The following is a 57,671-nucleotide window of genomic DNA, read 5'->3' as shown; positions in this document are numbered from 1 at the left end:
AAAAATAAGAAGGGGCACAGCCTGGGTGAGTTGAAATAATTCGTGAAAATGATTATGGAAAATTAAATTGTCCAGCGAGTCTAATTTTACTCCTATAAAAATAATTCCCGCTATTCCCAGGCAAACCAGAAAGATAAAGTACAAAAAGATGCTAATTTGAAAATTTAGCGCTTGTTTGCCGTGATGATCAACAAACGGGTCTTGTTGTTTTGCGGTCCAAAGTACTAATGGAAAAATAAAATTTCCAAAGGGTAAAAAATACTTTGAGAAAGTTGAAATGTGAATAAAGGCGGCGATGGTTTTGTCAGGATTTTTGAGTGATGATTCCATGATGAGTTATTTTCTTATACAAATATATGGTCAAAGAATGGTATTATGCAAAACAAAGTACTAAATATTCTGAAAATTTAACATTTCGGTATATCTGAAAAATTGAATACTTTTAAAAAAAACTACTATGAAACTCTCTCCCGGCAGGCTTAATAAGTATTTAATGCTAAAACTTCCCAGTGCCTGGATTTGTGGAGTGAGGGTAAGAGAGATCAATGATACTACCTGTAAAGTAGAAGTGAAGCACTTAAGTGGATAAACCAAAACCCTTTTAATTCTATGTATTTTGCCGTACAGGCTATGGCAGCGGAGTTAAGTACAGGTGCTTTAGTAATGAATGAAGTAAATAAAAGTGACAGGAAAATCTCCATGCTGGTAGCCCAAAATAAATCTTCTTTTTCTAAGAAAGCTACAGGAAGAATAAGCTTTATATGTGCAGAGGGCCAAAAAGCAGAAGAGGCAGTAAACAGAACAATAAATACTGGATTAGGTGAAACCTTCTGGATGAAATCTATAGGTATAAATGAAGAAGGTATAGAAGTCTCTGTCTTCGAGTTTGAATGGACAGTAAAGGTTAAAAGTTAATTATTAGTAGGTTTTAGTTTATGTCTAAATAGTTATTCCCATCAAGACTCCAGAAATCTTAAACTTTAACCTGAACCTAAAACTATATTTTTGTAACAGAAACTTCCAAAGCGGTACTAATAACTTATAAATAACATTAACAACTAAATCATGAATGCACACGAAATAGATTATCAAATATTTGGAGAGGAGATGCAATATGTAGAGCTTGAGCTGGATCCACGGGAAGCAGTAATTGCTGAAGCAGGTAACTTCATGATGATGGATAGCGGAGTAAAAATGGATACAATCTTTGGAGATGGTTCCAAACAAGATGAAGGATTTTTGGGAAAAGTATTGGGAGCAGGTAAAAGATTGTTAACTGGCGAAAGTCTTTTTATGACCTCTTTTACTAATGAAGTACAGGGAAAGAAGAAAGTAAGTTTTGCATCTCCTTATCCTGGTAAAATTATTCCAATAGACCTTACAAAGTATAGTGGAAAATTTATTTGTCAAAAAGATGCTTTTTTATGTGCTGCCAAAGGCGTTTCTATTGGTATAGAATTCAGTAGGAAGTTAGGAAGAGGATTCTTTGGCGGGGAAGGGTTTATAATGCAAAAGATCGAAGGTGACGGAATGGCATTTGTGCATGCGGGAGGAACAATGGCTCGTAAAGAATTGCAACCGGGGGAAAAGTTAAATGTCGATACGGGATGTATTATTGGTTTTACCCGTGATATAAATTATGATATAGAATTTATTGGAGGTATCCGCAATTCCCTGTTTGGAGGGGAAGGACTATTCTATGCTTCCCTTACTGGTCCAGGAATTGTTTACGTACAATCCTTACCATTTAGCCGATTAGCGAATAGAGTCCTGCAAGCTGCACCACAAGGAGGTGGAAAAGATAAAGGAGAAGGCAGTATTCTAGGGGGATTAGGTGACGTTATTGGAGGAGACAGGAGATTCTAAATGTTAAAAGTGCCTAACTATATCGTTGTAGTAAATATTATGAGTATATTTAAACACTTTAAAAAAGAACATCATTGCTTCACTTTTACTTTTCTAAACTTTATTCAATCCTAAATAATTTCAAATTATGGCGAGAGCGATGTTTGAATACACCAAAACTATACTTTCCAAAGTGAGTTTTGATGCGGTATTGTTCTGCAAAGAAGTAAAGAAGGCACTCCAAAGATTATTACCTCATGAAATTGAGGAATTAAAGATCTGGATTGTTTCTTTAACCAGGCAGAACCCCGAATTAAATCAGTGTCTAATCCTTTTAAATTAAATAAAAAGCGGCCCCCGGGCCGCTTTTTATTTTTAGATATAAATGCCCGGGTAGGGCTTATCTCATTAAGTATAAATACGTGTTTATCTAAAAAATACTACAGGGATTTACCATACAGAAATTAATTTTCTTAGATCAAACCTCAGGTTTCCTGTGTTGTTTTTTCTAAATAGAGCCTTTTTTTTATACTGCTTTATGAGCTAGCCAGGGGAAACAATACATAAATTATAAGCAGGTGTTTTATTTAATCTTTCTGCTTTTTTACAGGACTAATAATTTTTATGTTTTGATAAGTTATAGCTCCTTTAATAACTCCTGCTATAGTACTTCTTAAAGCTTCAATAATTTGAATTTTTAGTTCGCTTTTATTAAAAATAAGACTTACCTCTCTTGCTTAAGTGCGGATCTTTAAACATTTTAAGTCTTTTGCTTTCACTGTCTCTCATTTCAAGCGTGTGGAGGTATGGTAATAAAGTCATTCCCAAACCTTCATTTGAAAGTTTTACCAAAGTTTCAAAACTTCCACTTTCTAATTGAAAGTTTTCTCCCTCATAATTTCGGGAAGCTTTACAAAGATTGACAATCCCATCTTTAAAACAATGTCCATCTTCAAGTAAAAGCATATCGTCAATATCCAAATCTTCCACCTCAATTTTTTCAGGTTTTGAGAGCCTGTGACCTTCTGGAACATAAGCTACAAATGGTTCATAATAGAGCACCTGCTCTTTTATAGTAAGTAATTCCAGAGGTGTGGCTGCTATGGCTGCATCAAGATGCCCATCCCGTAATCTTTCTACAATAGCCTCGGTATTTAACTCTTCAATCTTCAGTTTTACTTTGGGGTACTTCTTAATGAAATTGTTTAGGAACATTGGCAATAAAGTGGGCATGATCGTTGGAATTACTCCCAGGCGAAAGGGCCCACCTATAAAACCTTTTTGTTGATCAACGATGTCGTGAATGCGTTCGCTTTCGTTGACTATATTTCGGGCTTGCGTTACAATCTTACGGCCAGTCTCTGTTAACTGAATTGGTTTCTTTGTCCTGTCAAAAATCTGCACATCCAACTCTTCTTCAAGTTTTTGGATCTGCATACTCAAAGTGGGCTGAGTAACAAATACTTTTTGCGCTGCTTTGGTAAAGTTTTGGTGCTCAGCAACGGCTAATACATACTGTAATTGGGTGATAGTCATGATCGTCAATTAAAATCAACCTCAAAGGTATTGATTTTTTCTATTCGATATTACCCTATCTCCTAATTTCATCTATAGTTTAACGTGTAAGTTTAATGTTAAATTCAAGAGGTTGACCATTGACTTCAAATTTTGCATCACTCCATACCGGGGGACCGTAGGGATTTATTTTATTATTGGAAATGCCATAATTTTCGGTTGGCATCCCAGAAGAATCAAAGTCCATTCTGGAATTGTCATTCTCATCATGAACGACCGTGATTCCGTAGAAACCGGGTCCAATATTTTCAAAGGTTACAGTGGCTTTTCCATTTGAAATTTTACTGGTTAAGGTATACTCGGGCTTTGCTTTCATAAAAGTTTCTTCGGAAGACAGGCTTACTATAAGAGTTCCTTCACTAGATTGTAAATTTTCTACAACTACAGTAATACTTGTTGCTTCGTTTAAATGTGTGGTCTGCTGAAACATTAGCAATGAAAAAAATAAAATAACAGTTGTCATAACTTTTGATTTTGAGATTAGTACAAAACAAAACTACCAGAGTTCTTCAGGTAAGAAAAATGCAAAGGGCTGAAGTGTGGAAATATAAGGACGAATTGTTATATAAGTCCCCGGGCCTTTATCTCGAGATATTTATTGATAGTGTTTACAGTAAGATCTTCAGGTTTTGTAAGAACAGTTTGGATACCGTGTTGTTGAAGTTTTTTTGCCATTAATCGTTTTTCAAAAGCAAAATCTTCAGCAATTGTTTGATGAGCAATATCAGGAATATTATCAGTTTTTGCTTTTATAACCTTGTCTAATTCAACATTTTCAAAGAAAATAACCACCAGAATATGTTGTTTGGAAAGAGCCTGCAGATAAGGCAAATTCCTGTCCAGCCCATTCATGTGCTCAAAATTCGTGTAGACCAGAAGAAGACTTCTTTGCTTAATTTTTCTCTTTACCCAGGCATACAGTAATCCAAAATCAGTATCTAAAAACTGAGTGTTTATATTATAAAGATTTTCTAAAATTTGGTAAAGGTGAGACTTCTTGGAGTTCGCTGCCAAAAGGTTTCCCGTTTCATTGGAAAATGAAAGCATTCCTACCTTATCTTTTTTCTGGAGAGCAACATTTGAAAAAGCGAGTGTACTATTAATAGAATAATCTAATAGGCTAAGGCCGTTGAAAGGCATTTTCATTACACGCCCCGTGTCAATGAGAGAATAAATTGGCTGGGCTTTCTCATCCTGGTATTGATTAACCATTAGGCTTGCCTGTTTTGCAGTGGCCTTCCAGTTTATACTTCTTACATCGTCTCCAGCTACATATTCTTTTATCTGTTCAAACTCCTGGGTGTGTCCTATACGCCTAATTTTTTTTAATCCCGGTTGCTTAAGCTTGTTATCTATGGCGAGAAAATCATACTTTCTCATTTGAATAAAGGAAGGATAGACCTTGGTAGCCTGGTCTTCATTAAATATGAGTCGCTTCTTAACCAATTTCAGGACTGTGGAGACATATACGTTTAATTTTCCGAAGTAATATTCTCCACGTTCCACGGGTCGTAAAGAATAACTAAAATCTGATTTTCCTTTAGCTGAAATTGAGAGAAGTTGTTTAAAATCTCTCTTTTGAAACTGAATAGGGATTTCATCAATAACTTCTACAAATACCTTAAAGCCGAACTTAGTTTTCCAGATTTACATAAATTGAATTTTTATCTGAATTTGACAGCTTTTCAGGAACTATTCGTTTTGCAGATATTCCTTGTTTTTGATAAAGACTAATAGTATCAATTAAAATAAAAATTACCAAAAGTACTGCCAGGATCCAGGTGGGTGCATACAAAAATGGAAACCAGTATGAAAACAGAAATAAAACTGCTATACTAAAGACAGCGGTGAAAACCCGCTGGTGAAAATAAAGCGACTTCAGGAATTTAACCACTTACCTGGGAATTTCTATAGTGTTGGCAATAATATCTATCACATTCTCCTGTGTAATCCCTTCCATTTCTTTTTCCGGAGATAAGATAACTCTGTGTGCAAGTACAGGAACAAGAACTTTTTTAATATCCTCGGGAATTACAAAATCTCTACCTTCAATTGCTGCCATTGCTTTGGATGCATTCATAACAGCGATGGTTGCACGGGGAGAGGCACCAAGATATAAATGAGGATGATTCCTTGTTTTTATTACCAGTTGAGTTATGTAGGTGAGCAGTTTTTCTTCTACCAATACTTCCCTAATTTGTACCTGTAGCGCCAGGAGCTTTTCGGGGGTAAGAACAGGAGTAATTTCAGCTTCAGGAAGAGCACCTTTCCTCTCGTGGTGTGACTGGAGGATTTGCATTTCCTCTTCGGGAGTGGGGTAATTTACTTTAATCTTGAATAGAAACTAGGTCTAGTTGGGCTTCCGGCAGCGCGTAAGTTCCTTCCTGTTCAATTGGGTTTTGAGTGGCAAGTACCATAAATGGAGGTTGCATAGCGTACTTTTTACCATCTATTGTAATTTGTCGTTCCTCCATAACTTCAAAGAGCGCAGCCTGGGTCTTTGCAGGTGCCCGGTTGATCTCGTCAATTAAAACTATGTTGGAAAAAATAGGACCCTGTCGGAATTCAAAATCTGATGTTTTCGCATTTAAGACCGATGTTCCCAATACGTCACTGGGCATAAGATCTGGAGTGAACTGGATCCTGCTAAAATCTGTTTCCAAAGTTTTTGCAAAGAGCTTGGCTGTTACCGTTTTTGCCACACCCGGAACGCCTTCAATTAAAACATGTCCATTTGCCAGGAGACCTGTGATAAGTAATTCCACAAATTTTTCCTGTCCTATAATTACTTTCCCCAGTTGAGTTTTTAGATCCTGAACTGCCTGTTGAAGATCTTCCAGAGGTATTCTATTACTAAAGTTTATTTCGGAATTTGGTTCGGGGTTTCCGGTAATTTCGTTTTCCATTATGTTATTGTTTATAGGAATCAATCTTTTGATTAAGGTCCTGTAATTCTTCTTTGGTTATTTCGGTTTTGTTGGTGATCTCCTGAAATTTTCTGAATAAGTATTTTGTATCTTCTTCGGTATGGCTACTTTTTTCAGCTAATTCTTTATAAAATTTGTCTTCTTTCCAATTGGAAAAGATCCTGTACCTGTTTCTAAGGTAGTCATTAAAATGATCTATTTTTTTTATGGCAAGTGCCTTATAATCTTTCTGCTCCAGGTAGAGATCTGCTATTGTACGGGAGTATTCATAGGTTTGATTCTTCAGGGGGTTTATGACAGGAACAGGTCGCTGTTTTCTTTTCCCCTCAAAAATTATAAATACAATACATCCCAGGAGAAGGAAGTAATACGCCCATTTTAAGGCGCGGTTATTTAAAAGCACATATAGTGGTGAAGTAAAATAGGTTTTTCCTGTTTTGTAGTACCCATCCCAATATACTGTTTCGTTTTTTGGCAAATATGAAAGTATTCCCTGGGCATACCTGTAATTGGAATTGGTGAGAAGAAAATAATTACCAAAGGCTTCGGGAAAGGTGTGAAGGTATAAAGTTCCCTTACCCCAGGAGGATTTTAGAAAAACAGGATAGGCATCTTTGGGATCCTTAAAGAATTCCAAATCTGCTACCCCCAGCAAAGTATGTTTAAGGGTATCAATTTTGCTGAAGTACTCAAGACCTACATCATGGGAGTACTGGTAAGGTTCAGCACTTCTAAGATCGGGATTTACAAGATCGAGGTATGGCATTGAGGTAAAATCTTCACCGGGAATATAGGTCTTTGTCTCTAATTTGAGAGTGTCAAGAAGGTTCTGGCCAAAATAACCTGCTGAAAGAAAAACAGTATTTCCCGATTCTATCCATTTCAAAAGCTTCTTTAATTCGGCATCATCAAAATCGAGATAATTGTTTAGAAAAAAATAAGTTCCTGTAGGACCCTGCTCCAGAAATTCAAAAGGAGGTAGTTCAATTTTCTCAATAGGTATTGTTGTATTTTCTTTCCAGGATTCATAAAATACATAACTACCCAGCGCAATCTTATCTGTCTCGAGGTAGCTGGGATTCCAGTTTACAGGCTGCGGCTCAGAGGCTTCCAGGTAGGTAAGAAATAAGACCAGAAGAAGGAAAAGTCCAAATGCAATCTTGCCGATCTTACTCATTTCCTGCTTGGTTTTAGCAAAGATTTAAAATTTAAGAATGAACTTTGTACCCGCGAAAAATCTTCAGCAGTAACAGGGAAGTTTCCATACCAGATGAAGTCGTAAAGCCGCATTATTTTTTTTAAAGGACTTTTGAATTCATTATTTACTTCAGCTAAATATTCTGAATCTGTTTTCTGGTATTCGTAATTTATTAAATCTTTATCATCGAGAATTCGTAATAGCTGCAGGTAATAATATCTCACCGCCAGCCTGTAGTCACCACTATTGATCGCATTTTCGATCAATTCTGAAATATCTCCTGAGCGTACTAATTCTTCTTCTTCGTTAAAACTTACCTGTGGTGCTTTTTGTTCCTCCAAAATGGATGCTCCGGGATTCAGTTTCAGAAAAAGCCACACGAAGAAACCCAGGACCAAACCTATAATGAGGTAAGGTAAAATTCTTAACAGGAAAGCGAAAAAAGAATTGGGTTCATACTCTCCAAATAACCAGCTGGTGAGCTGATTAAACTTTAGATCCAGCCACCTCTTAAACCTTGTCCACCAGGAATCATTCTCAACTTCCTCTAAATAAGCAAAAGCACTTTGCTCTTTATAAGCCTCTATTTTTTCTGAATCAAATTCTACTGGCTGCCGGGGAGACACAGTATCATACTGCACTCCAGGTTGACTTATACCAACAGAATCCTGAGCAGCAAAATGACTTGTGCTGTAAAAAAACAGTAAAAGAATGATCAGCCGAATATTCATACTTAATTTCCCAGGTTCTCGATAGTTTCAAAGGTTCCAGTAAGGTTTTTATGTTCATTGAGATTAAAATATATAAACCCAATGGCTATTACCGATATAACCGAAAGTAAATATTGAATAACTGAAGAAATTACATTCAGGACTAAAAACGGCCAGTCTGTAAATGCAGAGGGATCTGCAACCGAACCTTCCTGTACCATTGTAAAAGTTTTTACGATCATGTAGATAATTAGCGGAATCTGGAAGACCAATCCAATGATGTACACCAACATCATTATAACCAGTAAAGTAAGAAAGGTCATCCACCAATGATTTTTTACCAGATCAAAAGAGTAAGAAATAGCATCTGTAACGCTATATCTTTTAAAGACCAGTATAGCAGCTGCCAGGCTAAGTGGCACCATTACATAAATACCGGGAATCACAAAAAGGACTAATCCTGCCAGAATTAGAATTCCCGTAAGGAAGAATAACAAAAGTAATTTTAAAAAGTCCTCTTGTACTCCCTGCTTAACGGCTTCATCTACTACAGCACCATCATTCTCCACATAAGATTTTATATAATGGAAAACAGTGCCGTACAGGGCGGAGTAGAATAACAGCAGGGCAAAAGCAAGGACTGAGAAAGAAATTATAAAATTTCCAAATCCGTTACTAAGAGCTTCAAAAGGGCTCCCGGCTACAGACCAGGTATAGTATCCTAAGGCGGCCACCATAATTAAAAAAAAGGGACCTGTCACTTTTAAAATATTCCTGAACAGTGCTTTATAATTTTCTCTTATAAATTTAAATGTTACCGTAAGAATGTCTCCTAATTCTCTTTGTTTCTTAAACTGTATGTAATTTGTCTTTTGCATTATGGGCTTTATAATTTAGAAGAATAGGATAGTAAACGTAATAAAATAATATTAGCAATAAAGAAGCACATATAATAAGGATTGCAAGCCAGTCTGGCATCCCGGTTAACCTGGTAACAAATCCCTCAAGAAAACCTGCAATTATAAAAAATGGAATTGTACTTAAAACAATTTTCAGGCCTTGTTTTACCCCTTTCACAAAAGAAGTGAGACGCGTGTAGGTACCGGAAACAAAATACTCTTTCCCACAACCAAACCTGCACAACCAGCAATAACTATAACCGAAATTTCAATAGTTCCATGTATCCATATCGTCCTTGCAGACTCCCATAATAATCCCTGCTCATAAAAAAAGTATTGAAAGGACCCAAGCATAATAGCATTTTGCATAAGCACAAAAGCAGTTCCTAAGCCCGCAAGGATGCCAAACGTATAAGCCATAAGCGCCACTCTAATATTATTGATGGTGATTCCCAGAAACATATCCAATTCTCCCATTTGTTTGTAAACGGCCATAGGATCTTCATTAGCAATGTTCTCCAGCGTCATATTAATATATGCATCTCCCAAAATTGCCCTTACAAAAGCGCCATCGCCTGAAGCTGAAAAAACATAGCAGCTACAAAGGTGGCAAAGATCGCAAAGCTGAGTAAAAGTTGCTTTTGATGACCATAAAACATCTTTGGAAAGTCCCTGGCGTAAAAATTCCAGAAGACATTCCCGGGTTCTTTTCTATTGGTATATATCTTTTGATGGGCAGTGGCTGCCAGCCCGTTTAAATAAGTAACAGTATTACTACCGGAATAAAATGTTTTGGCAAAGCTAAGGTCATCGGTAATTTCCAGGTATAACTTTGAAATTTCTCCGGGAATTACCTTTTTTTATTGCGAAGCTCCTGCTCAAATTTCAGCCATTTATTCTTATTTTGCTTCACGAATGCAGCCTCGCGCATAGATACAGGTATTTGTCTCAAAGAAACGTATTAAATGGATAATTTTCAAATAGAAACTGCTCAAAATATTGGTATACATCAAAACGTTGCGGGCATAGGTGAACGTATAGTAGCCTTTATAATAGATTCTATTATTCTCATCTTTTATTCTATATTATCTTCCCTTGCTATAGCAGGATTGGGCCTTGACGGTGGGGAACTCTGGGTTTATTACCTCGTGATAGGATTACCTCTTTTTTTATACTATTTGCTATGGGAAACCTTCAACAACGGTAGAACTCCGGGAAAAGCAGCAATGCAGTTAAGAGTGGTAAGAATGGATGGGGCAAGGCCGCGATTCAACCAGTACATTGTTAGATGGCTTCTTAGAATTATAGATATAAGTTTAACCAGTGGGGGAGTAGCGGTAGTGACTATTCTCTTAAATGGAAAGGGTCAACGGCTTGGAGATCTGGCAGCAGGCACAACCGTTATTACAGAAAAACAGCAGGTTGGGCTTTCGCAAACCCTTTTAATAGATCTTCCTGATGACTATGAGCCTTCCTACCCACAGGTAACAGTTTTAAAGGATAAAGACGTGCAGGAGATAAAAAGATTGTATACAGATGCGAAGCAATTTGGAAACCAAAAGATTATAGATATTCTATCTAAAAAGGTTTCGGAACTTCTTGAGGTAGAGCCCAGGGAGCGACCTTATGATTTCATCCAGATCATCCTGGAGGATTATAATTACTATACGCGACAATAATTATTCAAGCACCTCTACATCAATATAAATATTCAATAAAGGCCATTCCCCCTCTCCAACTTCCTGTTGGGCAATTTCATCTACTACATCCATTCCACTAACCACTCTGCCAAAAACGGTGTGGTCGTTATCTAAATGATGTGCACCGCGATCACTTTGTACGATAAAAAATTCATAAGGTGAAGAAGCTTTACTCACATTTTGCTCAGCGTATTTTGCTGCGGAAAATGCGCCACGAGTATGCTTGTGTCCCGCCTCAAATTCACTGGGAATTAGAAAAGATCCTATGTTGGTTCTCTTTTTACTGGTAGAAATATTGTCAGAATTTCCCCCCTGAATAACAAAGTCTTTAGCTACCCTGTGAAAGAAAGTATCATCAAAATATCCCTGTTTAGCCAGAAAAATAAAATTTGCCCTGTGCAACGGAGTATCCCGGTAGAGCACTACATCAATATCACCAAAACGGGTTTTGATCCTGACCCTGGTCTGAGGATTTTCTTCTCCGTATTTAGTTAAGAACGGAATTAACTCTTCCTGTACCAGCATAGGTCCCTCCCGGTAAGGAGTTTTCTGATCTTCTTTTCCTGCTGGGGCTGATCCTTTCTTCTCTTTTTCTTTGATAGTGTCTTTGCTTGTGAGAGTAGGGTTTGATGGGGAATCTACATTACTATTATTCGACTTTTCCTTATCTTCACAACTTGCAAAAATTAGAACAACCGCGACAAGCAGGATTGAAAAGTATCTTCCCATGGATTTTAATGAATTTAAGTATAGGATAACAAATTTAGCAAAATTAGAACTTCCCGGGGAGGAAGCCCAGCACAAATTGGCTCCGGTCCTTCGCATACAGGAGATGGAAACAGTGGATTTTACTAATATTAATCCGAATAAAGCGGGAGTGTTGGCAGTGTTTTATCCTGATGCACAAAATCAAACACATTTCGTGTTAATCCTTAGAAAAACCTACAGGGGAGTACATTCTAATCAGGTGGGTTTTCCGGGAGGAAGGGTGGAAGATCTGGACAGGGATTTGAGACATACAGCTCTTAGGGAAACTGAAGAAGAAGTAGGTATTTCTCAAACCGATGTTGTTGTGGTCAAAGAATTAACCCCCTTGTATATCCCGCCAAGTAATTTTTGGGTATATCCATTTATAGGTTATGTAGAAAAGACTCCACTATTAATTCCACAGGAAAGTGAGGTGGAGCTTGTTCTTGAAATTAATCTGGATGAGTTCCTTGATGATAAGAATTTAATAAATCAAATTCTAACCACTTCTTATGCCGATGAGATAGAAGTGCTTAGCGTTTTCATTGAATGGCCATGTGGTTTGGGGTGCAACTGCTATGATGTTGAGCGAAATAAAAGAATTGCTTAAAATGCTGCTGTAATAATTGATTTTTTATATTTGCTCCCGCTTTTTATTGGTAAATTGGTAATATCCGGCAACTCGCAATAGTATGGGATTGTTCAAAAGAAATCCATTTGGTCATATACTTTTCATTAAAAAGTGGCTCATAAGGATTTTTGGTGTTCTCACTCACCGAAGGTACCGAGGGTTTAATGAACTTAAAATAGAAGGTTCTGAAATTATAAAGAATCTTCCCCATACTAATGTCCTTTTCGTCTCTAATCACCAGACATATTTTGCCGATGTTACGGCAATGTTTCATGTATTTAATGCCAGCTTAAGTGGAAGGGTAGATTCGATAAAGAACGTGGGATATCTATGGCAACCAAAGCTTAATATTTATTATGTAGCTGCAAAAGAAACTATGCAGGCGGGATTATTAACCAGGATCATGGCCTATGCAGGTGCTATAACAGTGGAACGTACCTGGCGGGCAAAAGGAGAAGATGTCCAAAGGGAAGTTAATCTAAATGATTCTGAGAATATTGGTATTGCTTTAAAGGACGGGTGGGTAATAACTTTTCCCCAGGGCACCACAAAACCATTTAAACCTATTAGAAAAGGTACCGCTCACATAATAAAGCAACATAAACCCATTGTTATTCCAATAGTAATAGATGGATTTAGAAGATCTTTTGATAAGAAGGGCATAAGGATCAAGAAAAGAGGAATACTTCAGTCTTTTCAGATTAAACCGCCGCTGGAAATAGATTACGAGAATGAAACTATCGAGCAGATTGTGGAAAAACTGGAATACTCTATTGAACAGCATCCCTCGTTTTTAAAAGTAATTTCAAAGGAAGAATTGCAGGCAATGGAAGAACTGAATAAAGCGAGGCGTTGGGAGTATTAATTTTTCACCTGATCCCACTTTTAAAAACTCCCCTCTTATTTATTTCGAAAAGCTGATGCTGGAATTTGTTTTCCGCTTCAGCATTTATGCAGGAGTTTTTTCTTCTTTATGAGACACGGGAACAGGTTGGGTTACACTATTGTTTCCTTCCTGTAATACAGCATTCATTTCTGCCTGCATTTCTTTGACGGTTTTGGTACTGCCGTCGTGACTCCAGCCTGGAGGTCCAAATACATACATGAACTTATGATACCAATTTTTTGATTTTTTGGTGTCTCTCCAAATATTTTTATACTCGTGAGATAAGATCACCCAGATATTATATGAATTAGGCGGGGTAGAGACTCCATATTCTATTTCAATAGTATCATCAAGCTCCTTCCAGGTGCCAAATATTCGGTCAAAAACGTTTAAAATTCCTCCGTGATTTTTGTCCATATATTCCAGGTTGCGGGCGTGATGTACCTGGTGCATTGTATGGGTGTTTATAAATTTTTCTATTATCCCCAATTTGGGTACATATTTAGTGTGAAGTTGAAATTGCCATAAAGCTTCTATACCTAAACACACCGCAAGCATCTCAGGAGGAAAACCAATCATTACGATCCAAACGTAAAAGAACGGTTTATACAAAATGGTAAACCAGCCATTGCGAATAGCGGTTCCCAAATTAAAATTATCTGAAGAATGATGTACAATGTGTGCTGCCCAAAAGAACCTTATCATATGGTTTTGACGGTGAAACCAGTAGTAGGTGAAATCATCTGCCAGCATGCATAAGATCCACACATACCAGGCGTAGCCAAAAGAATTCCATCCAAAAATATTCTCCCTTACTCCATCAACTACAGGATTAAAGATTTCATACACAAAATTAAAGATGAGAATAATGGCCACTGTTTTTACCAGGGCTCCCAGTACTGCAGAGCCTATCCCCAGCATTAAACTGGAGGTAAGGTCTTTCCATTTATAAAGGTCTTTATTATCGTGCGACCTGCTATAGGTAAGTTCTAAAAGGATGAGGCCCAGAAAAACAGGCACCCCATATACTAATGGGTTGGTAAAATCCATAAAATTTGCTTATTGAGTAAAGATTATCCGGATATTCCAAAGTTAGCAATAAGCCTTTCTATAGTCTAATTATTTGTAGATTATCTTCTAAATTATATTGTTTAGGAGTCAAGCTTTTTAAGTTCTTTATAATTTCTGTTTAGTCTTTTTAGGAGGATACCATAGAGTAGCCTGTAAAAAACCCAAACCAATCCCAGTAGTAGAGCGAAAAATATTGCCATGATTCCCAAAAATATAACCCATTGAGTGAGAGTGAAGGTATATTTGGAAACTTCCTCCACCTGGGTATTTTCAGAATGAAAACTGAAGGCAAAGCAGGTAAATACTAAAGACGTAATGGCTGTTGAGATGAGTACATATCCAATATAATATTTAACAGTCTTGCGAGTCCTTAAAATATTTTCCATTAAGGTGGAAGCATTATCTGTCGCAGAAATTTTCCTGTAATTCTTGTAAAACCTGTAAATAAAATAGAAGGTTATACTATAACTTATAACATAAGAGACGATAGTAAACTCTTTGAGGTGGAGTCTTTCCATTTCATTCCAGTAATCATTATCGGCAAGGAATATTGTAACAATTCCCCAAAACAAGAATTCAATTATGCTTATTACAAATATCCACTTAACTATAGAGGATGATCTCTTCCATAGCATATTATAAATTTCATCATAGCTAAGCTTAGGATAATTAACATCCTGCTTTTGCCAGTCTTTTTTTAATAATTCTAATTCATCCATATTATTTTACGGATTAAGTATATTTTTAAGTTTCGTTTTGACCCGGTTCATTTTTACTCTTGCATTCACTTCAGTAATACCTAAAGTTTCCGAGATTTCCTTGTAATTTTTGTCTTCCAGATATAAAAAAATCAGGGCCTTTTCAATGTCATTTAATTCTTTTACCGCACTATACATCAACTTTAATTGCTGCTCTGTAGCATCATCATATTCCTCAACATGGATTCTGAAATGAACAGAATCGTAATCCTGAGTCTGAATTCCTCGCTTTTTCTTACGATATAGTGTAATTGCCGTATTAAGAGCTACCCGATACATCCAGGTGCTAAATTTTGCGTCTCCTCTAAACTTAGGATATGCCTTCCAGAGTTGGATCGTTATTTCCTGAAATAAATCGTTATGTGACGCCTGATCGTTGGTATAAATCCGACAGATTTTGTGCACAATGTTCTGGTGCTTTTCCAGATTGCTCACAAATTTATGTTCGAGTTCCTTGTTCACTGAAGAGGGTTAACAGGATATATGTCTTACCAGGTTAGTATTTGTTACAAAGATGCTTTAATAACTCCTTAGATTATTAATATTTTAATCCGCTCCAGGCATTTCTATAGCGAAAAATTAATATGAACATTTAATCTTCCATTATTTAAGTCATAACTTTGGAAAAACCTCGACATGAATATTCCCAAAAGTGAATTACCCCGCATAGTAATTATAGGAGGTGGGTTTGCAGGAATCAGCCTTACAAATAAGTTACTTAAGGAACAAGTACAAACGGTTCTTCTGGATAGAAATAATTATCACACATTTCAACCTTTACTTTACCAGGTTTCCACCTCTGGCCTGGAGCCTGATTCCATAGCATATCCTTTGAGAAAAATTACACGAGCCAGTAATCGTGCTTTTTTTAGAATGGCCGAGGTCCAAAGTATTGATCCGGAAGCCAGAGTTGTTTATACGAATATTGGAGAAGTTGGCTATGACTATCTTGTTATCGCCACAGGATCCCGTACTAATTTCTTCGGAAATAAAAGTATAGAAAAGAACGGGATGTGGATGAAGACCATTCCGCAGGCACTAAACATACGCAGTTTAATTCTGGAAAATCTTGAGCAGGCAGTTATAACCGATGATCCTGCCGAAAGAAAAGCGCTACTTACATTTATTTTAGTTGGTGCGGGTCCTACAGGGGTAGAGCTAAGCGGTGCTATTGCAGAACTACGAAATAATGTGGTGCCCAATGACTATCCCGATATTGATACAGGCGAAATGGAAATTCATTTACTGGAAGGGCTGGGCCGGGTACTTCCTCCTATGAGCGAAGAAGCTTCAGCCAAAGCTGAAAAATTTTTAAAGGAGCTCGGCGTCCAGGTGCACGTGAATACAATGGTGGAATCCTACGATGGAATTACAGTCAAAACAAATACCGATCGCGAATTTAAAACCTCTACGTTTATATGGAGTGCAGGTGTTACCGGAGCTCCTGTGAAAGGATTAAATGCTTCAGCTTTAATTGAAAAAGCTAACTTAAGTACGAAGTAAATACATTTAATCAGGTAAATGGATACGAAAATATTTTTGCAATAGGTGATATAGCGGTCATGCAAAGCAGCGATTACCCAAGGGGACATCCTATGGTTGCTCAACCTGCAATACAGCAGGGTAAACATCTTGCAAAAAATTTAATGAGGATCTTAAAAGGAGAAAACCTGAAACCTTTTAATTATAAAGATAAGGGTACTATGGCCACCGTAGGTAGAAACCGGGCTGTAGTAGATCTGGAAAATTTTAAGTTTGGTGGTTTCTTTGCCTGGTTCATCTGGATGTTTATTCACTTGTGGTATTTAATAGGTTTTCGAAATCGTTTAGTGACATTTTTTAACTGGATATATAATTACGTTAATTATGATAAGGCATCAAGGCTAATCATTAGGCCGTTCAAAGGCAATGAAAAGCGAATGGAGGATAAAAAGGCGTAATAATTATATTTAATATTTCTTTTTTACATTTCAGCTCCCAAAAACTACAGTTGAGGAAATCTTAGTTGCCAGGAATTCTCTTTGAGATGATATTTGTTTAGTAAATGTGCGCGACTGCAAATAATTATACTACTGAAGTTAATATTTCCCAATGGAACTGAGGTAGAGGCACAAAAAAAGAAATAGAATATGAGAAAGTATTACAAAGCCATAGGTATAGGCTTTATAATTGGACTGGTTCTTTTTTTTCTGGAACAAAGTTTCAGGATCATATCCGGGGGTGAAGTCATTTTGAATTTAAGGTTATTAGAAAGCCTGAGCCTTTATGTTTTATACAGCGTGCCGCTAAGTTTTGTCAATGGTTATTATTTTGGATTTTTGAATACCCTTGAGTGGAAGAGAAATGGCAAATGGCGGTTTGGGATTGGTTTGCTGGGATCAATATTTCTTACCCTTTTCACAATCTTCCTTATAAGGATAATTCATAAGGTTGGTTTCACTTAGTAAGAGTTTCGAAGAATTTTTTGCTACAGAAAATCTTCAGTTCTACTTCATTGCTCTTATTATAACTTTGGTAATTTCTCTCTTTTTCCATGCAATTTATTTTTACCGAATGTTGCAGGAAAAAAAGGTTACCGAGCAAAAGATAATTGCAGGTACTGCTTCAGCTAAGTTTGAAAGTTTAAAGAATCAAATAGATCCCCACTTTTTATTTAATAGTTTAAATGTACTTACTTCCTTAATAGAGGAGAGCCCAGAGATTGCCCAAAGGTTTACAACATCACTTTCAAAAATATATAGGTACGTTCTGGAACAAAAGGATAAGGAACTTGTAAATTTAAGCGAAGAACTGGAGTTTGCTGTTACTTATATGAATCTGCTTAAAATGAGATTTGAAGATAGTATTTCATATAGTATTCCGCAGGAAATAGAAAATCCTGAGGCCAAGGTGGTGCCTCTATCTCTTCAGCTACTCCTGGAAAACACAGTAAAACATAATATAGTAAGTGAAGCAAAACCTCTCTACATTAAACTTTATGAAGAAGTAGGGTATCTGGTTGTTGAGAATAATCTGCAAAAAAAGGAAGTAATGCAATCCAGGCGCGGTGTGGGTTTAAAAAATATTGTTGACTAAGTATTCCCTTATAACATCAAGAGAAATTACAATTGAAGAAAACAGCGAGATATTTCGTATTAAAATACCACTATTAACCAAGCAAATTACAGTTATGGAAAAAAGTAAAACTAATGAAGATAATTCATATTTAAGAGCAAGGGCACGGGTTAAAGAAATAAAAGAATTTTATGGGAACCTTACTTCTTACTGCCTGGTTATTCCTTTTCTTATATTTATTAACTATAAGACCTATTTTGGGTTTCAATGGTTTTGGTTTCCACTTTTTGGATGGGGAATTGGGTTAGCGATCCATGGCCTCACTGTTTATGGGTATGGAAAGAGATGGGAAGAGAGAAAAATAAGAGAGATTTTAGACAAAGAGGAGAAACTGAATAAAAGCTGGAAATAATGGAAAACAGGTACATAGAGAATAATAGATATAAAGCCGCTCAAAAAAGAGTTAAAGAGATAAAAGGTTTTTACGTGCACCTCCTGGTTTATATCCTTGTGAATTTGTTTATTATTTTAGGAGGCTCCTGGGATGAAAGTTTTTCCAGCAGGTTTCTGGATCTGGAGAATTACATTACCGCATTTCTTTGGGGTATAGGTTTACTGGCGCATTGGGCGGGAGTTTTTGGGACTTAGTTTATTTTTGGAAGGAAATGGGAAGAAAGAAAGATCCAGGAATTTATGGATCAGGAAAAACTGGAAAGAAAACGCTGGGAATAATTTAAGAAGAAAAATAATTCAGCTAAATAATTCTAAATGAAGGCTATCATTATAGAAGATGAAAAACCATCTGCAAGACGGCTCAACAGGATGCTTGAAAAAAAGGAGGTAAAGGTATCTACTACTTTACATTCTGTAGAAGAGTCTATATCATGGTTTAAAGAGAACGAGCACCCGGATATTATTTTTCTTGATATTCAGCTAAATGATGGTCTTTCCTTTGAAATTTTTGAATCTATTGATATCAAAAGTGCGATTATTTTTACCACAGCTTATGATGAATATGCACTCCAGGCATTTAAACTTAACAGCATTGATTATCTACTAAAGCCTATTGATGAGGAAGAATTGGATGCGGCTGTTAAAAAATATGAAAATTTGATAGATAATTATCAGGGTAAGATTCCCGCTTCCCAAAACGTCCAATTAAATTTTGAAGATATAAGGAAGCTACTGGTAAATCCTTTGGAACGTGAGTATAAGAGACGCTTTACCATTAAAGTGGGACAACATCTTAAAATGATCCCGATAGAGGAAATAGAATGCCTTTATAGCGAGAATAAAGGTACTTACCTTTACACAACAGAAAGCAGATGTTTTCCCCTGGATATAAGTCTCGAAAATCTTGAGGATGAGTTGCCCCCTCAAACTTTTTTTAGAGTAAACAGAAAATTTTTTATTAACATCAATTCAATTAGTGATATTATTAGCTACAGCAACTCCCGGCTTAAAATTAAATTAAATAGGTTTAATGAGCAGGAAATAATCGTTGCAAGAGAGCGGGTTAAAGAGTTCCGGGATTGGTTGGAATAGGAGGGAAGCCACATTTATATAACACAAAAGCAACCGTTTGGTTGCTTTTGTGTTATAATGTTATAAATCTTATTCTGTTATTGTTCCACAACCAACTCTGGTAATAGCATCACCAGACGGTTGAGAAGTGAAATCGTCTACACCGTCATGAATTACAACTGCTTTACCAACTATGTTTTTTGTGTCATCATCACAACCAATACACCACTGGTCTGTAGTCATAGTAATTGTTCCGTTTCCATTTGCATCAACTTTGAAATTACCTATATCTCCACGATGGTAACCTTCAGGATCACCCCATTTTCCATGTTTTTCAAAGGTGGGATTCCAGTAGCCATAGCAGAGATGATCCGTCTTCTGCAGAACAATCAGCATTTTCATGAATATGAATAGCGTGCATTCCTTCGGCAAGGCCGTCAATAATTGCAGTTACAGTCACTTCTCCATTTTCTTCAGTGAATACGGCATTTCCCGAAAGTTCACTTCCACTTTTTGGCTCCAGGGTGACCTGTATCTTCTTAGCCTCTTGAGTTTGTTCCTGTGTCATCTCAGTATCAGTGTTCATACTGTCTGCCTCTGTAGTATTTTCTTTGTTTTCGTTTTTACATCCTACAATAAGTATGGAGGCTGCAAACAAAAAAGTAAAGCTAAATTTTTTCATAATTTGAAAGATTGGTTTATCTGGGAACTAAATTAAAGTGATTGTCGATATTCACCAAAGTTTTAAGCTTAGCTTAACAAAAGAATTTTTCTTTTTTTAACTAAAAACATGTAAAATATCTTACTTCAAAATTATCTATTCTTTTCCATTTTCCCTTTTCTAAATGAAAATAATTATTAATTTTTTTTTAAAATTCGTCTTTTAGAAAGATTAGCAGGAAGAATTATAAAGGATTTAACTATAAAATTATACAAATTATTTTATTATAGTTATTACTAATTCTAACAAATCCATGTGAAAGGATCTCTACAACACGCCAATTCCATACTTTTATTCTGCTTCCTTATTATTGCCGCATTGTGGTTTGGAGCCAGTATATTTATTCCTATAACCTTTGCTGTTTTTTTCTCAACTCTCCTTGTTCCTGTCTCTAATTTTCTTGAGCAAAAAGGATGGGGCAGGATTTCCTCCTCTTTTATTAGTACTTTTTTGTTATTCCTGGGAATTGGTATTATTTTCTTTTTCATTATTCGGCAACTGGGAATATTTGTAAATGACCTGGTCGAGAAAAAGGAGGAAATAGGAGGCTATATTTTGGTGTTGCAGGAGAAAGTAGTTTACCTCACAGGTTATTCCCTGCAGGAACAGGAGGAAATATTTCAGGGCAGATTAGCAGAAATATTAGACTTTGTTCAAAACTTTGTTTCTAACCTTCTCGCTGATTTTACAGGTATCACCCTGAAATTTCTGCTGGTTCTAATTTATATCTTTCTGCTTTTAATCAACCGGGATAAATTTGTGCAATTTATAATGATGTACGTTCCCAAAGAAAAGAAGGAGGAAACACGGGAGATACTAGGCCAAACTCAAAAAATTGCCCATAAATATTTATGGGGCAGGCTCCAGGTAATGTTACTTCTGGGGGTAATGTATACCATTACATTTTTTGGTTATGACCTGCCTCACGCCCTTTTATTAATAATATTTGGAATGGTCATAACGGTTATTCCCTATGTTGGACCGTTTATAAGCGGATTGCTTCCCATTCTATTCATGATCATATTTGGAGGCAGTACTTTGGAAATAGTATCTTTTACAATTATTGTTATCATTATTCAGTTAATAGAAAGTTATGTTCTGGAGCTAATTATTGGGTCTGAAGTTCAGCAGAGTCCATTATTTGTAATTATTGCAGTCATAATAGGAGGTGCCCTATGGGGAGCAGCAGGACTCATTTTATTTGTTCCACTCTTTGGAATTTTAAAAATTCTATTTGACCATACTCAAGACCTAAAACCCTTAGGGTTTTTGATAGGTTATGCAAGGCCGGGAGCTAAAGAAACATTCCTTGATAAAATCATTAAAAAATTAAAGAAGTAACCTTAAAGATCTTTTAGCTTCGTTTTTATTTCTACCTTTTCGTGAAGAGTTTTGTGAACGGGACATTTATCTGCTATTTGAAGAATTCGCTGTTTTTGTTTCTCGTCGAGCTCCCCCTGCACAATTATCTCCCTTTCAAAAAGGTCAATTTTGGCTGAAGGTTTTTCACATTCCTCACAATCAACTGAGTGAGATTTAGAGTGATTCACATGCGTTTCAACAGTTTCCAGCTTCCAGTTTTTTCTTCTCGCATACATTTGAATGGTCATAGAAGTACAGGAGGCAAGTGCTGCAGAAAGAAGATCATAAGGAGAGGGTCCATAATTACTTCCTCCGGCACTTTCGGGTTCATCAACAATTAACTGGTGATTTCGCGTCTTTACATAAGTAGTAAAGCCTTCGCTTCCCAGGTGTGCGACCACCTCATGTTCCGATTTTGGCTGTGGAACTTCAGGAATCTCAAGATAACGGTAAGCCCAGCTGCCAATTAGCTGTCCCACATACAAAGAGTCTTCTTTTTTAGATAAAAGATGATCTGCACCGTCAAGAGAAACAAAGCTTTTAGGATGCCTCGAAATGCGGTATAGTTCTTCAGCATTTTTTACTTCAACAATAGTGTCCTGGGGGGAGTGAAGTATAAGAAGAGATTTGTTAAGTTCCGGTAAAATTGAACTAAGTTTCTTTTCGTCTAAATCGTTTAGGAATTGTTTTTTTATACTAAAAGGTCGTCCACCAATATTTACTGATGCCATTCCTTTTGAATTTATTTCCTCTATTTCGTCTTGAAGCAGGTGAGTGACGTGTTTTATACTTGCTGGAGTTCCAATAGTAGCGACGGCTTTTACATTTGACAGGTGCTGTGCAGCAAATAATACTGCAGCGCCACCCAAAGAATGTCCTACTAAAAGGGTGGGGGTTTTGTAATTTTCTTTTAAATAATCTGCCGCGGCTAAAAGGTCTTCAATATTTCCTGAAAAATTAGAATTGGCAAACTCTCCCTCACTTTCACCAAGACCAGTAAAATCAAATCTTAGAACTCCAAAACCTTTAGAGGTTAAACCGGAGCAGATATTTTTGACTGCTTTAAAATTTTTGTTACAGGTAAAACAATGGGCGAAAAGAACAAAATTATGGGCTTGGGTATTAAATGGCATTTCCAGATAACCTGCCAGTTTATCTCCGTTTTTATTCTCAAAAAATATTTTGGACGAGTTCATTCTTGCAATTTTTTCTAAAATAAGTATTTTTTTAGATATGGGTCCTAAAGAAAAAAGCTGCAGGATTCTCCCGCAGCTTTTTATATAAGGGATAACTTAAATTCTATTCCAATTCTTTAATTCTTATATTACGGTAGGATACTTTATCCCCGTGATCCTGAAGAGCGATATGGCCTGTTCTTTCTTTTCCAAAGTTCTCCCAGTCTTTAAACTTAGAGTTTTCAACCAGCTTATTCCATTCTTCACCATGAAGAGGGAATTGGTTCACCTGGGTTCCGTTCAAAGTTACAGTTCCCTGATTCTCTTCGTAATTTATTCTTAAGGTCATTTCGTTCCATTCACCTGCAGGCTTCGTAACGTCCTCTGAAGGTTCAGACATGTCATATAATGCTCCAGTCTGGCGGATTGGACCATTTTTACCATCAGGATGTCTTTCATTATCAAGAACCTGAATTTCGGGACTAGGTTAAATAAGGCTCACCAAATTTCTCATCCTCCTGTACTCCCCACATAATTCCACTGTTTCCTCCTTCGGCAATCTTATATTCCAGGGAAAGTTCAAAATTCGTGTATTCATCCTTAGAGATGAGATTTTGAGATCCTTCTCTACCTTCCGTAGGAGAAAAAGCTAAGGCATTATCCTCAATCTTCCATTCGGTAATTTCATCTGCATTATAAGCTTTCCAGTTATCCATATTTTGACCATCAAATAGCGCGATATCGCTATCTTGATCTTCCGGAATGTTTTCTTCCTGTGGCTCCATATTTACACTCTCTTCCTGTGATTCTTTGTCATTTTTACAGCTTAATGTAAATACAGCAACTGCCATTAATAATAAACTTGTTTTCTTCATTTTATTTGGTTTTTAATTAATTCCTAAGATCTTTTTTAATTTGTTTTCATCAATGGCAGTTCCTGCGAAATCATCAAATTTCTTTTCTGTTGCCTCAATTATATGGCTTTGAATAAATGGCGCTCCTTCACGTGCTCCCTGTTCAGGTGACTTAATGCAGCATTCCCATTCCATTACAGCCCATACGTCGCATCCATACCTGGTGAGCTTGGAGAAAATAGTCTTGAAATCCACCTGCCCGTCACCCGGATGTCGATATCTCCCGGCTCTGTCTATCCAATCTTCATAACCACCAAAAGTACCTTTCTTTCCTGTTGGATTAAATTCAGCATCCTTTACGTGGAACATTTTTATATATTCGTGGTAAAGATCTATATATTCAATGTAATCTAATTGTTGCAGAACAAAATGACTGGGGTCGTAGAGAATATTTACTCTTTTATGATTATTTGTTGCAGCAAGAAATCGTTCAAAGGTCACTCCATCGTGCAGATCTTCACCGGGATGTACCTCATAGCATACATCTACTCCCTGCTCATCAAAAGCGTCCAGAATAGGCATCCATCTGTCGGCCAATTCTTTAAAGCCTAATTCTACCAGGCCTTTTGGTCGTTGAGGCCAGGGATGTGCGGTGTGCCAAAGTAGTGAGCCGCTAAAGGTGCCGTGAACGTCCAACCCAAGATTTCTGCTGGCTTTTGCTGCACTTTTTAATTGTTCCACTGCCCATTTTGTTCGCTCTTTGGGATTATTGTGTAATTCTTCAGGAGCAAAATTGTCAAACATAGTATCATAAGCCGGATGAACTGCCACGAGCTGACCTTGCAGGTGAGTCGATAGTTCAGTTATTTCCAGTCCATAAGAATTAATTTTGCCCTTTAATTCATCGCAATAGGTCTTGCTCTCTGCAGCTTTTGTAAGATCGATCAAAGCGTTTTCCCAGGTAGGAATTTGTATCCCTTTATAACCCAGATCTGCTGCCCATTTACATAAACCATCGAGAGTATTAAATGGTGGCTTACTGTCCATAAACTGTGCTAGAAATACCGCAGGTCCTTTAATAGTTTTCATGTTAGTTATTTATAAATTGATTATTCGTCGATTTTAACCCAAACATTTCCATTTTGGTGAGATTCTACGGCCTTTTCAATGAAGTTCATACCTCTTATTCCATCCTTCATAGTAGGAAATTCTGCAGGATGATATTCTTCTCCTTTAATAGCTTTGGCTACTCCTTTATAAATATTTCCCATTGAATCAAATATACCTTCAGGATGTCCCGGAGGTAATTTTGTGCCGTCAAGGGATAGCTTGCTATTATAGGTGTGACCAGGTTTTAATACTTTTAAAGGTTTGCCTTCTTCAAGTAAATATAAATAATTAGGATTTTCCTGTTCCCATTTTAATGCTGCTTTTTCTCCATAGATACTTACTGAAAAATTATTTTCCTCACCAGTAGCAATCTGGCTAGTTCGGATAATGCCTTTGACAAATTCTGAAAATCTAAGTAGAATAGTGCCATCAATGTCCATTCTATTATCCTCGTAGAGATAATTAAGGTCAGCTAAAATTTCTTTTATTTCCAAACCTGTAAGGAACTCAATCATATCAAAAGCATGAGTTCCAATATCACCTACGCAACAGCTTATCCCCGATTTTTCCGGATCAAGTCTCCAGGCATTCTTTCTTTTAGTTTCATCGTGAATTATTGAATTGATCCAACCCTGGTAATATTGTACATCCACCTTCTGGATTTTTCCAATAAGCCCGTTAGAGATCATTTCTCTCATTTGCCTTACCATAGGGTACCCTGTATAAGTATAGGTAACAGCAAAAACTGTTTTTGATTTCCGAAGTGCTTCTTCAAGAACCTTAGCTTCTTTGTAAGTGGTAGTAAGGGGTTTTTCGCAAATTACATTGAAGCCCCCTTCCAATAATTGCTTGGCCATGGGAAAGTGGAGAAAATTAGGCGTAAGTATGGAAATCACCTGCATTCTCTCATTTTCAGGAAGGGCAGACTCCTCTTGTATTAAAGTAGCGAGATCTTTATAAACCCTGTTTGTTCTTATTCCTATTTCCTTTGCGAAGGAAATACTTTGTTCCAGTTCTATATTAAAGACTCCACCTATCAGTTCGAATTGGTCGTACATAACAGAGGCAACACGGTGGAGAACACCTATAAGGGAATCTCCACCACCGCCCAGAATACCTAATCTTATTTTATTACTCATCATTGTTTATAGCTAATTTCAACTATAGATTGTCCACTACCTTTTTATCCAGTTTTTCATTCTTGAAGAAAATAGCAAATAATATCATCACTACAAAAGCAAATCCCGCCGGAACTATCCAAATTTGTTCCCAATTGTGGCTGCCATCAGGATTGAGATGCATGTCACTAATGAGTCCTGCAACATAAAAACCTACTAACATTCCAACTCCATAAGTGGCCAGTGTAATTAATCCCTGGGCAGCACTTTTTATTTTTGGACCAGCTTTTGAATCGGTATAAATCTGGCCGGAAACAAAGAAAAAGTCATAACAAATACCATGTAAGGCTATTCCTATAATGAGCATGTAAACCAGTTCTCCTGCATTTCCATAGGCGAAAAGAAAATATCTTATAACCCATGAGAGCATCCCTGCTAATAAGGTGATTTTAAATCCAAATTTCTTAAAGAAAAAGGGAAGTAGCAGTAAAAACAGGGCTTCAGAAATTTGCCCAATGGTCATCATTGCAGTTGGATCTTCCATGCCTACTTCCGCAAGAAAAGGGTTGGCATTTTGATAATAGAAAGCAAGAGGAATACATATAAGTATAGAGGATAGAAAGAACATCAGGAAATTTCTTCCTTTTAAAAGAGCCAGTGCTTCTAATCCTAGAAGGTCAGAGATCTTCACTTTTTCACCTTTACTACTTGGAGGTGTTTTAGGTAGAGTAAAACTAAAAAGCCCTAAAACGAGAGAGGCAATTGAGACCATTAAAAAAGTATATCTTAACATACCTTCTGCACGAGCTTCAGGAGCGTCCCAGGCAAAGACAAGGCTTATTACCAAACCTGCAATGATCCATCCCAAGGTTCCAAAAACCCTTATGCCGGAAAATTGCTTTTCAGGATCGGTCATCTGGAAAAAAGAGATAGAGTTAACCAGAGCAAGTGTGGGCATATAAATGATCATGTATCCCAGAACATACGGATAGAAACTACCAAAATCCTGAGATTGGTACATCATATATAGTAATACTGCACCTATAAGGTGAAGAAATCCTAAAATTCTTTCTGCATTAAAAAACCTATCGGCTATTAAACCAATAATAAAGGGAGCTATTATTGCTCCCCAGGACTGAGTTGAAAATGCCATGGCCGTTTGAGAATCGAGTAGCTTCAAGATTATTGCCCAGAAAAGTTCCAAGCGTTACAAACCATCCTCCCCAAATGAAGAACTCAAGGAACATCATTGTGGATAATTGAAAACGAACTAAAGCTTTCATCTAATTTTGTTTTATTTTTATTTGGTTAATTTTTGTCCTTCTTCTATTAATAATTTCTTTGTGGCAAGAATACCTTCTTCTGCTGAAAGATTTTCACCTTCGAATTCTATACCTATATAGCCTGTATATCCTGCGTCCTTAACTATTTTCAACATTCTGCCAAAGTCTATAGTAGTTTCTTGGCCCTGTTCATTAAAATCATAGGATTTGGCACTTACGGCTTTTGCATTTTCCATTAATTCCTCAACGCCCTGATATTTAGGATATTCTTCAACACAGGGGGCTTGCCAAAGTTCGCCACCTTCACGTTTTAAACAAAAATTTCCAAAATCAGGAAGGGTGCTTAAGCATTTTTACGATCAACGCTTTCCATTACCTCGGTTAGAAGTTTAGCGTTGGAGGAAAGATATCCGTGGTTCTCCACAAGCACATTAATGTTCTTCTGTGCCGCATAATCAGATAATTTCTGAAGTCCGTCAGTAGCTGCTGTTTTCCATTCCTCAGGATCATTTGTTCCAAAAAGATTAACCCTTATTGCATGAGCACCTAAAAATTCTGCGGCATCTACCCATTTCTTGTGATTTTCTACAGCCTGATTGCGTTTTTCTTCCTCAGGAGAAGCAAGATCGCCTTCCCCGTCTACCATGATTAATACGTTCTCAACATTATATTGTTCGCTTTTACTTTTTAGACTGTCAAGCAGTTTTTGCATTGCTTCCGGAGTATTTCCTCCTTCCTCCAACTGGCGGGAGTATAGTTGACTTACGTATTCAATTCCTGTAAAACCTAATTCATTGGCCTTTTGTGCAAAATCCATGGGATCTATCTTCCCTTCCATTATAGGTTTACTTAGTGACCACTGTGCCAGTGAAATTTTAAAAAACAGACTATCATTGGGATTTGCATTGACTACCTGCTCATCCTGGATTTCTGATTTTTCTTCATTTTTACACGAAATAATACTTACGGAGAGAAAGAGAGTTAGAATTAAAAAGGTTAAATTTTGTGTTAATTTGGATCTCATAAAAGAAGCTTTAAGGTTAATTATTACTAAAAGGATTGAGCAAAATTTTGGAATCTTAAAAGTAGACTTTTTTTTAAACCTGTGAAATACTAAGTTATTTTGATATATTTGACAATACAGTTTTTTCTTAAAACTAAATTAAAATCCAGATTGTGAGCAAATTTTATGAAAATGACACCTATGACGCAATCGTTGTAGGCACAGGGATTAGCGGTGGATGGGCTGCTAAAGAACTATGTGAAAAAGGTTTTAAAACGTTGGTTCTGGAAAGAGGACGAATGGTGAAACACATTGAAGATTATCCTACAATGTACCACGACCCGTGGGATTACAAATATAAAGGGCAGGTTTCTATAGAAGAGCAAAAAGAACAACATAAGCAGGCAAGAACTAGGTTATACTGTAAATGAAGCAAGCCGTCACTGGTTTGTTAATGACCTCAAACATCCATATAATGAGGTTAAGCGATTTGACTGGATGCGTGGATATCATGTTGGTGGAAGATCTATTATGTGGGGTAGACACAGTTACCGCCTTAGTGATCTTGACTTTACAGCAAATCAAAAAGATGGAATAGCTGTAGACTGGCCTATTCGCTACAAAGATATTGCGCCATGGTACAATTATGTTGAATCTTACATTGGTGTTAGTGGAGAACAATTAGGTTTAAACCAATTACCAGACGGAAACTTTCTTCCTCCCATGGAGTTGAACTGTGTGGAAGATCACCTGAGAAAGAGTATAGCCGAAAGTTTTGAGGATGGAAGGGTTTTAACTTCGGGAAGGGTGGCTCATATTACCGGAAATCAGGAATTTGAAGGGAGATCTCCCTGTCAATACAGAAATCGATGTATAAGAGGTTGTCCTTATGGAGCTTATTTTAGCAGCAATGCCTCAACTTTACAAGCTGCGGAACGAACAGGTAATATGACCTTAAGACCCAATTCTGTAGTACATGAAGTAATTTATGATCCTAATACTCAAAGAGCAACAGGAGTAAGAATTATTGATGCTGAAACTAAAGAAACCCTGGAATTTAAAGCCAATGTTATTTTCCTTTGTGCCTCTGCAATAGCATCTACCAGTATTTTGATGCAATCAAAATCTGACAGATTTCCTGATGGAATGGGTAACGACAGCGGCGAATTGGGCCATAATATTATGGACCACCACTTTAAAGCTGGTGCTACAGGTAAATTTGATGGTTTCCACGATTCCTATTATAAAGGAAGAAAACCAAACGGGATATATCTTCCACGATTCAGAAATCTTTCTGATAATGAAAATCTAAGCTTTAAGCGTGGTTATGGTTATCAGGGAGGTGCAAGTAGAGGAGACTGGTCACAAATAGTTGCTGAAGCAGGGTATGGTAAAGCTTTAAAAGATGCTATTTTAGAACCAGGTGGCTGGCAAATGGGACTAATGGGATTTGGTGAAACTTTACCTTACCACGAAAATAAAATGACCCTTAATTATGATAATTTAGATGAATGGGGATTACCAACTGTTACCTTCGATGCCGAATTCAAAGAAAATGAATTGGAAATGCGAAAAGATATGGTAGAGCAGGCGGTAGCGATGTTGGAAAAAGGAGGATTTAAGGATATTTCCCGCGATGATGATATTGGAGCTCCGGGATTGGGAATCCATGAAATGGGAACTGCCAGAATGGGCCGTGATCCTAAAACTTCTGTCCTCAATGGAAATAACCAGGTTCATGCAGTGCCAAACGTTTACGTGACCGATGGATCCTTTATGACTTCTTCTGCCTGCCAGAATCCGTCATTAACCTATATGGCTATGACAGCAAGAGCAGCAGATCATGCTTCTAAGAATTTTAAAAAGTCCAACGCATAAAACATCTAAGATGAATAGAAGACAAGCATTAAAAAATATAGGATTAGGTGCGGGAATAATGGTAGTAGGCCCTTCAACTTTGAGTTTACTTCAAAGTTGCAAGAATGATCCCACTTATGATTGGGAACCAAGCTTTTTGAGTGCTGCAAATGGATTTGCACTAAAAAATATTTTGGAAGTCATTTTGCCAACAACAGATACTCCTGGTGCCGGAGACCTTAATCTGGCTCAGTTTATTGATTCCTATATGAACGAAGTGGCACACGAGGAAAGGCAGAAGGTTTTTAAACAGGGAGCTGAAGATTTTTCAGCTGCTTTTAAAAATGAATTTGATAAGGAATTAGGAGAAGGAACTCCTGAAGAATACGAAAAGTTGGTTGCAAGGTTTCTCACTTCTTCAGAAGACAAAGAGGAAGCTAATATGCGAAATACCGAAACTCAGGATCCTATGGATAATGATCCGGCAGATAAACTAACGTTTACTAAAGGATCAAGATCCTATGTTAATAATGTTAGAGACATGGGAATATGGGCCTGGAAAACCAGCGAACAGGTTGGGGAAAACGTATTATGGTATGATCCAATCCCTGGGCAATACATTGCCTGCGGCCCTCTTGAAGAACTAAGTAACGGGAGAGCAATGTCTTTATAATAGATATTGACAGCAAAATCTAAATGCCTCCGGAGAATTTTTATTCCGGAGGCATTTTTACTTGGAATTGCCGTAACAAATTAAAGAGATTCAAGAGGTAAGTAAATTTCAGTTTCCCACAATCTGGCATCACCTCCCATTTCTGGATTATTATTAAATATTTCCAAAGGTTCATTTAGAACAGGAATTTTTTCCTTTTCAGCATAACTCAGTAATTTTACCCAGGCAAGATGTGAGTACATATAGTTGCCATTATATTTAGCCAAAAGAGATTTTCTTGCAGGTAGGTTTTTCAGATAAATCCTGCGGGTTTCTTCAGGTGCATTTTCAGGATCAATAGGAAAGCAGAATTCAAATTTGATCCTATTACTTTTTATATCCCAATGAAGGACATTTATCCTTGGCCTGGCGGTCATATCAAGTTCATTTTTTTGGATATAGGCAGATAGATATTTTATATTTTTCATCATATCTGTGGCTTTATTTTTTACATCATTTTCAAATTTAATACAGGCACAGGTTGCGGCAGGTGAGCTTGTAATCCCTTCAATTTTTACTTCGTATAAATCTTTTTCTTCGTTTAAAGCGATTTGAAATTGTTGTACTTCTTCAGTAATTATTTTTTTGGCATCGTCCTGTCCAAATAATGACTTAAGCCTGGCAAACGAATTGTTTTCAATGGAATTAACACGGGCAGTAATCTGGCTGGAGGAGTCACTTTCTCTTATAAAATTCCAGGTGAGTTGTAGGTCACGATCATTTACGCTTACCTGCTGAACCAGTTGCTTGAAAGGAGTTTTTTGGGTGTATTTTGCTTCTTCCAAAAAATTGTATTTATAATACAACAGCTGCTGGTATACTTCCCCGGGAGTTTCATCAATTTTGAAGCTAATAGAATAATTATATTCTTTTATTAAAAAGTACCAGGCAGTAATAAAGCTGAGGACCACGATTAAAGTCCACAGGGTAAGGGTTTTTACCATTCAAATAAGAAATTAAATATTTAAGGGTTTCAATTCCAGATCTTTTACAACAAAGGATCCCAGTTTCAATCCTTGAGAAAGGCCTTCTTCTATTGCAGAACGATAATGAATTCCCCCATACAGTCGGCTTAAAGCGGCTTCATTTGCAGCCTGGTGGAAAGATTTAAAAGATCTTACTCGGTAAACCAAATTGTACTTCGGTATCATCTTCATAAGAAAAATCTTCGCCAAACAATTGAGTTAGAACAGTAGCAGCTGCTCCTGAAACAACCGAATGTCCACTTGGATATTCGGGAAATGGTGGGGTTTGAAGTACCGGGGCCCAGTTTTCATCTACGTTAGTGTTAATAAGAGTTTCCGGGCGTATCAGTTCACTTCTGTATTTCTCTTCCCAGCAGCTAATAAAAGCATCGGCTATTGCAAGAGAAGTTGCTGTATATGCATATACGGTTTTATCAAAATCCAGATCTTTTTTCCTACTGGCAATTTTAGTGACACCAATCCAGTGCCCGCCGGGAGTTATTTTTTTTGTAGCGAACATGAGATGACCTCGTTGAGTAGAAACATAAGGATTGCAGTCCCAAAAACGTGCGATTTGAATTTCTTCAGATTCGTCTCCTTCTTTGTCCATCTCCCGTCTTATATTGTACACTTCCATTAGCTCATTATAGAACTTTGAGCCTTCTTCAAGAGAAAATGCAGGATATGTATTGGGTCTGAACTGTGCAGCCGAGTCTATGGCGAACGTTCTTATTTTTGCCCAATGAGGTTCAATACCATCCATATACAGAGGAGGAGTAGGCTGCCATCTGTGAGGTTCATCAGAGTAGACCGAGAATTTCGGCATGGTACGGGTTTCCTTATAATTATCAGAATTAATCCAGGATTTCATATGTTCTGCAACCTGCATTCCATAGTCTCGGGAGTCGACGAAATTCTGCTCATTCAAACTAAGTCCATACGTTATAGAGACTGTCACGGTACATATTAATCTCTTTTTCAGAAAAAATGAGTTGTTTTCCTATTTCCATTTGGGCAATAAGAGCCGCTAATCTGTAATTTACCTGCTTTGTAGAGTCAGCTTTGGGAATTGAAGAAAATCCTTTATAGGTATGGGAAAAAGAATTTAAATTGGCATTATTGGCTGCTATGATCTCGTAAGCAGCAACATTTGAATAGGCATAGATCCTGCTGGCGACAGGAGGTGAAAAGATATCATGAACCATTATATTTGTCAATCTATCGACTGCAGCATGGTAATCTTCAGCAGTTATTTCAATAGGTTTTACTTCTTTTGAACAACTACCCAGGAGTAACGTGAATATTAGAGTATATAATAAGTTTTTCATGTTAGTTATCCAGCTTATAGAATTGTGGAGTGTCATTGTTTATGATAACCATAAGATATTTGGCTCCCTGAAAATTAATTAATTTAAGATTCCTCACTGCTTTTTGAGTGAAATTTAATCCTAATGCATTTCCTTCAATAGTTGTTTTTTCATTTACTATAACGTTTCCTGCCAAACTACTAAGCCTACCGTGATATGGCGTGACCCCAAAATAGTTACCACCAATAAGCACTTCTTCCTTTCCATCATTATTAAAATCTCCAGCCAGGAAGGAGGTAATTGGGGCCACCTGCAGGTTCTCTTTAAAAGGTTTAAAAGTATACTTTTCACCGAAATTAAGCAAATATCCGGAAGATAAGGTGTTCACTTCCAGTAAGTTTGATTTATTTAGCTGTGCTTTATCGAAAATATCCTCAATAGATTTTCCTGCAAAATCTTTATAGGAAGGAAATTTTTTTCTGAGGTAAGATAATTGACCCACCAGTTCATCCAATCCCGCGACCGTATAATACTTTCCCTCCCTTGCATAAGTGGTTATAGTTTCTGTACTTCCATTCCCGTCAAAATCGGAATAGTACATCTTTAACGGAAATTCCTTAGTTGCACTAAATTTGGAATTTAACCCCCAGTTGCCAAGTAGATAATCCATATTTCCATCACCATTTATATCAAAAGGAATAATGGTTTGCCAGAGGCCTCTTAATTCCTCCATTAAATAGTCTGAAGTTACATCTTCAAGATTTCCCCTGTTGTTTCTGAAGAATTTTGGAGACATCCATTCTCCTATTACTATAAGATCAATCCAGCCGTCTCCATCGAAATCAGTCCATTCCGCATCTGTTACCATACCAGATGTTTTCACGTTATCATTATCCGCAATGGTAAATCTGCCGTTATTGTTGATCAAAAGAAAAGATTGGGGAATACGCCCGAAGTCATTGGGAACTGCGGCACCTCCAACAAAAAGATCTACATCGCCATCCTTGTCAAAATCTGCAGCCTTAACTATGGAGCCATTTTCGAAATAGGAGGGAAGCTCTGTTTTTTCAAAAGTTCCATTTTTTCCTATGTACAATCGGTCCTGTAAAGGACTACTCTCTCCAGAAAATTCTCCTCCACCAGAGACGACAAAAAGATCTGTAGATCCATCTTTGTTGAAATCTTCTGCAATGACTGAAATATCTTCTGAAACTGAATCCTGTTTAAAAGCTTTAATTTCTCTTTCAAAAAAACCTTTTTGGGTTTGATAAAAAATCTTCGCTGGCTGATGTTTGGAGCCTCCAAAGAAGATATCATCCATGCCATCGTTATTAAGATCACTAACTTCCACAGCCGGGCCTCTGTCAGAAACTTGGTATGGTATAAGCTTCTGCTTAGTTAAAGTCAATATAATTATTCTCCTTATGCTCGTAATCGAGTCCCGGAAGAGAATCTACTTTAGTAAACCAGGGTGAATTCTTCGGAAAATTATTCAGGAAATTTTCTCTTTCCGAAGAAGGAGATAAAATAAGGGTTTGATTTACCGCGACATTTAGAAATTTTTCAGTTGTATTGTCAGGCCAAACTATTATTAAAGAATCCACCTTTTGTACATCTCCATAACCAAAACTTATAACAGGTTCAGAGGATGACTGGAACCCACGGGCTGTGAATAATTGTTTTGTTTGCATTTTCCCCTGGTGGTAAGAAAAAGCTTTTGTTCCAAAACCAAAATTATTAGGTGGTGTATATTGAAATTTTATCTTTAAATAAGCTGAATTTCCCGCTGTTGTGTTAATATATACGCTTGCAGGTTGATTTATATTATTTGTGACGATATCGAGGTCACCGTCATTGTCCAGATCTCCCCAGGCAGCTCCTGTAGAGACGATGGAGTCCCGTGGAAACCAGTTGCCGGATTGGTTTGAAAATTTTAGAAATTCCTCACCACGCAAAACATAGTTATGCACCTTTCCTGAAGGCATCATATCCAATGCTTTTTGGTCTACCAGGTTGGTATTATTAATTTTCTTCTGTATCTGCTCATTAGACACATATTTTATATAATCCAGGTCATTAGGCCTTCTGGGAATACCTGTAGCAATAAATACATCCTGTCTACCGTCCAAATCATAATCTCCAAAAAGAGGGCTCCAGCTCCAGTCAGTAGCTGCAAGCCCACTATAAAGACCCATTTCCTGAAAATAAACTCCTCCCCGGTTTATCTGGAGCATATTGCGGGTGTACTGGTGATGATAATTAAACCTGTTGATCTTCATATTATATAAATCTACAGGATCGTCAGACATAGAAGCTTTAAGGATTTTTTCATCTTCCGGAAGCATATCCAGAGTAAGTATATCCAAATACCCATCACTGTTAACATCTGCCACGTCATTACCCATGGAGAACCTGCTAACATGACTGAATTTTTCTTTAAGCATTTCAAAAAATGTACCGTCGCCGTTGTTGATGTAGTAATAATCATCTTCGTGAAAATCGTTACTCACGTAAATATCAGTAAAACCATCATTATTAAAATCTGCAGTGGCGAGCCCAAGACCATAACCATTGGCACCACCGTAAATTCCGGCTTCTTCACTTACATCTATAAATTTTCCGGAATCATTTCTCAACAATTTATCTCCACTCTCTGCAGTTCGGTTATTTCTAATTTCCGCAGGACCGTAGGTGTTCACCGTATGAACAGCGTGATTTAAAAGATACATATCTAAATCCCCATCATTGTCATAGTCAAAAAATGCTGCAGTTGAGGAATAGTTTTTATAGTCCAGGCCATACTCTTCACCCTTTTCTGTAAAAGTGTTGTCACCATTGTTTATAAACAATTCATTCTTTCCCCTTAACCCATTTATGCCGACAACTGCGCACACATATAAATCCAGATATCCATCCCCATTTACGTCAGCCATTGTGACGCTTGTATTCCAGGAGGATTCTCCACCAACACCTGCCGTTTCTGTTATGTCTTCAAATTTTAAATTACCCTGATTGAGAAACAATTTGTTCGCGGTTTGATTGGCAGTAAAATATATATCCTGTAAACCATCATTGTTAATGTCTCCTATTGCAATACCGCCCCCATTATAAAAATACAGGTAGTCAAGGATGTTTAGCGCATTTGTTTCAGTAAGTTCGTTAGTGAAATGAATTCCTGTTGCCTCAGGTCCCGGGGTTTGAAACAAATAATTCTCCTCTTTATCCCTGGAGCAACTTATTAGGAATATAATCGATGTATAGAAGATAACTCGTTTCATTCAATTCAGTTTAAACAATTTTGGGGCTTCGTTATTCACTCCCGCAATTATATATTTGTCACCAGTTTTGTTCTTCAGTAATTTTAATGCCCGTACCTGTCCTTTGATGTTAAACCCACTTTCACTTGTCTTGAGTACTTTAAAAGACCCCTCAGGTTGACGTGTGAGAATAATTCCCTGATTTGCATCGAGCCGGGTGTACTGAGGTTTAAAATTAAAATTATTTCCAGCAAGGAAAATTTGTTGTTGGCCTTCATCTGTGGTGATAACTTCTATGGCATGAATGCTGGAAAGTTGCACTTCCACAGGAAGTTCTTCTATTTTGAAAGTGCCATCTCCGTTATTATATGCAATTACACTTTTAAAAGTTGAAATATTCCTGACAATTGAATTTTGAATGATTTCTTCTGAAAAAAGATCCTGAATTGACTTTTTTGCATATTCAGAAAATTTCAAATTTTGCTTTTTAACTGAAGCTATTTGCCCTGAAATTTCCCGTCTTAGGTGAACCGGGATATCTCTTCCATCAATAGGCCTGGTAAGGATTTGCTCAATTGTCCCATTATTATCAAAATCATTCACATACATTTTTACGGGTTCTCCGGAACTAGCGCGATAAAAAGAGTTAGTACCTCTGTTTCCAAGTATTAAGTCAGGATAGCCATTGCCATCCACATCTGCCGTAGCCAGGGCAGACCATGCTCCCGTGAGTCTATCAAGATTGGTTTTGTAAGGAGCAATGCCATCTTTTCCGGTTTTAAAAATCTTAGGAGCCATCCAGTCCCCCGTAATTATGAGCTCCGATTTTTCATCACCATCTATGTCCTGCCAAACCGCTGCGGTTATCATTCCAATTTCCTTTAGATCAAAAGCTTTTGCTTCTGTAACATCAGTAAAATTAAGCACCGTCATTCTCTAACAGTTGATGGTTTGGGTTAATTCCGTAAATTCCCGGAACACTTCTTCTCCCAATAAAGAGATCAATATCTCTGTCATTATCAAAATCGTGTGCTAAAACAACAGCTGCATTGTGTTGTGAGGAAGGAATGTCGGCAGTATACTTTACAAACCTACCAGATCCCTCATTTTTATAAATACGTGTATTAAAAAGGCTCTTATCAGCATAGATGTTATTTCCGCCGGAAACCACTATTAAATCCGGTTTATCATCCCCGTTTACATCTGCAAAGACTGCATCAATATCTTCATACTGCATATCGGTGTGAAAAACAGGATTACTAACTGCGCTAAATTTCCCTGAATTATTATGCAGGTAAATTCCGCCTGCCTGATTACGGGCACCACCCAAAAACAGATCTTCATTGCCGTCTCCATTTACATCAGCCACGGCAATAGCAGGTCCTTCTTTAGAAAGCATTTGTGAGATTAAACCTTCGTAATCAAAATCAACATAATTATCTTCTTTGTGGGAGGGAAGAGCATGTTCAATTTCGGTTAAAAGGGTTTCAGCGGTGGGGGAGGGAGCCTTAAATTCCCGATTGGCATCTTTTTGATTTAACATCAACACCTGATTAGCTTTGATATCCTTTACAACCTGAGTTTTTTTATTTGGCCATATTACCTGGAGAGAATCTACAGCAGTTGCATCTCCAATTCCAAAAGTAAGAGCATAATCAATGGAAGATTGAAACCCACGAGTGGGAATCAATTCCTGGCTTACTACCTGGTTATCATAAAATAGATTAACACGACTTCCAATTGCGAAGGTGTTTTTTCCTTCTCCTTTTAAATTAACCTTCAGGTAGTTATTATTATTCATCTTTTCTGAATTGTTGCGGTAAACGAACAATTCCTGATTTACATTATTTACAATGAGATCCAAATCTCCATCTCCATCCAGGTCTCCATAAGCAGATCCATTAGAAAAGCTGGGTTCGCTAAATCCCCATTTCTCAGTAACCTTCTCAAAGGAAAGATTTGCCTGATTTTTAAATGCATAATTTGGAATAGGAGTACTTGGCATTTGGTTTAAAATAGAGTCAAATTCTTTCTTTTTTCCAGTAAGAACCATCTCCTGTAAAATTTCGTTGGCAAAAAAGTCCATAAAATCCTGATTTGTGAGGTCGTGGTAGATACCGTTGCTCACAAAGATGTCCTTATAACCATCATTATCCATATCAAAAATGAGAGCACCCCAGCTCCAGTCAGTTTCTGCAACACCACTGTGAAAGGCTATTTCAGAAAAACTATTGTTTGCATTATTTAACTGCAGCGTATTTTGCATGTACTGGTGATAAAAATCACTATCTAACTTACGTTTATATAGATCATATCTTTCAAAATCACTGGTGTTTTTTAGTCTCTCATCATTTTCCGGAAGCATGTCTGTCACAAAGATCTCGGGATATCCATCATTATTTATATCTGCCATGTCAGCACCCATCGAGGAAAGGCTTAAATGAGAAATGTAATCTTTAATTTGTTCTTTAAAGCTTCCGTCTCCAGTATTTATGTAAAGGTAATCCCGTTCGTAAAAATCATTAGAAACATAAATGTCCGGTAATAGATCATTATTTACATCTCCTATAGTTACTCCCAGGCCAAAGCCTATTAAACTACCGTGAATCCCGGCTTCTTTACTTACATCTTTAAATTTTCCGTTGTCGTTTCGCAAAAGTTTATCACCGCCACCTTTGAGAACCTCAGGCAAATTCCAGTCCTCGCTTCTTAAGTCCCGCTTATTAGCATATCCAAGACTTGAAACCGGAATAAAACTGTTGTTGAGAATATAAACGTCAAGATCACCGTCCATGTCATAATCAAAAAATGCTGCGTGTGTAGTAAAGCCATTTTCATCAAGATTAAAACTGGCTGCTGCTTCGGTAAAAGTGAGGTCTCCGTTATTAAGGAATAGTTCATTTCTACGGTCGTCTCCTTCAATATTGCCCGCATTACTTACATAGATATCTAAGTAACCGTCGTTATTAATATCTACCATGGTTACTCCAGTTGACCAGGACCTTTTTCCTCCTGTACCAGATGAAGTTGTAATATCTTCAAACTTGAAATTCCCTCTATTAAGGTATAGTTTATTCTCCTCCATGTTGGAGGTAAGATAAACATCAGGTAGGCCGTCATTGTTAATGTCACCTATTCCAACTCCCGCGCCGTTATAGAAATTCCTGTACTTAAAAATATTGAAGTCCTTTTCATTCCTGACCTTGTTATTAAATTGTATTCCAGTAGAAGAACCTTCCAATTTTGAAAAAAGATATGTTTTATCCTCAGTTGTAACTTCTGTTTTTCTTTTATCCGTTGAACAGGAGAAGGGAAGGACAAAAAAAGATAGAAGACAAAAAAACCGGGAGAGAGGTAGTTTTAGTTGAAAAGGATTCTGCATTTTTAAACTTAAGGAAATCAATATTTTCGTAACATTTTGATGTTACAATTTAATGGAAATTAATGGAGGTAGAATAAAAAAGAGACTTAATAAGCTGTTACTTCTTAAGTCTCTTTAATTTAAAAATTTTAAAGTTAATACCCTTCGTTCTGTACTAAATTGGGGTTAGAAAGAATGGCAGTAGTTGGAATAGGAAATAAAACCCTGAAATCACCAGATTCAGGTTTTAGACCCCATTCATCTGTAAATTGACCAAATCTTATAAGATCCTGTCTTCTCCACATCTCATTATATAATTCTCTTCCTCTTTCATCAAGCATATCCTGCTCTGTTAAAGAAGCCAAAGGAGTAGCCCTTCTTAATTCCCGTAATTCATTGATCATTTGAAGAGCAGTGACATTAGCCGTCCCACCTCTCATTATAGCTTCAGCTTTCATTAAATGTGCATCGGCATATCTAAATAGAACCATGTGTTCTCTATAAGCGCCATTTGAAGGATGATATTTCAAAACTCTTATCCCTGTATTATCAGGATTTCCCACTAAAGCTGGTATTTCTTTGGTGTAAAACAAGGGATTTAACCCTCTATCTACCGTTACACTTCCATCTAGTTCATATTGCTGCCCATATAAAAATCCTATTCCAATATCTGAACCGTCAATTAAACCATCTCCATCTGCGTCGTTATTACCTTCAAAAAACCCATCTGCTTCACTTACAGATGTTCCTTCAAGTGGCACAAAACCTCTTCGCTCTTCCTGGCCTACGTTGGGATGATTAGTATCGGCTGGCCCTTCAAAAAGTTCATAGAATTCAGCCAGTGTAGAAAATCCATTCCACCCACCTAGGCGTCCTGTCCTACGGCACCCTGGTTATAGTGTAAACCATTCCAGATCCTGGAACCCACTCCAGTGTTAGTAAACCAAATAGTTTCTGAATCTACTGTAGGCTCAAATATTTCAAAAAAGCCGCTTTGTAAACCAAATCCCATATCTCTAATAGCATCTACACGTTCAATTACCCTGTTCATATCTTCTGTAGCGGGTTCTCCTCCTGTGTAAACGTGCTTGTTTAAGAACATTTTAGCCATAAGATAATGTGCTGAAGCTTTACTTGCAAAGTTAGCCTCTGGTCCTGGTCCTATACTGGCCAGGTTGGGAAGAGCATCATTAAGATCCTGCATAATAAAGTCAAATGCTTCACTTCTGGACATTACGCGAGGATCCACATTGGCTCCTTCGTCCACTTCCCTAAAGGGAACCTGGCCAAAGAGGTCCATTATCCAATACATGCTAAACGCCCTTAAAAACTTTGCCTGAGCTAGTTGTTCTGGATTAGCATTACTTTCCGGTGCAATAATTTCTGATAAATTGAACACGTTCCTATTATGGTTATTCCAGGTATTTAATAAAAACTGGTGGTTTGCATCCCAGGTGTGTTGGTGGAGTGATCTCCATAAACCATTATCTCCCCAATCTGTTCCTCTTGTAGGAACAACCATTTCATCAGATGTCACTTCCTGTAGGGCATAAAGGTTTTCCTGAGTATTAAGTTGATCTCTTAGAGCATTATAATTATTAGCCAGGGCCGAGGGTACATCACTTACTCCAGAAAAACCTTCTCCTGAATCTTCCCGAAAAACAGAATCGGTTTCTTCAAGTTCCAGGTCAGTACAAGCTGTAAAGCTAAGTACAGCCCCAAATAATAAAGTTATTTTTAAGAATTTATTTTTCATGTTATATTTTTTTAAAATGATACGTTCAATCCTAAAGTTACAGTTCTCGCTCTTGGATATGAAGTATATTCAATACCTGCAGTAGGAATTCCATTTAAGGATTTATCGGTATTCACTTCAGGATCGAGTCCGGAATAATCGGTGATCAGGAACAGGTTTTGCCCAGTTACGCTTATTCTAAAAGCATTTAAGAAACTGTCTTCCCCTATTTCAAAATTGTATCCCAGCGTAGCATTCTGTAGTCTTAAAAAGTCCCCTTTTTCCAAAAAGCGTGTAGAAACATCTGGATTATTACCAAAACCTTCTCCATTTCCAATTACGTTTCGGGTTACGTTAGCACCAGAGGCAAGAGATCCTGCTGTAAAGAAGGCATTTTCAGTGTTATTATACACCCAAAATCCAAATTGACCTGTTAAAAAAGCAGATAGGTCCCAGTTGCCATATTCTACCCGGCTGGATATACCCAAATTGGTGGTAGGTAACGCACTTTTACCAACAAATTGTTGCTCGTCTCCATTAGGGTAAACAGATAATCCATTTTCATCAAATCCGGCAAATTCTCTTAAATAATAGGAGAATAAAGGTTGACCACCTGCCAATAACTGGGCATAAGCGTTCGTTAGTCCTTGCCCATTAATTCCTCCGGTTTGAATTGCTCCCTCAAAATCTTCAACCATGTTATCATTATAAGCAATGTTAAATCCTAAATTCCAGAAGACGTTCTCTTCCTGGATAATATTGTAATCTATTGCGAATTCAACTCCTTTATTAATAACATTCGCATCCAGATTTTCCCAAACAAAATCCTGTGCTGCTTAGTTGTGCTTCAAAAGTTTGGAAAAGTAAATCGGTAGTTGATTTATGGTAGAAGTCCAAAGAACCACTTAATCGATCGTTCATGAACCCAAAATCTAAACCAATGTTCGATTGGGTTGTAGTCTCCCATTTTAGGTCGGCATTTGGCCAGGTAATTTGTCCTGTACCAGGTACATTTACTGTTCCCGCATCACTTATTCCTATACCACCAAACCTTTCACGAGCGATATAAAGGTTGTATGGGATTTCCTGGTTTCCAGTAACACCATACCCTAACCTTAATTTTAGGGTGGAAAAGGTCTCTGGAATAAAATCCTCATCCCCTAATTGCCATGCAAAAGCACCCGAGGGGAAATAACCGTATTTATTATTTCCTCCAAACCTTGTTGATCCATCTGCTCTTAAAGTAGCGGTGAACAGGTATTTTTCGGCAATAGTATAATTTAGTCTCCCGAAGAAGGATTGTAACTCATCTGTAGTATGAAAAGTGTCTCCTGCAACTGCATTAACATTTAATCCAGTGGGGGCAGTGGGTCTATCAGTAGCTATATCAGGAAATAGTCTGTTAACAAAGAAGCCATTGGTATCATAACCGTACTGCTGGTATGAACCCTGAATATTACCTTCAAGAACATCTCTTGCACCCTGGAGGTTATTAATCATCGTACCCATATTCATGTCCTGAAAACCCCAACCCTGAGCGTTTATTCCTTTACGATCAAACTCCTGGTATGAATAACCAACTAAAGCATCAAGTTTAGAATTTTCAAAGGGCAGCTCGTAGTTTAAAGTTATTTCCATTAACTTGTTAGTACTTTCGATTTCATTTATTTGTGCTCTTCCATTTCCGGGAACGGCGCTTCCTATCCCTACAACGTCACCCGAAATTCCGAAGCCTCTGTAGGAATCGGCTTTATCGTATCCAAGATTAAGCTTGGCAGATAAACCTTCCAGAATTGTATAATCCGTGGAAAAGTTGATTAAAAATCGGTCAGTTTCTGTTTCATCCAGAGTATATTTTAGTAAACCATTAGGATTTATCTGTCCTTCGTAGAAGTCAGGATCTGACGGAGAAGTGGGAGTAATCATATAAGTAGCACCTAAAAGATCCCCCTCAGAGCCTGCATTATTGGAGATAGGAGCTCTTTCATCATTTATTCGGGATATGGAAGTTTGGAGGCTAAATTTTAGTCTATCATCAAACATTCTGTGATTAACATTTAATCTACCGGATAATCTTTCCATTGAAGAGTTTTCAACAATCCCCATAAGGTCAGAGTATCCCAGGGATACTCTGTAATTACCCTGGTTGTATGAACTGGAGTAGGCGAGATTGTGTTCTTGTGTGAAAGCAGTTCTTGTAATTTCATCCTGCCAGTCTGTATCCCCACCATAATCTAAAGGTTCGGGGTCTAGACCAGTTTCAGCATATGCTTCCAGCCATTCCTCACGATTTAGAAGATCATATTTATTTGCTTGTGTTGCTACACCAAGATTTGTGCTATAATCAAACCTGCCATCCATTCCGCGGCCTGATTTCGTAGTAATGATTACAACTCCATTTGCACCCCTTGAACCATAAATAGCGGTAGCAGAAGCATCTTTAAGAACACTCATGCTCTCAATATCCTGTGGGTTAAGGAAGTTAAGCGGGTTTTTCGGTGAGCTGGAACCGAAACCTACATCGCCTCCCCCGGCAGATACGTCATCCCCTGATAATGGTACGCCATCAACAACAAATAGTGGGTCATTACCACCTCGAACAGAAGTAGTACCTCTAATTCTAATGTTAACTCCACCACCCGGTTCTCCACTGGTAGTAGTTACTTGTAAACCTGCTGTTCTCCCCTGGATAAGCTCCTCTGGTGATGCAACCACACCACGGTTAAAATCTTCTGAAGTTACAGTCGCTACGGCGCTAGTAGCATCTCTTACTGTAGTTTGACCGTAACCAATTACCACTACCTCACTTAAGGCTGCAGCATCTTCTTGCATGGTTACATTAATAGTTTGCCTGCCATTTACAAGTACTTCCTGACTACCATAACCTAAAAAGCTAAAAACAAGTACAGCATCATCCGGTACATTATTTAGAGTATAGTTTCCGTCGAAATCGGTAGTTGTACCATTAGTAGTGCCCTGCACAATGATGTTTACACCTGGTATTGGCATCGTACCATCTGTTACCGTTCCCGAAACTGTTCCCTGAGCCTGAATGAAGCCAAAACTGAAAACAGCAAAAAGAAAGAAACAGATCTTCAAATAATTGTTTTTCATATAAATTAATTTTTCAATGATTAATTGGTAAGCGAATCTAGAGACTAAATTTAATGAAAAATTTCTCTAAGATTCAAACTAAATAAAAATCTCAAACCTTTGAGTAATGAATATTGTGCAATTAAATAGAGTGTTTTCTTACAATTTAGTAATTTAGTAGAGGAAGCTAAGCTTCCTTTTAATTGTAAAATGCTTGAATTTGCAAGGTCTCCCGGAGATTTAAAGAGGAAGTTGAATAGTGGATAAATATTTGGTAATAATGTGTTGATAATTTTATAAGACTTTATTGCAGGGGAGAAGCTATCTTAACTTTATGAGGTAAAATACTTACCTCGACGAATTTTCTTTTGCCTATATACTCCCCATCTACCTGAAAGGCAACGGGGTTTTTGCAACTTATACGGGCATTTTGAGTAGAAATTATTTCAATAAAATCGGGATTAAGTTCCACCTCGTTCCGCAGGGTTTTAAGAATTTCCAGAAAATCAAAATTTTTAAAAACTAAAATTTCAAAGAAGCCATCATCTATCTTTCCATTGGGATTAACGGTAGCACCTGTTCCATAGGATTTGGCATTTGCAATCGCCAAAAGAATTCCTTCTTTTTGAAGTACCTGTCCATTGGCTTTAATTTGGAACTGAAAAGGATAATTACTCTGCACAAGAGTAGGAATGGAATTTAGGAAGTAACCTATCTTTCCTCTTATTTTTGAATGCTCGTATTTCCTTATCAGCTCAGCATTTACTCCGAAATCGCTCATGTGCAGGCAATACTCATCATTAATGAGAATGATATCCATGCCTTTTACATTTGCATCAAGTGCGACTTCAATCTGTTCCTGAGGACTGGATGGCAGGTTAAGATTCACGGCCAGTCCATTAGCAGAACTAAGCAGGTATGATGCCTATAGGAATATCCTTTCCTTTAAGTGCTTCAGCAGCAATTTTTATAGTACCATCACCTCCAACTACCAGTATCCTACCAGGCTGCAATTCTGCAATATTATTATTTAAATTAAAAGTGTCCTCTTCTCCTGTGGTCTCGAAAATAAATAGAGTAAGATTTCTCTTAATTATTTCGTTTTTTATCTCCTTTATCAAATCAGATTTATTTACAGCTCCGGAAATTGGATTTACCACGAGCAAAACCTTCTTTATGTCTGCCATTTCTTCAATTTGTCTTTAAAATTAATTAATTTGGAGAATATTGTGAGTTAACAAAAACCAAAGGTGAAATTAGATTTAAAATTATACAGGGGCTACGTAAATGAAAATCAATTAGTAGTTTTTGGACATGTTTTTGAATCCTGGGCTCCCGACAAATACAGGACAGACAGGCGCGGTATTAAACATGCCTTTTCAATCATTCATATGTTTAGGATTAAACCTCTCCAGAACATCACTGTAAAACTGGAATTTAAAAATATTGAAGTTACTACTAAAACATTAGATGATGGATATTTTCGATTTGAAATTCCCTTCAATGAGGAGCTAAAAAGCGGGTGGCATGAATACTGCGTTAGTTGTAAAATAAATGATATTGGAATAATAGAAACAGGAGAACTCCTCAAGCCTTTTCCCGGTAAAGTGGGAATAATATCAGATATTGATGATACTTTTCTCATTTCTCATAGTAACAGCTTTTTTAAAAAGCTTTATGTTATGCTCCTCAAGAATATTAATAAAAGGAAGATCTTTGACGATGTTGTACAACATTACAGCATTTGAGTATTTCTGGACAGGATAGTGAAGAAGCATCAAATTCATTTTTCTACGTCTCCAGCAGTGAATGGAATCTTTATGGTTTTATAAATGATTTCGCCAAAATGCACAATTTGCCTAAAGCTGTTATCAAACTGAAAAAGATAAAAACTAGTATTTCAGATTTTCTATTGACAGGAAGAGGCAGTCACGATCATAAATTTGAGAAGATTAAGGACATAATTGCTTTTTATCCTCATTTGCAATATGTATTGTTGGGAGATGATTCTCAAAAAGATGCCTTTATTTATGAAAGGATTTGCAAGATTTTTCCAATGAATATAAAGGCTGTTTATTTGCGTCAAACAGGAAGAAAGGAAAATATTAAAGTTTATTCGGTACTTAAAAATATTGAAAGTCTAAATGTCTCTACCTGTTACTTTAAAGGCAGTGACAAAGCTTTACTGCATTCTAAGAATATAGGTATAATTTGATTATAATCTATTAGAGACAGAGAAATTTTTGGGTGCAAGAGTCTATCTTTGCCACCTCCTTATCAAATTTTCAAATTTTGACTTCAGAAAAATATATATTAAAATATTCAGGTTTACCTGAACGCTCTATAAAAAATACGGTCGAATTACTAGATTCTGATGCCACTGTTCCTTTTATCGCCAGATATAGAAAGGAACAAACCGGAAACCTGGATGAAGTACAAATAGAACAAGTGGCGAGTCTACTTAAGACACATGGAATTTTAGAAAGTCGAAAGTCAGCTATTATAAAAGCCATTGGGGAGCAGGAAGCTCTAACACCTGAACTTGAAAGGGCAATTAATAAGGCTGGCAATCTTACTGAAGTTGAAGATCTTTATCTACCCTATAAAAAGAAAAGAAAAACAAAAGCAGATAGTGCCCGCGAAGCAGGTCTTGAACCACTGGCAAGAATAATTGTAGCTCAACAGGAAATAAATTTAAGTAATGCTGCATCACGATTTCTGAATACAAAAATAAATTCAGAAGAGGAAGCCTTGCAGGGAGCCAAAGATATTATTGCCGAATGGGTAAATGAAGACCAGAAAATACGCGCAGACCTTCGTTCTTTATACAGCAGGAAAGCTACCATAACTTCTGTCGTGGTTAAGAAGAAAGCTGATGATCCTGCTTCCCAAAAATTTAACCAATATTTTAATTGGGAGGAGGCATTAAATAAGATACCCTCCCATCGATTTCTGGCAATTTATCGTGCTGCAAATGAGGGGATCCTGAGGTTGAAGATTGAAATTGAACCCGAGGAAGCTCTTTCCAGAATTTCAAGGATCTTCATAAAAAACCAACGACATACTTCAGCAACAGTTATTAAAGAAGCTATTGAAGATGCTTATAATCGACTTTTGAAACCTTCGTTTTTTACAGAATTTCTTGGAGAGGCAAAAAATAAAGCAGATGAGGAAGCAATTAAAGTATTTGCCACTAATCTTGAGCAATTACTCTTGTCTCCACCTTTAGGAGGAAAGCGAATATTAGGAATTGATCCCGGCTTTAGATCGGGTTGTAAGATCGTATGTCTTGATGAAAATGGTTCTCTCCTTTACAACGAAACCATTTATCCGCATCCGCCTCAAAAGGAGATTGCAATGGCCACAAAGAAAGTGAAATCTCTGGTTAATGCGTATAAGATAGAAGCAATAGCGATTGGTAATGGAACAGCTTCCAGGGAAACAGAAGAATTTATTAAAAAGGTTCAACTTGACAGGGAGGTTGAAATTTTTGTAGTAAATGAGGCAGGAGCCTCGGTTTATTCCGCTTCAAAAATAGCGAGGGATGAATTTCCTGACTACGACGTAACAGTAAGAGGTTCTGTTTCAATAGGAAGAAGGTTGAGCGACCCTTTGGCTGAACTTGTGAAAATTGAACCAAAGGCAATAGGAGTGGGGCAGTATCAACATGAGGTGGATCAAACAAGGTTAAAAGAAAAACTAGATGGGGTTGTTGTTAGTTGTGTTAACAGAATAGGAGTTAATGTGAATACCGCAAGTAAAGAACTGCTTTCTTATGTTTCAGGAATAGGTCCTTCTTTGGCAGAAAATATTGTGAATTACCGGAAGGAAAAAGGAAATTTAAAGGACAGGAAGGAATTACTTAAGATTCCCAGGTTAGGGGCAAAAGCGTTTGAACAGGCTGCAGGTTTCCTTAGAATAAGAAATGGTAAAAATCCCCTGGACAATTCCTCTGTACATCCAGAGCGATATGATGTAGTGGAGAAAATGGCCAAAGATGAAAGTCTCACCATTAATGACTTGATTGGCAATAAGGATATTTTAAAAAAGATCCAACGGGAAAAATATGTGACAGGGGATTTGGGTTTACCTACTCTTGAAGATATTTTTAGAGAACTGGAAAAGCCCGGAATAGATCCACGTAAATCCCTTAGAAAATTTTCCTTTGATCCTTCAGTAAAAAAAATTGAAGATCTTCATACGGGAATGAGGTTACCCGGAATAGTAAATAACATTACAAATTTTGGATGTTTTGTAGATATTGGAATTAAAGAGAGTGGATTAATTCATATTTCCAAATTGGCGAATGAATTTATTAGCGATGTTAACGCTGTAGTTAAACTTAATCAACAGCTTGTAGTAAAGGTTCTTGACGTAGATATAGATAATAAACGAATCCAGTTATCTCTAATTGACTAAAATAAAAAAGGGGAAACATTGCGTTTCCCCTTTCTGTTCATTTCAATACTAATTTTATCGATTTCTGCGGAAGTGAGAACCGTTAAATTCTCTTCTTTCGTAAAAATCATCATCAGAGTGTCTCCTGTCTCTGTCACTGCGGTAGTCATCATTTCTGTCTCTGTCCGATATTCCGCTGTCGTTATCATTGCGATCGTGTCCATAGGTACTTCCGGTACGGCTAATATCTTTATCCTCGTCAAATCGATTTCCGGTTGTTCCGGAAGTCCGGCTATACTCACGGTCATCAGAAAATTTATCTTCAGATGATCTCTCTGTTCTTGTACGATCCCTATCGTCAGAGAATGTACTTCCGGTAGTTCCTGAAGTCCTGTCGAAATCTCTGTCATCAGAGAAGGTATCTTTTCCCGCACGGTTACGGTCCCTGTCACTTGAAAAAGTATCTCCTGTTCTGTCAAAATTATCATCATCGTTGAAGGTACTCCTGGAGGTAGTTCCGGTAGTTGTTCTATCGCCGAGGCTACTTCCTGAATCTCCACTTATTCTGTCATTCCTTCTATCATATGATTCCAAGACAACCACTTCATATTCTCTATTGACATTAGTTCCTTTTTCATAGCGTTTCGTTTCAGCAAAGGTCCTGTGATCAATTTGATCGGTATAAACAAATTTTTGATCATTATTAAGACTAACTAGGCCTACAGGAATAATAATGTGATTTTCACCCTCCTTATTAATAAATTCGCGAATGTCGTTATTGGCAGATTTACCATATGGATCATGATCTGCTTCAATAATCGTCTTATCAACTTCCACATCCAGGTATACCACTCTTTCTGCTACTTTATTCACAAGAAGATTATCTACCTTTCCTATAACGCGGTTATCTTTATCTTTTACCTGCCAACCCCTCACATCGGGATCGTGACTTGCTACTTTATAGTCAGACAATTCATTAAGGTAAAATAAATGTTTATTGGTGTTTCTATCTTTAGTCGACATAATTTCAATTTTTATTTTTATTAGCTCATTTTTTTAAGCACATCGGCCGCTTCATCAAAGAATTTATTGACTTGATCTTTTTGTTCTAAAGTTTGAACAGACGGCTTAATATTATTGGCAGCTGTCTTCACTTCTTCTACATCACCTGCCAGGTTGGGAAACTGTTGTTCCTGAATTTTTTTCAAAACATCGGCCAGCTTTGTCCCTGCATCTTTAATTTTATTTGCGTGGTTTGTAGCCTGAGGATTTTGAGTAATTTGTTGAGCATCCTGTCTTATTGACTGCATATCTGTACTCACATTAACGTTGAGTTCACTTGCTTTAGAATTAACTGCTTCAACAAGATGAATAAGAGCATTGTTAGTATATTCATGATCTATACCCATTCTACTTTTATCTCCTACATGAGCAATATAATTAGAAACATTATCTCCATTTAATGTATCACTTGTGGTACTTAGCCAATGTTCCAACTTCACCTGCACTTGTTTGTGTACTGGTATAGGTTGTATCCTCAATTTGCTCAGTATTATTTTCGTCTACGTCATCTATTTCGTTATCATTGTCTGCGAAAACAAAATATAGAATAATACCTAAGATTATTAAAGCCAGTAATATCCAAGGCCATACTGGTTTTTTCTTTTCAATTTTAATTTCTGCCATAATTCAATTTTTTGGTTTTTAAATATGTGTTTATAAAAAAATAAAATTACTATTTAGATACAGGCCTGTATATTAATGTTTGGCTAAACCTTTGTTAATAATGCATTAAAGCAGCATTTTGAAGATAAAAACGAAGATTTTTAACAGGTTTTTTTGAAAAATGAGAAAAATCTGACTGGTGTCCATTTAATAATAATGCCCTCTGCCGGGATTATACTGAAATACTATATTGAACTTATATAATAAAAAAGGCTCCTGTGAAGGAGCCATTGAAGGTTTTGAATTATTGTTTTACGACTGCTCTTCGAGCCATTTACGGGCATTTACAAAGGCCTCGAGCCAGGGGGTAACCTTATCTTTTCGTCCTTTAGGATAATAAGCCCAATTCCAGGGAAAAGTAGATCGTTCTAAATGCGGCATCATCACGAGGTGTCTTCCTGTGTCATCTGTAAGCATGGCAGTATTGTGATTTGAGCCGTTGGGATTTGAGGGATATTTGTCATAGCCGTATTCTCCCACTATATTATAGCGATCTTTAGTATAAGGGAAGCTGAACTTTCCTTCCCCATGTGCAGCCCAAATTCCCAATTTAGTTCCGGCCAGGGAACCTAACATTATTGATTTATTTTCTTTAATTTCAACTGAAGTAAAAGTACATTCAAATTTCTTTGAAGCGTTGTGAAGCATCTTTGGTTTTTCATCGTGATCGGGATTAATTAGTCCTAATTCCATAAATAGCTGGCAGCCATTACAAACTCCAATAGACAAGGTATCTTCTTTTTGAAAAAAGTTGTCAAGTGCCGTTTTCGCTTTCTCATTGTATAGAAAAGCTCCCGCCCAACCTTTGGCACTTCCCAACACATCTGAATTTGAGAATCCACCAACTGCAGCAATAAATTTTATGTCCTCAAGATTTTCCCTGCCCGTGATAAGATCTGTCATATGTACGTCCTTCACATCAAAACCCGCGAAATGCATCGCTCTGGCCATTTCTCGTTCACTATTAGATCCTTTCTCTCTAATTATAGCCGCTTTTATCCTGGGTGCAGATTTATCAATGTCGGGAAGTTGTCCCGTGAAACCTTCAGGAAAAATAAACTGCAGCGGCTGCAGCGCGTAATTCTTATATCTTTCTGTCGCTTTATCTATTCCACTTTGTTTTTGGTCAAGCAGGAAGGAAGTTTTGAACCACGTATTTCTTAAATCAGAAATATTAAAATTCAGGGATTCTTCGCCGTTCTTAATGTTTAACGAATTTCCTTCTGTTACTGTCCCAATCCGGAAGAAGTCTATACCATTCTCTTTTAAAAATCTTTCAGCAAGATTATCTTTTGCCTGAAAAACAATTCCGCAGTTTTCATTAAAAAGAAGCTTCACCAGGTCTTTCTCATTTAATTCTGAAAGATCAATGTCTGCCCCCAAATTAACATCTGCAAAACACATTTCTAAAAGTGTCGTAATTAATCCTCCTGAAGCAACATCGTGACCAGCCACTATCATTTCCTGTTTTACAAGGGCCTGAATGTTATTAAAAGCTTCTGCAAATTTCTTTTCGTCTTTAATAGTAGGTGCTTCATTGCCCACTTTATTTAATACCTGAGCCAAAGAAGAACCACCTAATTTAAAATCGTCCCGGGAAAGATTTATATAGTAAATCGCACCCCCGTCCTTTTGTAATACAGGCTCAATTACTTTTGTAACATCATCACAATGTCCTGCAGCCGAAATAATGACAGTTCCCGGGGCAAGTACATCTCCTTCTTTATACTTTTGTTTCATAGAAAGAGAATCTTTACCTGTAGGAACATTAATTCCGAGGGCAATTGCAAAGTCTGAAACTCCTTTTACAGCCTCATATAACCTGGCATCTTCTCCTTCATTGTTACAGGGCCACATCCAGTTAGCAGAAAGTGAAACAGATTTTAATCCTTTTTCCAAAGGTGCCCAAACAATATTACTTAATGCTTCGGCAATAGAATTTCTTGATCCCGCTACTGGATCTATAAGAGCCGAAACAGGGGAGTGGCCAAGACTGGTCGCAACACCTTCTTTACCATTAAAATCCAAAGCCATCACTCCACAGTTATTTAATGGTAACTGCAGGGGACCTAGCAGTTTGCTGTTTTGCAACCCGGCCGCTAACACAACGGTCAACTTTGTTTGTTAACCAATCTTTACAGGCCACGGCTTCCAGTTGAAGGACCTGCTCGAGATAAGTTGGAATTTTTGAGGATTGATAAACCAGGCCTTCATAATCTCTTTTTACCGTTTTATCGGCCATAACGGTCTTAGGAGAACTTCCAAACATATCGGCCAAAGAAAGATCCATAGGTTTTTCTCCACTGGTTTTGCTCTCGAATTTAAAGTTGCGGTCATCGGTAACCTCACCAACGCTGTACATAGGGGCTTTTTCTCTTTCAGAAACTCTTCTAAGAATTTCCATATCTTTTTCAGAAATAATAAGTCCCATTCTCTCCTGGGATTCATTGCCAATAATTTCTTTGGCAGAAAGGGTAGGGTCACCTACAGGAAGTGCGTCAAGATCTATGTTACCACCCGTGTCTTCCACAAGTTCGCTAAGGCAGTTTAAATGTCCGCCCGCTCCGTGATCATGAATGGAAACAATAGGATTATGGTCACTTTCCACCATTCCACGAATAGCGTTTGAAGCGCGTTTTTGCATTTCGGGATTTGCACGTTGAATCGCGTTTAATTCAATTCCGCTGCTGAATTCTCCGGTGTCTGCAGAAGAAACTGCGGCTCCACCCATACCAATGCGGTAATTTTCACCACCCAGTACAACTATTTTATCCCCTTTCTTCGGAACGTCCTTAATTGCCTGATCGGCTTTTCCATATCCCACTCCGCCTGCCAGCATAATTACCTTATCAAAACCAAGGGTACGATTGTGTTCCTTGTGTTCAAAAGTGAGTACAGAACCTGTTATCAAAGGCTGCCCAAATTTGTTTCCAAAATCTGATGCTCCGTTTGATGCTTTAATTAAAATTTCCAGAGGTGTTTGGTAAAGCCATTCTCTTTCGGCTACTCCTTTTTCCCAGTCGCGGTCTTCTTCCAGTCTCGAATAAGATGTCATATAAACAGCAGTTCCTGCAAGTGGAAGTGAACCTTTTCCTCCGGCAAGCCTGTCTCTTATTTCTCCACCACTTCCTGTAGCAGCACCATTAAAAGGTTCTACAGTTGTCGGAAAATTATGAGTTTCCGCTTTTAGGGATATTACAGACTCAAAGTCTTTGGAATAATAATAATCTGGTACATCTGCAGATTTTGGTGCAAATTGTTCTATTCTCGGCCCTTTTATAAAAGCGACATTATCTTTATAAGCTGAAACTATTTCGTTCGGGTTTACTTCGGAAGTTTTTTTGATAAGCTTGAATAAACTGGAAGGTTTTTCTTCTCCATCAATGACAAACCTTCCATTAAAAATTTTGTGCCGACAGTGCTCAGAATTAACCTGGGAAAATCCGAAGACTTCAGAATCTGTAAGTTTTCTTTCCACCTTCTTTGACAGATCTTGCAGGTACTCAACTTCTTCATCATTTAAAGCTAAACCTTCCTGTTTATTAAAAGCAGCTATGTCTTCCACTTCAATAACCGGATGTGGATCAGTCTTAACAGTAAAAATATCCTGATCAAGACCATTGAACTTTTGAGAGAGCATTGGATCAAAATTGGTGAATTTCGAATCTACTTTTAAAAATTCCTCAATTCTCAAAATTCCTCTTATTCCCATAGTTTGTGTAATCTCCACCGCATTTGTGCTCCAGGGGGAGATCATTGCGGCACGCGGACCAACAAAAAAATCTGCCAGTGCAGATTTATTGAGATATTGGGAGTTGCCAAAAAGCCAGTTTAATTTTGAAATATCCGAGGCTGTAAGTGCAGAGTGCGTTTGCACTGCATAAACCCGGGAGGTTTGGGTTCCGAAGAAGAGGATCATTCTGCGTTATTTTTTGTTGAAAAAAGAAAGACCAAATTTAAGATTTTTAAAAGGAAATACTCTAGCAAGTTCAGGAATAAATTCTACTAAGGAAGAATATTTATTCAGGAAAGCTTATTGCAAAGAATGGCTGCCAAGGCCAGAAAAATCGTCCACTTCGAAGGCTTCCCATTCCCCTGAATTAAATATTGCAGAGGGTTCTGTTATTTCAGTCACCCTTCTTAGAGTAACATCTTTTCCATAATCTTCGACTTCATCTAAGACTCCAATGACATCTATAAGGACATCATCTTTAAAAAGTCCAATGGCGTCATTCCCATTAAAGTCCATAGGAGCGCCAGATTTTAATTGTTGAGCAGAGTTTAAAAGGTCTGGTTCTGTGGAAGATTCGTTACCAATGACAAATACTTCCTCGTTGAGAATACTTCCGGTAAGTATAAGTTCTCCCATCCAGTTTCCTTCACCGTTGGATTGTTTTCTAATGGAATACCCTGAGGCCTCCAAATCTATTGTCTCTCCTGTAAAATTGGCTATTTCCAGAGCTTTATTAAAAGATGTTCCCTCAACATATTCAGAGAAAAAAAGGTCTATTGAAAATTCTTCTTCAATAAGTATGGGGTCCATGGCATCATCTCCTTCGCAGGAACTAAATAATAGTATGAGGATTGGGAATAAAATGAATGTTTGTCTCATATACCTTAAATCTAAAAGGAAGATAATAATTTTTTTAGAAGAGGTATCTCAATAAAAACAGATTTAGATAAAAAGAAGGACCTGGTTTCCGGAAACATTTACTATTCCTTCTTCTCCAGTAGTGCCATATAAAATCCGTCAAAACCTGATTCTGATGAGAGAATCTTCTGGTCCTTTATAAAGCTAAAGTCTTTTCCTGCATCTCCTTTCAGGAATTTCTCTACCTGTTCCTGGTTCTCTGAAGGTAGAACTGAACAGGTCGCGTATACCATTTTTCCTCCCGATTTTACTATTCGGGAATATTGATCAAGAATTTGAGACTGGGTTATTTTTATTGTTTCAATAAACTCCGGCTGTAGTTTCCATTTAGCATCGGGATTACGGCTTAAGACTCCAAGGCCACTGCAGGGAGCATCAATTAAAACCCTGTCTGCAGTACCATACAATTTCTTCACCACTTTTGTGGAATCAATTGCCCGTGGTTCAATATTATGTGCCCCGGCTCGTTTTGCCCGTCGCTTTAATTCTTTTAGCTTATTCTCATAAATATCTGTGGCTATGATCTGGCCTTTATTTTCCATTATAGCGGCTATGTGCAATGTCTTTCCACCTAAGCACCAGCACAGGTATCTACAACGCGCATTCCCGGCTCAACATTCAGGAAATTAGCGACCAGTTGTGAGGAAGCATCCTGAACTTCAAAAAATCCATTTTTAAAAGCTTCAGTCTTAAAAACATTTGCTCTCTCTTCCAGTTGAAGAGCTTCAGGAAAACCTTTTACTAGCTCGGTGACAATACCTTCATCTTTAAGTACGCTACGCAGCTTATCCCTCGTAATTTTAAGAGTGTTGGTTCTTAGAACAATAGCGCCTGTTGGTTAAGAGCATGTATCTCTTTTTCCCAAACCTTTTCGCCCAATTCTTTTACCCCCAACTCATCCAGCCAGTCTGGCACAGATTCTCTATACTTTCTTATTTTGCTAAGTTCATCAAATTTTCCTTTAATCCTTCTGCTCGGTGTAGGTTCTATCTGCTTCCAGTCCGGTAATTCCACTCCGCGTAAAGTCGCCCAAACAGCAAACATTCTGAAAAGATTTTCCCGGGAATAAGGAGCTTTTACTTCAGCAATTTCAGCATATAATCGCTTCCATCTAACAATGTCATAAGTGGTTTCAGCAATAAAGCTACGGTCACGGGAGCCCCATCGTTTGTCCCTCTTCAAGGTTTTTTCTATAACCTTATCGGCATAATTTCCTTCATTAAAAATTTCTGAGAGTGCGTCAATGGTTGCAAAGACTAAATTCCTGTGTAAGCGCATAAAGTTTTTATAAGCTGCAAAGGTACTTAATTTTGACGGCGAAATTTTATATTAGCCTAAATTATGGAAATGAAAGCAATATACCTGGTATCAATTTTATTTATAATAGGTTGTAGTTCCGAAGAAAAAAAGGATTTACTAATGTAGAAATTGAAGATTTACTGGAAGACACTATTAGTATACGTGCCATTGAATTAATGGGAGAAGATTTAGCATTTGCTGTAATTATGGAACTTATGGATTATACGACTCTAATGCAGGTGTAGTACGAACGAATAAGCAAAGGTTTGATTCCATCTCCCCGGAATTTCGTGCCGTTGCCAGTACTTCATCTGACTTTTTTATGCTAAGCGTGGGAAACCCTGCACTTTTATATAAAACTTAGTGAAAACGGAAGCATGGAGCTGGTTTATAAGGAGGAAAACGAAAAGGTATTCTATGATTCCATGACCTTTTGGAACGCTAAAGAAGGAATAGCTATGGGGGATCCTACAGAAGACTGTTTGTCAATAATTATTACCAGGAATGGGGGAGAGAGCTGGAAAAAACTTTCTTGCGGCCTTTTGCCGAAAGCAGCTAAAGGAGAAGCAGCATTTGCAGCGAGCAACTCGAATATTGCTGTTGTGGGAGACCATACATGGATCCTTTCAGGTGGTATTAAGTCAAGGGTTTTTTATTCTCCAGATAAAGGGAACAGCTGGGAGGTTTACGACACTCCTTTGATCCATGGAACTCCCACTACAGGAGGATATAGTATTGATTTCTATGACGAAAACAACGGAATAATAATAGGAGGAGATTACTTAAATCCTGAGGCTAATAAAGCCAATAAAGCAATAACCGTAGATGGAGGCAGGACCTGGGCTCTTATTAGCGATTCAAAGCCTCCCGGGTATATGAGTAGTGTAAGATACGTTCCGGCAGGTGAGAGTAAAGAAATTGTTTCAGTAGGGAATTCAGGTATATATTATTCGGGGGACACAGGGGGAGAATGGATAAAACTGAGTGACGAGGGCTTTTATACCATCAGGTTTTTGAACGACAGTATTGCTTATGCTGCAGGAAAACACAGGCTGGCAAAACTTAAATTTAAGAGGTGAAAATTGGAAAAAGTACTGCGAACACTTAGCTGTTCGCAGTGTGTTATAATTCAGGTGTTATTTACTCCTTATTTTTAGAAG

50 protein-coding genes and 11 pseudogenes (2 of these 61 running past the window's edge) are annotated in these 57,671 nt (G+C 37.4%); 19 read left to right on the top strand and 42 right to left on the bottom strand.

All coding sequences use genetic code 11. From position 1 onward, the window contains the following. Positions 1 to 330, bottom strand: the 5' portion of a protein-coding gene (locus tag LZ575_RS05295) for a DUF4870 domain-containing protein (RefSeq protein WP_235329572.1). The gene continues 186 nt to the left of window position 1, outside the view; 330 of the gene's 516 nt are visible here — the first part of the coding sequence; its start codon is at positions 328 to 330; the stop codon falls past the left edge of the window. Positions 331 to 457: 127 nt separating this feature from the next. On the opposite strand from LZ575_RS05295, the pseudogene LZ575_RS05290 reads away from it, so the two are divergent. The 3 genes and pseudogenes from LZ575_RS05290 (at position 458) to LZ575_RS05280 (ending at position 2,188) form a co-directional block, all read left to right on the top strand. Further along, positions 458 to 915 (top strand): annotated as a pseudogene (locus tag LZ575_RS05290) (DUF4442 domain-containing protein). A 150-nt stretch (positions 916 to 1,065) separates the two neighbouring features. Further along, entirely contained in the window at positions 1,066 to 1,866 is an 801-nt protein-coding gene (locus tag LZ575_RS05285; protein WP_235329570.1) for a TIGR00266 family protein, read from the top strand. A gap of 127 nt (positions 1,867 to 1,993) precedes the next feature. Then, positions 1,994 to 2,188 (top strand): hypothetical protein, encoded by a 195-nt coding sequence (locus LZ575_RS05280; protein WP_235329568.1) that lies wholly within the window; start codon positions 1,994 to 1,996, stop codon positions 2,186 to 2,188. A 244-nt stretch (positions 2,189 to 2,432) separates the two neighbouring features. Here LZ575_RS05280 and LZ575_RS05275 read toward each other — a convergent pair. From LZ575_RS05275 to LZ575_RS24220, 8 genes and pseudogenes are all read right to left on the bottom strand, one after another. Then, positions 2,433 to 3,381: pseudogene (locus LZ575_RS05275) on the bottom strand (LysR family transcriptional regulator). A gap of 79 nt (positions 3,382 to 3,460) precedes the next feature. After that, positions 3,461 to 3,883, bottom strand: coding sequence for a DUF2141 domain-containing protein (locus LZ575_RS05270; RefSeq protein WP_235329566.1), 423 nt, complete (start codon positions 3,881 to 3,883; stop codon positions 3,461 to 3,463). Between the two features lie 98 nt (positions 3,884 to 3,981). Continuing rightward, positions 3,982 to 5,314 (bottom strand): annotated as a pseudogene (locus LZ575_RS05265) (DUF58 domain-containing protein). Next, positions 5,315 to 6,326, bottom strand: a pseudogene (locus LZ575_RS05260) (AAA family ATPase). Between the two features lie 4 nt (positions 6,327 to 6,330). Further along, on the bottom strand, positions 6,331 to 7,524 hold the full coding sequence (locus LZ575_RS05255) for a DUF4350 domain-containing protein (protein WP_235329564.1): 1,194 nt from the start codon (positions 7,522 to 7,524) through the stop codon (positions 6,331 to 6,333). Beyond that, complete coding sequence (locus LZ575_RS05250; protein WP_235329562.1) at positions 7,521 to 8,276, bottom strand: DUF4129 domain-containing protein; 756 nt, start codon at positions 8,274 to 8,276, stop codon at positions 7,521 to 7,523. The genes LZ575_RS05255 and LZ575_RS05250 overlap by 4 nt, the downstream gene beginning before the upstream one ends. Before the next feature lie 2 nt (positions 8,277 to 8,278). Beyond that, on the bottom strand, positions 8,279 to 9,133 hold the full coding sequence (locus LZ575_RS05245; RefSeq protein WP_235329560.1) for a hypothetical protein: 855 nt from the start codon (positions 9,131 to 9,133) through the stop codon (positions 8,279 to 8,281). Next, positions 9,105 to 9,616, bottom strand: a pseudogene (locus LZ575_RS24220) (stage II sporulation protein M). Before LZ575_RS24220 ends, LZ575_RS05245 begins: the two are co-directional and overlap by 29 nt. 503 nt (positions 9,617 to 10,119) lie before the next feature. Between LZ575_RS24220 and LZ575_RS05235 the strand changes: the two are divergent. Continuing rightward, on the top strand, positions 10,120 to 10,833 hold the full coding sequence (locus LZ575_RS05235; protein ID WP_235329558.1) for an RDD family protein: 714 nt from the start codon (positions 10,120 to 10,122) through the stop codon (positions 10,831 to 10,833). On the opposite strand, the gene LZ575_RS05230 is transcribed toward LZ575_RS05235, so the two are convergent. After that, positions 10,834 to 11,583: a peptidylprolyl isomerase gene (locus LZ575_RS05230; RefSeq protein ID WP_235329556.1), complete on the bottom strand. Its 750-nt coding sequence runs from the start codon at positions 11,581 to 11,583 to the stop codon at positions 10,834 to 10,836. On the opposite strand from LZ575_RS05230, the gene LZ575_RS05225 reads away from it, so the two are divergent. Both LZ575_RS05225 and LZ575_RS05220 read left to right on the top strand, forming a co-directional pair. Continuing rightward, positions 11,582 to 12,211: a CoA pyrophosphatase gene (locus tag LZ575_RS05225; RefSeq protein WP_311195993.1), complete on the top strand. Its 630-nt coding sequence runs from the start codon at positions 11,582 to 11,584 to the stop codon at positions 12,209 to 12,211. The two genes, LZ575_RS05230 and LZ575_RS05225, sit on opposite strands and share 2 nt — an antisense overlap. An 82-nt stretch (positions 12,212 to 12,293) precedes the next feature. Further along, positions 12,294 to 13,097, top strand: a complete 804-nt coding sequence (locus LZ575_RS05220; RefSeq protein ID WP_235329554.1) for a 1-acyl-sn-glycerol-3-phosphate acyltransferase — start codon at positions 12,294 to 12,296, stop codon at positions 13,095 to 13,097. Positions 13,098 to 13,181: 84 nt separating this feature from the next. On the opposite strand, the gene LZ575_RS05215 is transcribed toward LZ575_RS05220, so the two are convergent. The 3 genes from LZ575_RS05215 to LZ575_RS05205 form a co-directional block, all read right to left on the bottom strand. Then, complete coding sequence (locus LZ575_RS05215) at positions 13,182 to 14,168, bottom strand: sterol desaturase family protein (protein ID WP_235329552.1); 987 nt, start codon at positions 14,166 to 14,168, stop codon at positions 13,182 to 13,184. A 101-nt stretch (positions 14,169 to 14,269) separates the two neighbouring features. Beyond that, entirely contained in the window at positions 14,270 to 14,908 is a 639-nt protein-coding gene (locus LZ575_RS05210) for a hypothetical protein (protein ID WP_235329550.1), read from the bottom strand. Positions 14,909 to 14,914: 6 nt separating this feature from the next. Next, positions 14,915 to 15,409: an RNA polymerase sigma factor gene (locus LZ575_RS05205; protein WP_235329548.1), complete on the bottom strand. Its 495-nt coding sequence runs from the start codon at positions 15,407 to 15,409 to the stop codon at positions 14,915 to 14,917. 174 nt (positions 15,410 to 15,583) lie between these two features. Here LZ575_RS05205 and LZ575_RS05200 point away from each other — a divergent pair. The 6 genes and pseudogenes from LZ575_RS05200 to LZ575_RS05185 all read left to right on the top strand — a co-directional run bounded on the left by LZ575_RS05200 (position 15,584) and on the right by LZ575_RS05185 (position 19,546). Next, positions 15,584 to 16,887 (top strand): annotated as a pseudogene (locus tag LZ575_RS05200) (NAD(P)/FAD-dependent oxidoreductase). A 189-nt stretch (positions 16,888 to 17,076) separates the two neighbouring features. Further along, positions 17,077 to 17,391, top strand: a complete 315-nt coding sequence (locus LZ575_RS23350) for a hypothetical protein (RefSeq protein WP_311195992.1) — start codon at positions 17,077 to 17,079, stop codon at positions 17,389 to 17,391. Further along, a complete protein-coding gene (locus LZ575_RS23345; RefSeq protein WP_311195991.1) occupies positions 17,378 to 18,022 on the top strand; it encodes a histidine kinase in 645 nt (214 codons plus the stop codon). The genes LZ575_RS23350 and LZ575_RS23345 overlap by 14 nt, the downstream gene beginning before the upstream one ends. A 94-nt stretch (positions 18,023 to 18,116) precedes the next feature. Further along, the gene (locus LZ575_RS23340; RefSeq protein ID WP_311195990.1) at positions 18,117 to 18,413 is read left to right on the top strand and encodes a 2TM domain-containing protein; all 297 of its coding nucleotides are present in this window, start codon (positions 18,117 to 18,119) and stop codon (positions 18,411 to 18,413) included. Then, positions 18,413 to 18,649 carry a 2TM domain-containing protein gene (locus LZ575_RS05190; protein WP_235329546.1) on the top strand — a complete coding sequence of 79 codons (237 nt, stop codon included), beginning with the start codon at positions 18,413 to 18,415 and terminating at the stop codon, positions 18,647 to 18,649. Before LZ575_RS23340 ends, LZ575_RS05190 begins: the two co-directional genes overlap by 1 nt. A 120-nt stretch (positions 18,650 to 18,769) precedes the next feature. Continuing rightward, entirely contained in the window at positions 18,770 to 19,546 is a 777-nt protein-coding gene (locus LZ575_RS05185; protein ID WP_235329544.1) for a LytTR family DNA-binding domain-containing protein, read from the top strand. Positions 19,547 to 19,615: 69 nt separating this feature from the next. Here the strand turns inward: LZ575_RS05185 and LZ575_RS24215 are convergent, their stop codons facing one another. After that, positions 19,616 to 19,921 (bottom strand): superoxide dismutase family protein, encoded by a 306-nt coding sequence (locus LZ575_RS24215; RefSeq protein ID WP_409187190.1) that lies wholly within the window; start codon positions 19,919 to 19,921, stop codon positions 19,616 to 19,618. Beyond that, on the bottom strand, positions 19,860 to 20,207 hold the full coding sequence (locus LZ575_RS24210) for a superoxide dismutase family protein (protein ID WP_409187189.1): 348 nt from the start codon (positions 20,205 to 20,207) through the stop codon (positions 19,860 to 19,862). The genes LZ575_RS24215 and LZ575_RS24210 overlap by 62 nt, the downstream gene beginning before the upstream one ends. 294 nt (positions 20,208 to 20,501) lie before the next feature. On the opposite strand from LZ575_RS24210, the gene LZ575_RS05175 reads away from it, so the two are divergent. Further along, positions 20,502 to 21,587, top strand: coding sequence for an AI-2E family transporter (locus LZ575_RS05175; protein ID WP_235329542.1), 1,086 nt, complete (start codon positions 20,502 to 20,504; stop codon positions 21,585 to 21,587). 2 nt (positions 21,588 to 21,589) lie between these two features. Here LZ575_RS05175 and LZ575_RS05170 read toward each other — a convergent pair whose 3' ends face one another. From LZ575_RS05170 to LZ575_RS05145, 8 genes and pseudogenes are all read right to left on the bottom strand, one after another. Continuing rightward, positions 21,590 to 22,804: a bifunctional alpha/beta hydrolase/OsmC family protein gene (locus LZ575_RS05170; RefSeq protein ID WP_235329540.1), complete on the bottom strand. Its 1,215-nt coding sequence runs from the start codon at positions 22,802 to 22,804 to the stop codon at positions 21,590 to 21,592. Positions 22,805 to 22,907: 103 nt separating this feature from the next. Further along, the gene (locus tag LZ575_RS23335; RefSeq protein ID WP_311196091.1) at positions 22,908 to 23,210 is read right to left on the bottom strand and encodes a DUF1080 domain-containing protein; all 303 of its coding nucleotides are present in this window, start codon (positions 23,208 to 23,210) and stop codon (positions 22,908 to 22,910) included. Positions 23,211 to 23,265: 55 nt separating this feature from the next. Beyond that, the gene (locus LZ575_RS23330) at positions 23,266 to 23,658 is read right to left on the bottom strand and encodes a DUF1080 domain-containing protein (RefSeq protein WP_311195989.1); all 393 of its coding nucleotides are present in this window, start codon (positions 23,656 to 23,658) and stop codon (positions 23,266 to 23,268) included. A gap of 12 nt (positions 23,659 to 23,670) precedes the next feature. Beyond that, on the bottom strand, positions 23,671 to 24,726 hold the full coding sequence (locus LZ575_RS05160) for a sugar phosphate isomerase/epimerase (RefSeq protein WP_235329539.1): 1,056 nt from the start codon (positions 24,724 to 24,726) through the stop codon (positions 23,671 to 23,673). Positions 24,727 to 24,746: 20 nt separating this feature from the next. Continuing rightward, positions 24,747 to 25,886, bottom strand: coding sequence for a Gfo/Idh/MocA family protein (locus LZ575_RS05155; protein ID WP_235330676.1), 1,140 nt, complete (start codon positions 25,884 to 25,886; stop codon positions 24,747 to 24,749). A 22-nt stretch (positions 25,887 to 25,908) separates the two neighbouring features. After that, positions 25,909 to 27,148 (bottom strand): annotated as a pseudogene (locus LZ575_RS05150) (MFS transporter). Between the two features lie 17 nt (positions 27,149 to 27,165). Continuing rightward, the gene (locus tag LZ575_RS23325) at positions 27,166 to 27,384 is read right to left on the bottom strand and encodes a hypothetical protein (RefSeq protein ID WP_311195988.1); all 219 of its coding nucleotides are present in this window, start codon (positions 27,382 to 27,384) and stop codon (positions 27,166 to 27,168) included. Between the two features lie 107 nt (positions 27,385 to 27,491). Next, on the bottom strand, positions 27,492 to 28,172 hold the full coding sequence (locus LZ575_RS05145) for a TIM barrel protein (RefSeq protein WP_311195987.1): 681 nt from the start codon (positions 28,170 to 28,172) through the stop codon (positions 27,492 to 27,494). A gap of 152 nt (positions 28,173 to 28,324) precedes the next feature. Between LZ575_RS05145 and LZ575_RS05140 the strand changes: the two are divergent. Both LZ575_RS05140 and LZ575_RS05135 read left to right on the top strand, forming a co-directional pair. Next, positions 28,325 to 30,029: pseudogene (locus LZ575_RS05140) on the top strand (GMC oxidoreductase). Positions 30,030 to 30,039: 10 nt separating this feature from the next. Then, positions 30,040 to 30,681 carry a gluconate 2-dehydrogenase subunit 3 family protein gene (locus LZ575_RS05135; protein ID WP_235329537.1) on the top strand — a complete coding sequence of 214 codons (642 nt, stop codon included), beginning with the start codon at positions 30,040 to 30,042 and terminating at the stop codon, positions 30,679 to 30,681. An 80-nt stretch (positions 30,682 to 30,761) separates the two neighbouring features. Here the strand turns inward: LZ575_RS05135 and LZ575_RS05130 are convergent, their stop codons facing one another. From LZ575_RS05130 to LZ575_RS05085, 12 genes and pseudogenes are all read right to left on the bottom strand, one after another. Beyond that, positions 30,762 to 31,664 carry a GyrI-like domain-containing protein gene (locus tag LZ575_RS05130; RefSeq protein WP_235329535.1) on the bottom strand — a complete coding sequence of 301 codons (903 nt, stop codon included), beginning with the start codon at positions 31,662 to 31,664 and terminating at the stop codon, positions 30,762 to 30,764. 12 nt (positions 31,665 to 31,676) lie between these two features. After that, a pseudogene (locus tag LZ575_RS05125) lies at positions 31,677 to 33,013 on the bottom strand (vanadium-dependent haloperoxidase). A gap of 1 nt (position 33,014) precedes the next feature. Next, a complete protein-coding gene (locus LZ575_RS23320; RefSeq protein WP_311195986.1) occupies positions 33,015 to 34,400 on the bottom strand; it encodes a VCBS repeat-containing protein in 1,386 nt (461 codons plus the stop codon). Then, positions 34,387 to 36,270, bottom strand: a complete 1,884-nt coding sequence (locus LZ575_RS23315) for a CRTAC1 family protein (RefSeq protein WP_311195985.1) — start codon at positions 36,268 to 36,270, stop codon at positions 34,387 to 34,389. The genes LZ575_RS23320 and LZ575_RS23315 overlap by 14 nt, the downstream gene beginning before the upstream one ends. Further along, complete coding sequence (locus LZ575_RS05115; protein WP_235329533.1) at positions 36,271 to 37,182, bottom strand: FG-GAP and VCBS repeat-containing protein; 912 nt, start codon at positions 37,180 to 37,182, stop codon at positions 36,271 to 36,273. It abuts the gene before it with no gap. Continuing rightward, the gene (locus tag LZ575_RS05110) at positions 37,169 to 39,631 is read right to left on the bottom strand and encodes a VCBS repeat-containing protein (RefSeq protein WP_235329531.1); all 2,463 of its coding nucleotides are present in this window, start codon (positions 39,629 to 39,631) and stop codon (positions 37,169 to 37,171) included. The genes LZ575_RS05115 and LZ575_RS05110 overlap by 14 nt, the downstream gene beginning before the upstream one ends. Positions 39,632 to 39,765: 134 nt before the next feature. Next, entirely contained in the window at positions 39,766 to 40,371 is a 606-nt protein-coding gene (locus LZ575_RS05105; RefSeq protein WP_235329529.1) for a RagB/SusD family nutrient uptake outer membrane protein, read from the bottom strand. A 104-nt stretch (positions 40,372 to 40,475) separates the two neighbouring features. Continuing rightward, positions 40,476 to 41,366, bottom strand: coding sequence for a RagB/SusD family nutrient uptake outer membrane protein (locus LZ575_RS05100; protein ID WP_235329527.1), 891 nt, complete (start codon positions 41,364 to 41,366; stop codon positions 40,476 to 40,478). Between the two features lie 11 nt (positions 41,367 to 41,377). Further along, positions 41,378 to 42,043, bottom strand: a complete 666-nt coding sequence (locus LZ575_RS23310) for a hypothetical protein (RefSeq protein WP_311195984.1) — start codon at positions 42,041 to 42,043, stop codon at positions 41,378 to 41,380. Between the two features lie 91 nt (positions 42,044 to 42,134). Continuing rightward, positions 42,135 to 44,459, bottom strand: a complete 2,325-nt coding sequence (locus tag LZ575_RS05095) for a SusC/RagA family TonB-linked outer membrane protein (protein ID WP_311195983.1) — start codon at positions 44,457 to 44,459, stop codon at positions 42,135 to 42,137. A 283-nt stretch (positions 44,460 to 44,742) separates the two neighbouring features. Beyond that, positions 44,743 to 45,327 carry a diacylglycerol kinase family protein gene (locus tag LZ575_RS05090; RefSeq protein ID WP_235329525.1) on the bottom strand — a complete coding sequence of 195 codons (585 nt, stop codon included), beginning with the start codon at positions 45,325 to 45,327 and terminating at the stop codon, positions 44,743 to 44,745. Between the two features lie 19 nt (positions 45,328 to 45,346). After that, complete coding sequence (locus LZ575_RS05085; protein WP_235329523.1) at positions 45,347 to 45,625, bottom strand: diacylglycerol kinase family protein; 279 nt, start codon at positions 45,623 to 45,625, stop codon at positions 45,347 to 45,349. A gap of 63 nt (positions 45,626 to 45,688) precedes the next feature. Between LZ575_RS05085 and LZ575_RS23305 the strand changes: the two genes are divergently transcribed. The 3 genes from LZ575_RS23305 (at position 45,689) to LZ575_RS05075 (ending at position 48,857) form a co-directional block, all read left to right on the top strand. After that, positions 45,689 to 46,186: a hypothetical protein gene (locus tag LZ575_RS23305; protein ID WP_311195982.1), complete on the top strand. Its 498-nt coding sequence runs from the start codon at positions 45,689 to 45,691 to the stop codon at positions 46,184 to 46,186. Then, positions 46,183 to 46,653, top strand: coding sequence for an App1 family protein (locus tag LZ575_RS23300; protein ID WP_311195981.1), 471 nt, complete (start codon positions 46,183 to 46,185; stop codon positions 46,651 to 46,653). The genes LZ575_RS23305 and LZ575_RS23300 overlap by 4 nt, the downstream gene beginning before the upstream one ends. A 77-nt stretch (positions 46,654 to 46,730) precedes the next feature. Then, a complete protein-coding gene (locus tag LZ575_RS05075; RefSeq protein ID WP_235330675.1) occupies positions 46,731 to 48,857 on the top strand; it encodes a Tex family protein in 2,127 nt (708 codons plus the stop codon). A 54-nt stretch (positions 48,858 to 48,911) separates the two neighbouring features. Here LZ575_RS05075 and LZ575_RS05070 read toward each other — a convergent pair whose 3' ends face one another. The 6 genes and pseudogenes from LZ575_RS05070 to LZ575_RS05045 all read right to left on the bottom strand — a co-directional run bounded on the left by LZ575_RS05070 (position 48,912) and on the right by LZ575_RS05045 (position 56,490). Beyond that, the gene (locus tag LZ575_RS05070) at positions 48,912 to 49,859 is read right to left on the bottom strand and encodes a hypothetical protein (RefSeq protein ID WP_235329521.1); all 948 of its coding nucleotides are present in this window, start codon (positions 49,857 to 49,859) and stop codon (positions 48,912 to 48,914) included. Positions 49,860 to 49,879: 20 nt separating this feature from the next. Next, positions 49,880 to 50,338, bottom strand: a complete 459-nt coding sequence (locus LZ575_RS05065; protein WP_235329519.1) for a hypothetical protein — start codon at positions 50,336 to 50,338, stop codon at positions 49,880 to 49,882. Further along, on the bottom strand, positions 50,304 to 50,522 hold the full coding sequence (locus tag LZ575_RS05060; protein ID WP_235329517.1) for a hypothetical protein: 219 nt from the start codon (positions 50,520 to 50,522) through the stop codon (positions 50,304 to 50,306). The genes LZ575_RS05065 and LZ575_RS05060 overlap by 35 nt, the downstream gene beginning before the upstream one ends. Before the next feature lie 291 nt (positions 50,523 to 50,813). Continuing rightward, positions 50,814 to 54,480 (bottom strand): annotated as a pseudogene (purL, locus tag LZ575_RS05055) (phosphoribosylformylglycinamidine synthase). 114 nt (positions 54,481 to 54,594) lie between these two features. Beyond that, complete coding sequence (locus tag LZ575_RS05050) at positions 54,595 to 55,173, bottom strand: hypothetical protein (RefSeq protein ID WP_235329515.1); 579 nt, start codon at positions 55,171 to 55,173, stop codon at positions 54,595 to 54,597. Positions 55,174 to 55,274: 101 nt separating this feature from the next. Next, positions 55,275 to 56,490, bottom strand: a pseudogene (locus LZ575_RS05045) (RsmB/NOP family class I SAM-dependent RNA methyltransferase). A gap of 398 nt (positions 56,491 to 56,888) precedes the next feature. Between LZ575_RS05045 and LZ575_RS05040 the strand changes: the two are divergent. Next, positions 56,889 to 57,590 (top strand): hypothetical protein, encoded by a 702-nt coding sequence (locus LZ575_RS05040; protein WP_311195980.1) that lies wholly within the window; start codon positions 56,889 to 56,891, stop codon positions 57,588 to 57,590. 61 nt (positions 57,591 to 57,651) lie between these two features. On the opposite strand, the gene LZ575_RS05035 is transcribed toward LZ575_RS05040, so the two are convergent. Beyond that, positions 57,652 to 57,671, bottom strand: partial view of a hypothetical protein gene (locus tag LZ575_RS05035; RefSeq protein WP_235329513.1) — the 3' portion only. 433 nt of this gene lie beyond the right edge of the window; only the last 20 of its 453 coding nucleotides appear in the window; the start codon falls outside the window, past its right edge — the gene reads right to left on this strand; the stop codon is at positions 57,652 to 57,654.

This window comes from Antarcticibacterium sp. 1MA-6-2 (assembly GCF_021535135.1).
Classification (GTDB): Bacteria; Bacteroidota; Bacteroidia; order Flavobacteriales; family Flavobacteriaceae; genus Gillisia.
This window is presented reverse-complemented; position numbering and strand designations above follow the sequence as displayed.

Coding starts and splice junctions, on each gene's coding strand:
- LZ575_RS05095 (WP_311195983.1), bottom strand. CDS start 44,459: ATGAAAAACAATTATTTGAAGATCTGTTTCTTTCTTTTTGCTGTTTTC.
- LZ575_RS05280 (WP_235329568.1), top strand. CDS start 1,994: ATGGCGAGAGCGATGTTTGAATACACCAAAACTATACTTTCCAAAGTG.
- LZ575_RS05270 (WP_235329566.1), bottom strand. CDS start 3,883: ATGACAACTGTTATTTTATTTTTTTCATTGCTAATGTTTCAGCAGACC.
- LZ575_RS05040 (WP_311195980.1), top strand. CDS start 56,889: ATGGAGCTGGTTTATAAGGAGGAAAACGAAAAGGTATTCTATGATTCC.
- LZ575_RS05070 (WP_235329521.1), bottom strand. CDS start 49,859: ATGTCGACTAAAGATAGAAACACCAATAAACATTTATTTTACCTTAAT.
- LZ575_RS23310 (WP_311195984.1), bottom strand. CDS start 42,043: ATGGTTGAAGATTTTGAGGGAGCAATTCAAACCGGAGGAATTAATGGG.
- LZ575_RS05110 (WP_235329531.1), bottom strand. CDS start 39,631: ATGCAGAATCCTTTTCAACTAAAACTACCTCTCTCCCGGTTTTTTTGT.
- LZ575_RS05170 (WP_235329540.1), bottom strand. CDS start 22,804: ATGAACTCGTCCAAAATATTTTTTGAGAATAAAAACGGAGATAAACTG.
- LZ575_RS05190 (WP_235329546.1), top strand. CDS start 18,413: ATGGAAAACAGGTACATAGAGAATAATAGATATAAAGCCGCTCAAAAA.
- LZ575_RS05100 (WP_235329527.1), bottom strand. CDS start 41,366: ATGAAAAATAAATTCTTAAAAATAACTTTATTATTTGGGGCTGTACTT.
- LZ575_RS24210 (WP_409187189.1), bottom strand. CDS start 20,207: ATGAAAAAATTTAGCTTTACTTTTTTGTTTGCAGCCTCCATACTTATT.
- LZ575_RS23330 (WP_311195989.1), bottom strand. CDS start 23,658: ATGAAGAAAACAAGTTTATTATTAATGGCAGTTGCTGTATTTACATTA.
- LZ575_RS05235 (WP_235329558.1), top strand. CDS start 10,120: ATGGATAATTTTCAAATAGAAACTGCTCAAAATATTGGTATACATCAA.
- LZ575_RS23350 (WP_311195992.1), top strand. CDS start 17,077: ATGAGAAAGTATTACAAAGCCATAGGTATAGGCTTTATAATTGGACTG.
- LZ575_RS05155 (WP_235330676.1), bottom strand. CDS start 25,886: ATGAGTAATAAAATAAGATTAGGTATTCTGGGCGGTGGTGGAGATTCC.
- LZ575_RS23325 (WP_311195988.1), bottom strand. CDS start 27,384: ATGGAAAATGCAAAAGCCGTAAGTGCCAAATCCTATGATTTTAATGAA.
- LZ575_RS05220 (WP_235329554.1), top strand. CDS start 12,294: ATGGGATTGTTCAAAAGAAATCCATTTGGTCATATACTTTTCATTAAA.
- LZ575_RS05250 (WP_235329562.1), bottom strand. CDS start 8,276: ATGAATATTCGGCTGATCATTCTTTTACTGTTTTTTTACAGCACAAGT.
- LZ575_RS05245 (WP_235329560.1), bottom strand. CDS start 9,133: ATGCAAAAGACAAATTACATACAGTTTAAGAAACAAAGAGAATTAGGA.
- LZ575_RS05230 (WP_235329556.1), bottom strand. CDS start 11,583: ATGGGAAGATACTTTTCAATCCTGCTTGTCGCGGTTGTTCTAATTTTT.
- LZ575_RS05185 (WP_235329544.1), top strand. CDS start 18,770: ATGAAGGCTATCATTATAGAAGATGAAAAACCATCTGCAAGACGGCTC.
- LZ575_RS05215 (WP_235329552.1), bottom strand. CDS start 14,168: ATGGATTTTACCAACCCATTAGTATATGGGGTGCCTGTTTTTCTGGGC.
- LZ575_RS24215 (WP_409187190.1), bottom strand. CDS start 19,921: ATGCTGATTGTTCTGCAGAAGACGGATCATCTCTGCTATGGCTACTGG.
- LZ575_RS05145 (WP_311195987.1), bottom strand. CDS start 28,172: ATGAGATCCAAATTAACACAAAATTTAACCTTTTTAATTCTAACTCTC.
- LZ575_RS05115 (WP_235329533.1), bottom strand. CDS start 37,182: ATGACGGTGCTTAATTTTACTGATGTTACAGAAGCAAAAGCTTTTGAT.
- LZ575_RS05285 (WP_235329570.1), top strand. CDS start 1,066: ATGAATGCACACGAAATAGATTATCAAATATTTGGAGAGGAGATGCAA.
- LZ575_RS05210 (WP_235329550.1), bottom strand. CDS start 14,908: ATGGATGAATTAGAATTATTAAAAAAAGACTGGCAAAAGCAGGATGTT.
- LZ575_RS05160 (WP_235329539.1), bottom strand. CDS start 24,726: ATGAAAACTATTAAAGGACCTGCGGTATTTCTAGCACAGTTTATGGAC.
- LZ575_RS05050 (WP_235329515.1), bottom strand. CDS start 55,173: ATGAGACAAACATTCATTTTATTCCCAATCCTCATACTATTATTTAGT.
- LZ575_RS05085 (WP_235329523.1), bottom strand. CDS start 45,625: ATGGCAGACATAAAGAAGGTTTTGCTCGTGGTAAATCCAATTTCCGGA.
- LZ575_RS05135 (WP_235329537.1), top strand. CDS start 30,040: ATGAATAGAAGACAAGCATTAAAAAATATAGGATTAGGTGCGGGAATA.
- LZ575_RS23340 (WP_311195990.1), top strand. CDS start 18,117: ATGGAAAAAAGTAAAACTAATGAAGATAATTCATATTTAAGAGCAAGG.
- LZ575_RS05130 (WP_235329535.1), bottom strand. CDS start 31,664: ATGGTAAAAACCCTTACCCTGTGGACTTTAATCGTGGTCCTCAGCTTT.
- LZ575_RS05060 (WP_235329517.1), bottom strand. CDS start 50,522: ATGGCAGAAATTAAAATTGAAAAGAAAAAACCAGTATGGCCTTGGATA.
- LZ575_RS23315 (WP_311195985.1), bottom strand. CDS start 36,270: ATGAAACGAGTTATCTTCTATACATCGATTATATTCCTAATAAGTTGC.
- LZ575_RS05225 (WP_311195993.1), top strand. CDS start 11,582: ATGGATTTTAATGAATTTAAGTATAGGATAACAAATTTAGCAAAATTA.
- LZ575_RS05255 (WP_235329564.1), bottom strand. CDS start 7,524: ATGAGTAAGATCGGCAAGATTGCATTTGGACTTTTCCTTCTTCTGGTC.